Source organism: Hymenobacter rubripertinctus (assembly GCF_003583925.1).
Lineage (GTDB): Bacteria > Bacteroidota > Bacteroidia > Cytophagales > Hymenobacteraceae > Hymenobacter > Hymenobacter rubripertinctus.
The window spans coordinates 57,672-112,679 of the sequence record NZ_QYCN01000005.1 but is presented as its reverse complement, the minus strand read 5'-3'; the positions used below and the strand labels follow the sequence as shown (position 1 = coordinate 112,679).

57 protein-coding genes (2 of these 57 running past the window's edge) are annotated in these 55,008 nt (G+C 63.8%); 20 read left to right on the top strand and 37 right to left on the bottom strand.

Going from position 1 to position 55,008, the window contains the following annotated elements; genetic code table 11:
• The 5 genes from D0T11_RS05355 to D0T11_RS05335 form a co-directional block, all read right to left on the bottom strand.
• Positions 1–168, bottom strand: partial view of a hypothetical protein gene (locus D0T11_RS05355; RefSeq protein ID WP_245990608.1) — the 5' portion only. 93 nt of this gene lie to the left of the window's left edge; only the first 168 of its 261 coding nucleotides appear in the window; its start codon is at positions 166–168; its stop codon lies beyond the left edge, outside the window.
• A 51-nt stretch (positions 169–219) separates the two neighbouring features.
• Positions 220–930, bottom strand: coding sequence for a hypothetical protein (locus D0T11_RS05350; protein ID WP_119654752.1), 711 nt, complete (start codon positions 928–930; stop codon positions 220–222).
• A 96-nt stretch (positions 931–1,026) separates the two neighbouring features.
• Positions 1,027–1,341, bottom strand: coding sequence for a DUF3846 domain-containing protein (locus tag D0T11_RS05345; RefSeq protein WP_119654751.1), 315 nt, complete (start codon positions 1,339–1,341; stop codon positions 1,027–1,029).
• A gap of 48 nt (positions 1,342–1,389) precedes the next feature.
• Positions 1,390–1,716, bottom strand: a complete 327-nt coding sequence (locus tag D0T11_RS05340) for a hypothetical protein (protein ID WP_119654750.1) — start codon at positions 1,714–1,716, stop codon at positions 1,390–1,392.
• Positions 1,709–2,086 (bottom strand): hypothetical protein, encoded by a 378-nt coding sequence (locus D0T11_RS05335; protein ID WP_119654749.1) that lies wholly within the window; start codon positions 2,084–2,086, stop codon positions 1,709–1,711. Before D0T11_RS05335 ends, D0T11_RS05340 begins: the two co-directional genes overlap by 8 nt.
• 1,143 nt (positions 2,087–3,229) lie before the next feature.
• Between D0T11_RS05335 and D0T11_RS05330 the strand changes: the two genes are divergently transcribed.
• The 4 genes from D0T11_RS05330 (at position 3,230) to D0T11_RS05315 (ending at position 4,812) form a co-directional block, all read left to right on the top strand.
• Positions 3,230–3,769 (top strand): M15 family metallopeptidase, encoded by a 540-nt coding sequence (locus tag D0T11_RS05330; RefSeq protein ID WP_245990607.1) that lies wholly within the window; start codon positions 3,230–3,232, stop codon positions 3,767–3,769.
• The gene (locus D0T11_RS05325; RefSeq protein ID WP_119654747.1) at positions 3,756–4,199 is read left to right on the top strand and encodes a hypothetical protein; all 444 of its coding nucleotides are present in this window, start codon (positions 3,756–3,758) and stop codon (positions 4,197–4,199) included. The genes D0T11_RS05330 and D0T11_RS05325 overlap by 14 nt, the downstream gene beginning before the upstream one ends.
• Positions 4,200–4,287: 88 nt before the next feature.
• Complete coding sequence (locus tag D0T11_RS05320; RefSeq protein ID WP_119654746.1) at positions 4,288–4,587, top strand: hypothetical protein; 300 nt, start codon at positions 4,288–4,290, stop codon at positions 4,585–4,587.
• 24 nt (positions 4,588–4,611) lie between these two features.
• Positions 4,612–4,812, top strand: a complete 201-nt coding sequence (locus tag D0T11_RS05315; RefSeq protein WP_119654745.1) for a hypothetical protein — start codon at positions 4,612–4,614, stop codon at positions 4,810–4,812.
• 114 nt (positions 4,813–4,926) lie between these two features.
• Here D0T11_RS05315 and D0T11_RS05310 read toward each other — a convergent pair whose 3' ends face one another.
• Complete coding sequence (locus tag D0T11_RS05310) at positions 4,927–5,352, bottom strand: response regulator (protein ID WP_119654744.1); 426 nt, start codon at positions 5,350–5,352, stop codon at positions 4,927–4,929.
• A gap of 186 nt (positions 5,353–5,538) precedes the next feature.
• A complete protein-coding gene (locus D0T11_RS05305) occupies positions 5,539–8,670 on the bottom strand; it encodes a PAS domain-containing protein (RefSeq protein WP_147374533.1) in 3,132 nt (1,043 codons plus the stop codon).
• A 230-nt stretch (positions 8,671–8,900) separates the two neighbouring features.
• On the opposite strand from D0T11_RS05305, the gene D0T11_RS05300 reads away from it, so the two are divergent.
• On the top strand, positions 8,901–9,449 hold the full coding sequence (locus D0T11_RS05300; RefSeq protein WP_245990606.1) for an RNA polymerase sigma factor: 549 nt from the start codon (positions 8,901–8,903) through the stop codon (positions 9,447–9,449).
• Positions 9,450–9,744: 295 nt separating this feature from the next.
• Here D0T11_RS05300 and D0T11_RS05295 read toward each other — a convergent pair whose 3' ends face one another.
• The 9 genes from D0T11_RS05295 to D0T11_RS05255 all read right to left on the bottom strand — a co-directional run bounded on the left by D0T11_RS05295 (position 9,745) and on the right by D0T11_RS05255 (position 17,696).
• On the bottom strand, positions 9,745–9,960 hold the full coding sequence (locus D0T11_RS05295; protein WP_119654741.1) for a hypothetical protein: 216 nt from the start codon (positions 9,958–9,960) through the stop codon (positions 9,745–9,747).
• 249 nt (positions 9,961–10,209) lie between these two features.
• Complete coding sequence (locus D0T11_RS05290; protein ID WP_119654740.1) at positions 10,210–11,274, bottom strand: chemotaxis protein CheB; 1,065 nt, start codon at positions 11,272–11,274, stop codon at positions 10,210–10,212.
• Positions 11,275–11,282: 8 nt separating this feature from the next.
• Positions 11,283–11,825 (bottom strand): PAS domain S-box protein, encoded by a 543-nt coding sequence (locus D0T11_RS05285; RefSeq protein ID WP_182888253.1) that lies wholly within the window; start codon positions 11,823–11,825, stop codon positions 11,283–11,285.
• Positions 11,826–12,183: 358 nt separating this feature from the next.
• Positions 12,184–12,603, bottom strand: coding sequence for an XrtX-associated membrane protein (locus D0T11_RS05280; RefSeq protein ID WP_380283801.1), 420 nt, complete (start codon positions 12,601–12,603; stop codon positions 12,184–12,186).
• An 85-nt stretch (positions 12,604–12,688) separates the two neighbouring features.
• Positions 12,689–13,249 (bottom strand): exosortase X, encoded by a 561-nt coding sequence (gene xrtX, locus D0T11_RS05275; protein WP_119654737.1) that lies wholly within the window; start codon positions 13,247–13,249, stop codon positions 12,689–12,691.
• Positions 13,250–13,326: 77 nt separating this feature from the next.
• Positions 13,327–13,527, bottom strand: a complete 201-nt coding sequence (locus D0T11_RS05270) for a PID-CTERM protein-sorting domain-containing protein (protein ID WP_119654736.1) — start codon at positions 13,525–13,527, stop codon at positions 13,327–13,329.
• Positions 13,528–13,617: 90 nt separating this feature from the next.
• On the bottom strand, positions 13,618–16,218 hold the full coding sequence (locus D0T11_RS05265) for an ice-binding family protein (protein WP_119654735.1): 2,601 nt from the start codon (positions 16,216–16,218) through the stop codon (positions 13,618–13,620).
• Between the two features lie 808 nt (positions 16,219–17,026).
• The gene (locus D0T11_RS22015) at positions 17,027–17,206 is read right to left on the bottom strand and encodes a hypothetical protein (RefSeq protein ID WP_147374532.1); all 180 of its coding nucleotides are present in this window, start codon (positions 17,204–17,206) and stop codon (positions 17,027–17,029) included.
• A 94-nt stretch (positions 17,207–17,300) separates the two neighbouring features.
• Positions 17,301–17,696: a phosphoribosylpyrophosphate synthetase gene (locus D0T11_RS05255; protein WP_119654733.1), complete on the bottom strand. Its 396-nt coding sequence runs from the start codon at positions 17,694–17,696 to the stop codon at positions 17,301–17,303.
• Positions 17,697–17,901: 205 nt separating this feature from the next.
• On the opposite strand from D0T11_RS05255, the gene D0T11_RS05250 reads away from it, so the two are divergent.
• Positions 17,902–18,255: a YbbN family protein gene (locus tag D0T11_RS05250; protein WP_119654732.1), complete on the top strand. Its 354-nt coding sequence runs from the start codon at positions 17,902–17,904 to the stop codon at positions 18,253–18,255.
• A 201-nt stretch (positions 18,256–18,456) separates the two neighbouring features.
• A complete protein-coding gene (locus D0T11_RS05245; protein ID WP_182888252.1) occupies positions 18,457–19,335 on the top strand; it encodes an MIP/aquaporin family protein in 879 nt (292 codons plus the stop codon).
• A gap of 545 nt (positions 19,336–19,880) precedes the next feature.
• On the opposite strand, the gene D0T11_RS05240 is transcribed toward D0T11_RS05245, so the two are convergent.
• The gene (locus D0T11_RS05240) at positions 19,881–20,303 is read right to left on the bottom strand and encodes a response regulator (protein WP_119654730.1); all 423 of its coding nucleotides are present in this window, start codon (positions 20,301–20,303) and stop codon (positions 19,881–19,883) included.
• A 306-nt stretch (positions 20,304–20,609) separates the two neighbouring features.
• On the opposite strand from D0T11_RS05240, the gene D0T11_RS05235 reads away from it, so the two are divergent.
• From D0T11_RS05235 to D0T11_RS05200, 7 genes are all read left to right on the top strand, one after another.
• Positions 20,610–21,683, top strand: a complete 1,074-nt coding sequence (locus D0T11_RS05235; RefSeq protein ID WP_147374531.1) for a sensor histidine kinase — start codon at positions 20,610–20,612, stop codon at positions 21,681–21,683.
• Positions 21,684–21,687: 4 nt separating this feature from the next.
• Positions 21,688–22,092 (top strand): response regulator, encoded by a 405-nt coding sequence (locus D0T11_RS05230; protein WP_119654728.1) that lies wholly within the window; start codon positions 21,688–21,690, stop codon positions 22,090–22,092.
• Between the two features lie 11 nt (positions 22,093–22,103).
• A complete protein-coding gene (locus tag D0T11_RS05225) occupies positions 22,104–22,529 on the top strand; it encodes a response regulator (RefSeq protein ID WP_119654727.1) in 426 nt (141 codons plus the stop codon).
• A gap of 385 nt (positions 22,530–22,914) precedes the next feature.
• Positions 22,915–24,129, top strand: a complete 1,215-nt coding sequence (locus D0T11_RS05220; RefSeq protein WP_182888251.1) for a PAS domain-containing sensor histidine kinase — start codon at positions 22,915–22,917, stop codon at positions 24,127–24,129.
• Between the two features lie 207 nt (positions 24,130–24,336).
• Positions 24,337–25,050 carry a GAF domain-containing protein gene (locus D0T11_RS05215; protein ID WP_182888250.1) on the top strand — a complete coding sequence of 238 codons (714 nt, stop codon included), beginning with the start codon at positions 24,337–24,339 and terminating at the stop codon, positions 25,048–25,050.
• Positions 25,051–25,215: 165 nt separating this feature from the next.
• Entirely contained in the window at positions 25,216–25,707 is a 492-nt protein-coding gene (locus D0T11_RS05210; RefSeq protein ID WP_147374530.1) for a hypothetical protein, read from the top strand.
• Positions 25,708–26,062: 355 nt separating this feature from the next.
• Entirely contained in the window at positions 26,063–26,482 is a 420-nt protein-coding gene (locus D0T11_RS05200) for a hypothetical protein (protein WP_119654723.1), read from the top strand.
• A 98-nt stretch (positions 26,483–26,580) separates the two neighbouring features.
• Here the strand turns inward: D0T11_RS05200 and D0T11_RS22010 are convergent, their stop codons facing one another.
• Together D0T11_RS22010 and D0T11_RS05190 are read right to left on the bottom strand one after the other, a co-directional pair.
• On the bottom strand, positions 26,581–26,922 hold the full coding sequence (locus D0T11_RS22010) for a hypothetical protein (RefSeq protein WP_147374529.1): 342 nt from the start codon (positions 26,920–26,922) through the stop codon (positions 26,581–26,583).
• Between the two features lie 366 nt (positions 26,923–27,288).
• On the bottom strand, positions 27,289–27,738 hold the full coding sequence (locus D0T11_RS05190; protein ID WP_119654721.1) for a LexA family protein: 450 nt from the start codon (positions 27,736–27,738) through the stop codon (positions 27,289–27,291).
• A 250-nt stretch (positions 27,739–27,988) separates the two neighbouring features.
• On the opposite strand from D0T11_RS05190, the gene D0T11_RS05185 reads away from it, so the two are divergent.
• The gene (locus D0T11_RS05185; protein WP_119654720.1) at positions 27,989–28,939 is read left to right on the top strand and encodes an HNH endonuclease; all 951 of its coding nucleotides are present in this window, start codon (positions 27,989–27,991) and stop codon (positions 28,937–28,939) included.
• Between the two features lie 16 nt (positions 28,940–28,955).
• Here D0T11_RS05185 and D0T11_RS05180 read toward each other — a convergent pair whose 3' ends face one another.
• From D0T11_RS05180 to D0T11_RS05130, 10 genes are all read right to left on the bottom strand, one after another.
• The gene (locus D0T11_RS05180; protein ID WP_119654719.1) at positions 28,956–32,288 is read right to left on the bottom strand and encodes a type I restriction endonuclease subunit R; all 3,333 of its coding nucleotides are present in this window, start codon (positions 32,286–32,288) and stop codon (positions 28,956–28,958) included.
• A gap of 22 nt (positions 32,289–32,310) precedes the next feature.
• Complete coding sequence (locus tag D0T11_RS05175; RefSeq protein WP_119654718.1) at positions 32,311–33,450, bottom strand: restriction endonuclease subunit S; 1,140 nt, start codon at positions 33,448–33,450, stop codon at positions 32,311–32,313.
• A gap of 289 nt (positions 33,451–33,739) precedes the next feature.
• Positions 33,740–34,300 carry a transposase gene (locus tag D0T11_RS05165; RefSeq protein ID WP_119654717.1) on the bottom strand — a complete coding sequence of 187 codons (561 nt, stop codon included), beginning with the start codon at positions 34,298–34,300 and terminating at the stop codon, positions 33,740–33,742.
• A 146-nt stretch (positions 34,301–34,446) separates the two neighbouring features.
• Positions 34,447–36,033, bottom strand: a complete 1,587-nt coding sequence (locus D0T11_RS05160; protein ID WP_119654716.1) for a type I restriction-modification system subunit M — start codon at positions 36,031–36,033, stop codon at positions 34,447–34,449.
• A 151-nt stretch (positions 36,034–36,184) separates the two neighbouring features.
• Positions 36,185–37,573 (bottom strand): replicative DNA helicase, encoded by a 1,389-nt coding sequence (dnaB, locus tag D0T11_RS05155; RefSeq protein ID WP_119654715.1) that lies wholly within the window; start codon positions 37,571–37,573, stop codon positions 36,185–36,187.
• Between the two features lie 58 nt (positions 37,574–37,631).
• Positions 37,632–38,447 carry a hypothetical protein gene (locus D0T11_RS05150; protein WP_119654714.1) on the bottom strand — a complete coding sequence of 272 codons (816 nt, stop codon included), beginning with the start codon at positions 38,445–38,447 and terminating at the stop codon, positions 37,632–37,634.
• 109 nt (positions 38,448–38,556) lie between these two features.
• Positions 38,557–39,120: a hypothetical protein gene (locus D0T11_RS05145; protein WP_119654713.1), complete on the bottom strand. Its 564-nt coding sequence runs from the start codon at positions 39,118–39,120 to the stop codon at positions 38,557–38,559.
• Between the two features lie 65 nt (positions 39,121–39,185).
• A complete protein-coding gene (locus D0T11_RS05140; protein WP_119654712.1) occupies positions 39,186–39,578 on the bottom strand; it encodes a MerR family transcriptional regulator in 393 nt (130 codons plus the stop codon).
• Positions 39,571–40,035, bottom strand: coding sequence for a hypothetical protein (locus tag D0T11_RS05135; protein ID WP_119654711.1), 465 nt, complete (start codon positions 40,033–40,035; stop codon positions 39,571–39,573). The genes D0T11_RS05140 and D0T11_RS05135 overlap by 8 nt, the downstream gene beginning before the upstream one ends.
• Before the next feature lie 7 nt (positions 40,036–40,042).
• A complete protein-coding gene (locus D0T11_RS05130) occupies positions 40,043–40,267 on the bottom strand; it encodes a hypothetical protein (RefSeq protein ID WP_119654710.1) in 225 nt (74 codons plus the stop codon).
• A gap of 130 nt (positions 40,268–40,397) precedes the next feature.
• On the opposite strand from D0T11_RS05130, the gene D0T11_RS05125 reads away from it, so the two are divergent.
• On the top strand, positions 40,398–41,081 hold the full coding sequence (locus tag D0T11_RS05125) for a LexA family transcriptional regulator (protein ID WP_182888249.1): 684 nt from the start codon (positions 40,398–40,400) through the stop codon (positions 41,079–41,081).
• Positions 41,082–41,731: 650 nt separating this feature from the next.
• Here D0T11_RS05125 and D0T11_RS05120 read toward each other — a convergent pair.
• The 4 genes from D0T11_RS05120 to D0T11_RS05105 all read right to left on the bottom strand — a co-directional run bounded on the left by D0T11_RS05120 (position 41,732) and on the right by D0T11_RS05105 (position 49,342).
• The gene (locus D0T11_RS05120) at positions 41,732–42,973 is read right to left on the bottom strand and encodes an MFS transporter (protein WP_119654708.1); all 1,242 of its coding nucleotides are present in this window, start codon (positions 42,971–42,973) and stop codon (positions 41,732–41,734) included.
• A gap of 182 nt (positions 42,974–43,155) precedes the next feature.
• A complete protein-coding gene (locus D0T11_RS05115; protein WP_119654707.1) occupies positions 43,156–44,343 on the bottom strand; it encodes an efflux RND transporter periplasmic adaptor subunit in 1,188 nt (395 codons plus the stop codon).
• A 58-nt stretch (positions 44,344–44,401) separates the two neighbouring features.
• On the bottom strand, positions 44,402–48,844 hold the full coding sequence (locus D0T11_RS05110) for a CusA/CzcA family heavy metal efflux RND transporter (protein WP_119654706.1): 4,443 nt from the start codon (positions 48,842–48,844) through the stop codon (positions 44,402–44,404).
• Between the two features lie 99 nt (positions 48,845–48,943).
• Positions 48,944–49,342 (bottom strand): hypothetical protein, encoded by a 399-nt coding sequence (locus D0T11_RS05105; protein ID WP_119654705.1) that lies wholly within the window; start codon positions 49,340–49,342, stop codon positions 48,944–48,946.
• A gap of 378 nt (positions 49,343–49,720) precedes the next feature.
• Here D0T11_RS05105 and D0T11_RS05100 point away from each other — a divergent pair, with 378 nt between their 5' ends.
• From D0T11_RS05100 to D0T11_RS22435, 4 genes are all read left to right on the top strand, one after another.
• Positions 49,721–50,437 (top strand): GAF domain-containing protein, encoded by a 717-nt coding sequence (locus tag D0T11_RS05100; protein WP_119654704.1) that lies wholly within the window; start codon positions 49,721–49,723, stop codon positions 50,435–50,437.
• Positions 50,438–50,640: 203 nt separating this feature from the next.
• On the top strand, positions 50,641–51,129 hold the full coding sequence (locus D0T11_RS05095) for a hypothetical protein (protein ID WP_119654703.1): 489 nt from the start codon (positions 50,641–50,643) through the stop codon (positions 51,127–51,129).
• Between the two features lie 338 nt (positions 51,130–51,467).
• Positions 51,468–51,704, top strand: coding sequence for a hypothetical protein (locus tag D0T11_RS05085; RefSeq protein WP_147374528.1), 237 nt, complete (start codon positions 51,468–51,470; stop codon positions 51,702–51,704).
• 139 nt (positions 51,705–51,843) lie between these two features.
• Positions 51,844–52,017 (top strand): hypothetical protein, encoded by a 174-nt coding sequence (locus D0T11_RS22435; RefSeq protein WP_182888248.1) that lies wholly within the window; start codon positions 51,844–51,846, stop codon positions 52,015–52,017.
• Between the two features lie 88 nt (positions 52,018–52,105).
• On the opposite strand, the gene D0T11_RS05080 is transcribed toward D0T11_RS22435, so the two are convergent.
• The 4 genes from D0T11_RS05080 to D0T11_RS05065 all read right to left on the bottom strand — a co-directional run.
• Complete coding sequence (locus D0T11_RS05080; RefSeq protein ID WP_119654700.1) at positions 52,106–52,789, bottom strand: sterol desaturase family protein; 684 nt, start codon at positions 52,787–52,789, stop codon at positions 52,106–52,108.
• Between the two features lie 64 nt (positions 52,790–52,853).
• Positions 52,854–53,375, bottom strand: a complete 522-nt coding sequence (locus D0T11_RS05075; protein ID WP_119654699.1) for a shikimate kinase — start codon at positions 53,373–53,375, stop codon at positions 52,854–52,856.
• A gap of 59 nt (positions 53,376–53,434) precedes the next feature.
• The gene (locus D0T11_RS05070; RefSeq protein ID WP_182888247.1) at positions 53,435–54,493 is read right to left on the bottom strand and encodes an ABC transporter permease; all 1,059 of its coding nucleotides are present in this window, start codon (positions 54,491–54,493) and stop codon (positions 53,435–53,437) included.
• Between the two features lie 246 nt (positions 54,494–54,739).
• A protein-coding gene (locus tag D0T11_RS05065; protein ID WP_119654698.1) for a BT_3928 family protein crosses the window boundary here: on the bottom strand, positions 54,740–55,008 show its end. Its footprint extends 838 nt past the window's final position; only the last 269 of its 1,107 coding nucleotides appear in the window; the start codon falls outside the window, past its right edge — the gene reads right to left on this strand; it ends in the stop codon at positions 54,740–54,742.

Here is a 55,008-nt window from a genome sequence, read left to right as displayed (position 1 = left end):
AAGGCGGCGTACATCGGGGGCTAGGTCGCGCAGGTCACTCAGCGGCCCGGTGATGGTTAGCGTTTCGGTGAGCTTAGCCAGTAAGGCAGCCTCGGCCTCGTCGTGGGGTGGCTGCTCGATGAGCAGTCGGGGCGGGTCGGTGGTGGTATCCATGATGGAAGTGAGCAAGTGGACGGGTAGCCGGATGGCCCCCACGGCAGGTACCGCGGGGGCCGGGCGCTAGGCGGCCTGGGGCAGGGCCGCGGGCTCCGGGCTGCCGGGGGTACTTTCGTCTGCCGTCGGTGTATCCCCACCGGGCACGGTGTAGCCGTGCTGGATGCGCATATCAGCGGCGCCGGTATAGGTTTCAGCCCGCCAGATGGGAAAGTCCTGGGCGAAGTCGCGGCGGGCGGTTATTTCGGCCAGGCCAGCGGGCTCGTAGCTGAACTCGGCCAGGTAGTAGGTGGCCTTCTTGCCCTCCTTGGTCGTTTCCTTCTTCACAGCCCGCACGTGGACAATTACATCGGCCAGCGTGAGCTCGTCGTAGAATAGCGGCTCAATGAGGCGGTACAGGTTCTCGACGCTGTAGCCATGGAACAGCACGGCGCACACAGCACCCTTATCATCGGCGTAGAACAGCTCGGCCCACAGCTTGCGGCCCATGTTGAGAATGTCGTCGGAGAAGATGCGCCAGGCCAGCGGAATGAAGCTAAGCGTGGGGCCCAGCTGGGTCAGGCCGTTGATATTGAACTGGCCGGCCTTGGCATCGAACCGAATCTGGCGCGGATGGCCGGGCAGGTACCGGAAGCGGCTGGTTTCGGTCAGCTCGCCGGTGGCCTCGTCGAGCGTGGCCGTCAGGTAGGCGCGGCTCGGGGCCGGCGTGGTGGTAAGGGCGGCTACAGCGGTGGACGTAACGGCGGGGGCTTTGGGGGTTTTAGTGGCAGTTGCCATAATGCAAAGGGTAAGAGGGTGAGAGGGTGAGAAAAAGTGGGGCCCGTTAACTCCGTTGACCTTCGGTTGGCGGCCGGCCCCGTCGCCGGGTGGGCCTTATTTGAATTGCTTGTCGTGGCAGAGCAGGGCGCGGCCAACAATGGAATCCTGGCCGCGGGCGGCGGGCTGGTACTTGTACCAGAGGTAGGTAGCCAGCAGGTTGAGGTAGGCCGGGTTGCGGAACTTGCCTTCTTCATCGATGATAAGGATGAGCTCGTCGGAGAGGCGCACGACTTCGACGGTCCGGCAGTCGAGCAATTGGTATAGCTCGGCCAGCCGGAAGCTGCGGCCGTTGGCGGGGCTGGTAGGCTCGGGCGCGGCGCTGTGCGGGTCGAGCAGCTGGGGCTGGTAAGTGGTAGCGGTGGCAGGCATGAGGCGGGGAGTTAGGGCCCGCGCCGCCGAGGGGGCGCGGGCCGGTGGCTACTGATTGGAAGTTGAGGCGGCGGCCAGCGCGGCACAGGCGGCGAACAGCGGCTGCATAAAGGGCTCGGCAAATAGCGGCCGAGCATACAGCGCCTCGGCCCGGGCCTGCAATTCGGCCCAGCGATTGAGCCTGGTGGCCTCTTGGTGGGCGGCCTCGCCGGTGTGGTGCCGGGCCACGGCGGTTTGCTGGTAGCAGGTGCTGCCCGGCTCGCGCTGCTCGCGCACCACGGCCCAGCCGGGGGCCACGGCATACAGGGCGACGGCCCGGTAGTAGCAGTCCGCCCCGACCGGGGCAGGCGCTACGGAAGTGGGCAGGCTACGCACGGCGCAAACCGGAAACGACGGGCCGGCGGCGGCGGGCGCGGGCGGCAAAACCGGGGCGGGGCAGCGGGGCCCCGGAAAAGGCGGCGGCCGCCTTGCGAAGGGCCCGGGCGGCGTGAACGACCACCAGCGCGGCCGTGAGACTGGGGTGGGGCTGGACTGCGGCGAAGGTGCGCACGGCGGCGGCCACGGCCTCGAAGGGGCACAGCGCCTGCCCCAGATGGCAAAGCCCGGCTACGTGGTAGGAAACGGAATACTGGGTGCGGGCGAAGCCATCCGGAGCGTGGTAGTGGCTGATGGTGGCGAAGTGCGAGGCGGCGGGACCGGACCAGGCGGCAGCGGCAAGCTGCGAGAGTTGCAAAGCAGTGAACATGGCTGTAGGTGTTAGCCGTGGGTGCCCCGCGCCGTAGGCCTCCGGATAGGGCGGGCAGCCGGGCCTTTCCCGACTTACTACCCTAATATACCAACTAAATGATTATAAATCTAACAAAGTGTAACATATGATTGTGCAAAATGCGGGTATATAAAGGGTCGGGGCAACCGCTTAAAGTGCAATTTATATGCGGACACGACCGGGGGCGGCCGACTGAACAAGACCTTGATGCCTTTTCAGCCGGGGTTTGGGGGCGGCCAGCCACCAATGGACACTCGGCGGAGCCGGCCTTATGAGGGGGTAGCGGCCGACCAGCGGGAGGTGGCGGAGCCCGAGGTTGATGACCGGGCGTCAGCCGGGGCATGATGGCGGGGGTTTAGCTTCGCTGACCTTCGGTTGGGGTACCCCCCAATGAGACTATCCGCGAAGCGGGCCTTGCTTATGGCCTGCGTGGCCTGAACGCAGACTTTATTCGCAGGGGGCAGGCTTTTTCGGCCTGTGGCCTGCCGCCGAATCAGGGGGTGCGGACGGGTGGCGCGGGGCCTTTTTGGGGGCCCGGGCGGCCCGGCAGCGGTGCGGTGGGCTGGCGCTGGGGTGTTTCCGGGGGTGCTGGAGGAGCTGGAGGAGCTGGGGAATCGGTGCGGTGGGGAGAGGGGCGGGACGGCGCGGTAATGACCGGAATGACCAGAGCAGAGCAAGCGGAGGGCATGAGGAGCGGAGGAACGGAGCGACGAATGGCCGTAGCGCAGCGTTGCGGCGGGAGAGCAGGGAATGGACGTGGCGGCCGGGCCCGGGGCGGCTGGCTGAGGTGGGGCCGGCGCGCTGCCTGGCGCGGGTGGGGTTTGCGGGGAATTGGCCGGGCTGCGCGCCGGCGGTGCGGTGGGCTGGCGTCAGGGCTGAATGGGGAGCTTCACTCAGTTGAAGCCGAATCCGGGTGGCGGGGGCCGCAACAGGGATAGTAGCCAAGCCGACCAACGGGAGGCTGCCCGCAGGGCCGGAGCGGAGCGGAGTGGCGGATAGCCCGGCCCGAAGGGGTTGCCCAAAATAATTCAATCAGTCTGCACTATTGAGCAATTGGAATATGTTGCAAATTGTAACGTAAATTAGCGTCGAAGCTAACCGTTGTAACAAAGCACTACTGCCATGACCAGCATCAGCCACATCGGAACACCCGACCACCTTTTAGCCCCGGCGGCACCGGGTGTAGTAGTCGGGCGGCAGCGGATGGTACCGGTGCTGAGTGCGGTGCAGGAGCAGCGGCAGGCGGTCCGGCTGGGGCAGGCGGTGCCGAGCCTGGCCGCGGCGTATTCGCAGGCGCTGGCCCGGTGGCTGGGTGACCCGGTGCTGCGGCTGGCGGGGCGGCCCATCATTACGGAGTGCTACCGGAGTGCGGAGCGGCAGGAGGAGCTGTACCGGCAGGGGCGCGGCAAGCCGGGGCCGGTGGTGACCTACAAGCGGGGCGGGGAGTCGAAGCACAACTACTCCCCTACCCCGGCGCTGGACGTGGCGTTTCAGCTGGCGGATGGGTCGGTGTCGTGGTCGGGGCTGCTGCTGAGCAAGTTTGCCCGGTTGATGAAGTACGCTGATGCCCGGGTGGTGTGGGGCGGCGACTGGCCCTCGTTTAAGGACCGGCCGCATTTCGAGGTGCTGACGAGTTGGAAAGGAGGTGATGGACGTGGGTAATCTACTCGACAACTGGGGCGTGGTGACGTCGGTGGTGGGTGGGGCGGKGGCGGTGCTGCTGTACTTCGTGAAGAACTGGCGGGCGGTGGAGGAGCTGAAGGTGGCTTATCAGAAGCAGGAGCAGCAGGCGGCGGCGCTGGCGGTGAAGGTGGACGACTACCACATATCGGCGGTGGCGCGGGAAGGCAAGCTGCGGGAGGAAATGAAGCTGCAGGCCGAGCAGGTGCGCAACGAGGGCCTGCAGCAGCGGGCCGAGCTGCGGCGGGAAATGACCGACCTGGTGCTCAAGCTGACAGAGCGGCTGGCCCATATCGACAAGACCATGGCTTTGGTGGAGGAGCGCACTAAGGTGCTGACCGAGGCCAGCAAGGAGCAGGATTCGCGCAACCAGTGGGCCGACCGGATTCTGGCCCGGCTGGACGAGAAGTGAGCTGTTAGCTGACAGCTTTTAGCTGACAGCTTTTAGCTGATAGCAAGCAACGATTGGAGGAATAACCAATTACTAAAACCCAACTACGATGAACCAGAAACTGACAGTGCTTGACCGGGTGACGTTGCCGACGCCCCGGTTCTTTCGGAAGGTGCGCACGATTGGCGCCGCGCTGGCGGCCGTGGGCGGCATTATTGCCACAGCCCCGGTGGTGTTGCCGGCGGCGCTGGTGACGCTGGGCGGCTACCTGCTGCTGGCCGGGAGCGTGGCCGCGGCGGTGTCGTCGGCGGCGGTTGCCCCTAATGGGGACCTGGGGCGCGGGGCAGATGAGCCGGGGCTGGCTGACCGGCAGCGGGTGGTGGAGCGCGGGGACGCGGCTTCACTTTGATGTTTCACTTACACTTCTACTCAGATGGCAACCAACCCTCCTACCGGCGACAATGCCCGCAAAGGGGCCGTGCGCGAACGGTCACAGACGTTCAACCCGGTTACGAAGCAGTTCGTGAAGCGTGATGCCGAAACGGGGCGCTTTATGGATGTGAAGGAAGACGGTAAGCCCTTCAAAGGCGTGCGGCGCGAGAGAAAGCGCAAGCCGCCGGAGCCAGGCGCGTGAACCCGGCGATGCGAAATGGCAACGGCCACCCAATTGGGTGGCCGTGGTGGTTGGAAGCCATTATTGGAGGAATAATTACCTGATGTTACCCCCAAACCGCGTATTATTCATTCCTCAATCAGCGAATTCAGGGTGCGGTGGCAGGTTGAAATGGTCGCGCAGCACGGTGGCGATGTTTTCGCGGGTGAGCGGCTTGGTGAGGTAACCGGCGATGGGCAGCTGCCGGGCGCGGAGCTGGTCGGCGTCGAGGGTGGAGGTGGTGAGCATGACGATGACCGTGTGCTGGCGCGGGGCGGCGGGCAGCTGCTGGTAGGCTTCGAGGAATTCGAAGCCGTTCATTACGGGCATGTTCAGGTCGAGCAGAATGAGGACCGGGAAGGTTTCCGGGGCCTGCTGGCAGCAGGCCTGCAGCCAGCTGAGGGCTTCGGCCCCGTTGAGGGCGACGTGCACCTGCGGGCTCACGCTGAGGCGGCTGAGCAGGCGCTGGTTGAGGAAGTTGGTGGTGGCATCGTCGTCGACGAGCAGAATGGCAGGCAGCATTTTGGGGCTAATAGGAACACCTAGCCGGAAAATAGCCCGGCCCTGGGTTCGTTTGATGCCAACTGCATTCGTTTCAATTTGTTACGAATTGCGATGTTCGAATCCGTAACAAGAATAGTGATGCTTTGGGCGGGAGACGCCAGCTGAAGCAGGATGTTCTTGTGGTACCTGCGCTGGCTGGGAGGCTTAACGGGAACGGGGGAAATACAGCCGGAACGTGGAGCCAATTTCTGGTTGGCTGTCTACTTCGATGCGGCCGCCGGCATTCTCGATAATCTTTTTGACCATGTACAGGCCGATACCGGAGCCCTCGACGTGCACGTGCAGGCGCCGGAACAGGCCGAAGAGCTTTTTCTGCTGGTCAGGGTCGAGGCCGAGGCCGTTGTCCTGCACTTCGAGCACGGCGAAGGCTTCGCCCAGGTAGCAGCGTAGCCCGAGCCGCGGCACCCGGTCGGGGTGCTGGTACTTGAGGGCGTTGCTGAGCAGGTTGAAGACGATACTACGCAGGTTTTTTTCGGCGAAGGCCAGGGTGGGGCACTCGGTTACCTCCACAGTGAGGCCGGCCCCAGTGGCCCGGAACTGGGGGCGCAGGTCCAGGCAGACGTCGGCCACCAGGGCGGCCAGGTCGACCTCGGTGGGAGGCTGGTCATCGTGGGCGGCCTGCAGCTTGGCAATGTCAGTGAGCTGGGCAATGGTGCGCTGGAAGCGCTCCACCGCACCCTGCATCAAGTCGAGCAGCGGGTCTATGTCGGCCTGCGCGGAAGGCAGGTCCAACTCTTCGCGCAGGGCGGTGAGCAGGCCCTCGAGGTTGGTGATGGGCTGCTTGAGGTCGTGGGAGGCGGTGTAGACGAAGTTGTCGAGGTCGGTGTTGGTACGATTGAGCTGCTCGTTGGTGGCGGTCAGCTCGGTGTTGGCCTGGGCGAGCTGCTGGCGGGCCAGCACCTGGGCAGTCACGTCGGTGGCCACGGCGGCCACGCTGTCGATGCGGCCCTGGACGTCGCGCAGGGGCTGGTAAACGAAGTTGAGGTAGACCGTGGCCAACTGCCCGGCGCGGGGCAGCTGGGCCGGTACCTCCTGGGCCGTGAAGGCCTCGCCGCTCGCCACGACCTGGTCGAGCAGCTCCTTAAAGCCCTGGTCGCGCACTTCGGGCAGGGCCTCGTAGAGGGGCTTACCCCGCACCTGCTCGGGAGTGCGGCCCCAGAGCTGGGCCACGAGCGGGTTGGCTACCTCGATGACGTACTGCGGCCCGCGCAGCACGGTGATGGCCACCGGGGCCTGCTCAAACAGCTCGGCCAGCTGCTGCTGCTGGGCCTCGCGCTGTCGGCGGGCCAGCACCCGCTCGGTGACGTCGGTAGCAAAGATGGAGATGCCCACGATGTGCCCGGCTTCGCGCAGGGCCTGGTAGGTGAAATCGAAGTAGACATCCTGGGGCGGCTGGCCGTCGGCCCGGGTCACGGGCAGGAGCATCTGCTGCCCGAAATACGTTTCGCCGGTCTGAAATACCCCATCGAGCAGGTCCAGAAAGCCGTGCTCCACGGCTTCGGGCAGGGCCTCGGCCACGGTGCGGCCCACCAGCTGGCGGCCGGGAAAGAGCTGCTGGTAAGCGGGGTTGACATATTCGAAGCGGTGGCCGGGCTCGCGCAGCAGGGCAATGCAGGCGGGGGTTTGCTCGAACACCTGGTAAAACTCCTCGCGCTGGGCCGCGACCTGCTCGGCGGCGGCCAACGCCTGGCCCTGGGCCGCTTCGGCCTGTTGGCGGGCCCGCACGCGGTCCGTCACGTCGAGCGTGAAGCCGAGCACGGCGTGGGGCGGCTGCTGGCCGTGGCGCAGCGGCAGGTAAGTCAGGTCCAGGTACATTTCCTGCTGCTGCCCCGTGCGCGGGTCACGAGTCTGGGCGGGCACCTCCTGGGCCCGGTAAGGCTCGCCGGTGCGCAACACCTGGCGCAGCAAGGTCAGAAAGCCCTGCGCTTCGGCTTCGGGGAATGCCTCCTCCGCCGGGCGGCCCGGCACGGCCCGGCCCTGCGCCTGGCGCTGAAAGGCGTCGTTGAAAAATCCGAAGCGCAGGTCTTCGCCCTCGAAAGTGACCACGCTGGCGGGTAGCGACGAGAGGATGCTGGTTAGCAGCTCATCCTTTTCTTCGAGCTGCTGCTGGGCCTGCTTTAAGTCGTCGATGTCGAGGTTGGAGCCAAACCACTGGCGGGGCCGGTCGGCGGCTTCGGCGTGGGCCAGGGGCTCGGGCAAGCCCTGGCTGGCAAACCAGCGGTACTGCCCGTCGGCCCCGCGCAGGCGAAACTCGTAGCGCCAGGGGCCGCCGCCGGCCAGGGCGGTGCCCAATTCCCGGGCAATGGCCGGCAGGTCGGCGGGGTGCATGAGCTGGGGCCAGGCCGCGGTGACATCCGCGCCGGGCTCCAGGCCGGTGTAGGCGTACCACTGGGGGCTCATGTAGAGCAGCTGCCCGCTTTGGTCAATAGTGAAGCTGGTACTGGGCAGGCTTTCCGTCACGCGCAGCAGCTTCTGGGCGGTAGCTTCGGATTCGGCGCGGGCGTGGCGCAGGGCCTGGGTGCGCTCGAACACGCGGGCTTCCAGCTCCTGGTTGAGGTGGCGCAGGGCCTTGTGGGCGCGGCGCAGCTCCTGGGCCTGGGCCTGCATCTCGGCGTTGGAGTCTTGGAGCTGCGCGTTGGCGGTGGAGAGCTGGGCCACCGTGGTTACCAGCTCCTCGTTGCTGACCAGCAGCTCCTCGTTGGTGGTGGCCAGTTCCTCGTTGACGAGGGCCAGCTCGTGGTCAGCGGCGGTGGGCGGCGGGGTGCCGGCGGCTTCCGGGTACCGGGCCAGCACGTGGGCACTCACATTATAGGCGAAGAGCAGCAGGCCCTCGACCGTCCCCGCCGCATCGCGGGTGGCCTGGGCCATGAAGGTGAAATAGAGCGGCCCATGGTGGCCGGCGGGCTCGGCGTAAGCTACTGCCTCATGGCCGTAGCAGGTGACGCCGGTGCGGTAAGCCTCGTCGAGCAGCGCAAAAAACGGCTGGTCGGCCAACTCCGGCAGCGCCGTGCGTAAGGCCAGCCCTGCCAGGGGCCGCCCGCCGAAGAGCTGCCGAAACAAGTCGTTGGCCACGCCAACCAGGTGGTCGGGCCCGACCAGGCTGGCCATGGCGGCCGGGGCGTCGCGCAGCCGGGCCCGCAGCTGCTGTTGCTGCTCGATTACGGCATGGGCTTTGGGCTCGGCCGACAGGTTGACGAGGTCAGCACCTGTCGCCGCCCCTACCGAGGGCGAGGCAGGCGCACCGGGCAGGTGGGCAGACGGGACAGCGTTGGGCATATGGGAAAGGTACGCATCCATTCGTGATTCATAGGCAGCGGGAATGGGGAGCAGTTACCGCAGGCCGACCAGCAGCCCTATATCCGGGCAGCGGCCCGTTCAATTTCGACTTAGCTTACGTATGGGGAGATTCAACTCAGTTGCCCGGCGCGCCGCCGGGGGTTCCGACTCGGTTCGGAACCCCCGGCGGGCGGACCGTGCTGCGAGTATTCTCCTACCATCCCATGCCCATGCTGCCGACCATATCTGGCCCCACCGACGAAGACGGGTTGGTGCAGCGGCTACTGGCCCGCGACGAGCGGGCCATGCGGCAGGTGGACGAGCGGTATGGCCCAAACCTGCTGGCCGTGATTCGGCGGGTGGTGGGCGAAGAAACCCAGGCCCAGGACATTCTGCAGGAGGGCCTGCTGAAAATCTGGCTCAGCATAGCCAGCTACGATGCCGGCCGCGGCCGGCTGTTTACCTGGATGGTGCGCATATGCTGCAACCAGGCCATCGACTCGCTGCGCAGCCCCCGTAACCGCTTTCACCGCGGTACGCAGTCGCTGGACGTGGCCGAAGTGCGGCTGGCCCCGGCCGCGCCCACCTTCCAGCCCGAACACATTGGCGTGCGCGAACTGACCAGGCACCTCCAGCACCGGCAGCGGGAAGTGATGAACCTGCTGTATTTCGGGGGCTACACTCAGGTAGAAGTCGCCGAAGTGCTGGACATTCCGCTGGCCACGGTCAAAACGCGGGTCCGGGCCGCGCGGCTCGCGCTGGCCTATTTTGCGCGCTAACCACCCGGGCTGCCCAAGGAGGTAAAGGCCATTTGCGAAAGCGCATGCCGGGCGCGGCCAGGGCCGTCTCAGGCCTCCCATTTTCAACCTTATGGCTGCGCTACCGTTGAGCTATCGATGGAGGTTGGCTATCCATTTTATGCTATTGTCCGGGGCATTGGCCGGGCAGACGTATACCACTCGCACCCCGAGTGCCCGGTGGCGCGCAGTATTGCGCCCTGCTTCCGCATGCTGGTCATTCCGGCGGGGCGGGCGGAGTGCTCCTTTTGTGCGGTGCACCACGCGGCCCAAGCGCTTACTCGTACTCTTGAGCCGCCAGGTGGGCCAGTACCTGAGCAATTGTGAGGTTGCCGCGCACGAACTGGTCGAGCAGCATGCGCTCGTAGGGCCGCGGGGCCCGCGGGGTGTGGCGGGTCTGGTGCAGGGCACCGTTGACCAGCCGGCGGCGGCCGGCTTCGGTAGCCGGCAGGGAGGACTGCTGGCCGAGCCAGTGGGCGAGGAAGCTAAACATCCCTAAAATTCAGCACGGCGGGCGGCAACCACAAGCTGAACAAGCGGCATTTCTGCCGAATAAACCTGGGGGGGGGGGCCAACCGCAGGGCTGGATTCCGCCGCCGAAGCGGGCCGGGAGCCGATGCCGCTACCTGCTGACCACCGGCCAGCAAGCGGCGGCGCAGCCCGAGACAAGCGCCAAACAAGCCGGTTGCTCCGGCGGGCGGAGTGGGCGGAGTGGGCGGGAGAGGCGGGAGAGGCGGGCGGGTTAGCGCAGCTCTTTTTGCTGGAATTGCAAATCGCCGCTGAGGGCTTCCTGCTGCAGGATGGATTCGTGGACCACGCGGGCCTGCTGGCCAGCGTGCTCGGCTTTCCGGAAAAACAGCGCGGCCACCTCGGCCTGCTGGTCTTTGGCAAAATACTCGGCCATGTTCTGCAGCAGCATCTTGGTTTCTTCGAGCCCACGCATAGACTGGTAGAGCATACTTTCGACCGAGGCCGTGACTTCGCCCAGCAGCGCGCTGACGGTGTAGGCGTGGCCGGTGTGGCAGCGGTAGCGAATGAGCTTGCCCTCGATGAGCTGGGTGAGGGCACCGTGGCAGTCGGGGCAGGTGAAGGGCGTGAGCTTGCCCTGGTCGATGATGCCCAGCTCGAAGGCCCCGCCCTGCTTGGCAATGGTCAGTTCCATTTGGAGCAGCTCCCGTTCCGCGGCGGGCAGGCGGGTTTTCGCGGGGGCCGGCTCCAGGGTGAGGCGCACCAGCAGGGAGCCGAGCTCGGCCAGGGGCACCACATAATCGGCCGCGACGAATTGCAGGGCATTTTCGGGCATGGCGGGCTGCTGGGCATCGTGGGGGTCCTGCACCACGGCCAGCCCGCCCATGCGCTGCACGCTCCAGAGGCCGGACGTGCCGTCGTCGAGGTAGCCGGTGAGCACCACGCCAATCACGCGGGGGCCGAAGGTGTAGGCCGCCGAACGAAACAGCGCGTCAATGCTGGGCCGGAACCGGTTTTCCTTGGGGCCGCGGGTGACGAGCACCGTATCGTCCTCCACCAGCAGATGGTGGTCGGGCTTGGCGACATAAATCACGCCGGGCCGGATGGTTTCCCCATCCTGCGGGTGCTTCGCCGGCAGGGCCGAGACGTGGCTGAGCAGCTCGGGCAGGATGCTCTGCGAATCGGCCCCGACGTGCTGCACCACGAAAATGGGGGCCGGAAAATCGGCGGGCAGGGTTTTGACCAGCGCCAGCAGCGCCGTGACGCCCCCGGCCGAGGCCCCGATGACGACAATATCCCGGCGTTGACGCTTGGTTGTTCCGTTGGTTTTCGCGGCCATAGGCTTCGTTACTGGTGGGGGAGCTCCCGGACAAGCGTACGGCGAAAAGCCGGGGGTGGTCTGGAAAGGCCGGGGATTTCCGAAGGCGGGGCCGCGCGCCTGGGGTGGGCAAGTCCGCCCGCGGCCTCGCGGCTGTTCCACTCGGGCACGCGGGCCCCGGCGCGGGCCAGGGTAAAGCGCACCAGTAGGAGGCCGGAGGGCGTGCGGGAGGACCCGCCAACCAAATGGACCGTGAAACTGGTGCCCGCCTCGGGGAGCAAGGGCACTGGGGCCCGTTGCAGGTGCTGCTGGCCGAGGCAGTGGTGGAAGAAGCGCTGAAAGTCGTCGCGGCCGGCGGGGGCCACGAACTGCAGGAACCGCCGGCCCGTCAGGCGCGCCACGGTGGTTTCCAGCAGCTGCGCGGCGCGGTGGTTGATGTGGGCCAGCACGCCTTCGGCATCGAGCGTGAGCAAGGCGACCGGGGCGGCGTCGAACAGGTCCTGGTACAGGGCCTGCGCAGTGGCGGCGGCCAGCCCGGCGCGGAATGGGCCTTGGTTAAAAACGTAGCCCAAAAGTCGCATTTGGAATTTACATCTGTGCGCCCGGTCCTTTCAGCCCCTTCTCCTCGCTTCATACAAATCAGCAGTCTCCCCCTTCTTTAGAGAAGTGACTAGTTGCGCTGCCAGACAGCATTCGGGCAGGTAAGCGTAAAGTAGCCGCTCTGCCCTCCGTCCTCTGTCATTCACTAGAAAGCCCTCCCCTACTCTTGCGGGGAAGGCTTTCTAAGAATAGACTCGGCTCACTTAGCCGTAGAGCCGCTTACGCTAAGCCCCTACGGCTAAGTGAGCCGTTAGCGTTGCCAGTTACAGAAGTTTGCTCCGAATATTGCTCCGCATTGTTATGCAATAGCCCACATTGTTTCAAATGGCTCTAGCGTTTAGCCCGACGCAGCAATACCAGCCCGTAGAGCAACAGCAGGGCCAGCGGCGAACTAATCAAATCCATGAGCCGATGGCCCTGCACCGACGCCAATGGCCAGCCGGCCTGCTGGCCGAGCAGCAGCAGCGCCAGGCTCAGGCTAAAAGCCAGTCCGTAACCCAGCCCAATGGCGCGGGTATGGCGACCTCGTAGCAGCACATGCAGTAACCCAATACTCACCAGCATGTAGAGCAGACGGTAGCTAAGGCCCACTACCACGCCGTGGGTGCTCAGACCCGAGGGCTGCACCAGCTTCTGGGCCACCGGACCCAACCCGCCGAGCACGGCCTGCCAGGTGCGGGTAAGCACCGCAAACACCGGCTCATCAAACTGGCCTAGCCCGAACAAAGTAAGCCCGAGCGCCAATGCCACCACGAGCCGTCCGGAGCTCAGCCGGTTGGTAGTCGCCGCGGCCGGCACGATTGGTGTCGGTGCGGGCCGGCTTTCTACCCCCACCCTAGCCATGCGCTACCGCTGTAAGGGCAACCTGGGGCCGCACCCACTGGTGCCAGAGTACCAGAATGGCCCCGTAGGCCACAAAGGTGAAGGTGTAGTGGTGGTTGAACTCGACCGTGTGGTACCAGTAGGTGTGGTTGATGGCCAGCGCGGCAATGCGCAGCACGTTAATGCCGTAGATGACGGCCAAGCCCAGCGGAATAAACCACAGCCGACGCCGACCGCTGCCGGGGTAGGCCAGCACGAAGCCCGCAAACAGGGCGTAGAGCACCAGCCCGTTGCAGGGGTTGCCCACGTACACGGCCGCCTGCCCGAACATCGTCACGGTGGTCGGTGCGGCCGGGTCAGTACCGGCGGCCACGCCTACTAACTTTAACAGCCCGGCCGCTGCCACCGCCAGGTTGGCCGACAGGGCATCATCGAGGTTGCCAGCGGGCTCCAGGCCCTGCTCGTAAATCAGCACCCACAGGGCATAGAAGCCGGCGGCCAGCAGCAGAAACTGCACTTGCGGCCGGGCCGCCAGCCACTGCCGGGCCGAATGGATAATCGGGGAGGAAAGCATACGATTACATACAAATAAGGAAAACACGCCGGGCCGATGCATTGACATCGGCCCGGAGAGTAAAGGTAAAGAAGGGGTTATTTGCGCGCCCGGTGCTGACGCAGGCGCTTGAGGCCGTAAGCGGCGCCGGCAGCCAGTAGCAGACTGGCCCCGCCGTCAATGGGCACGGCCGTGGGCTGGTTGGGCTGGTTGGGAATCGGCCCGCCAGGCCCCGGGCCCTGAGCCAGTAAAGCGGTGCTCACCAGCAGCAGGGGCAAGAGTAGAAAGAAGAAACGCATAGCAGAAGGTTTTAAAGAAAAAATTGAGGGAAAAAGCCTCGCCCAGGGGCCCGGCCACTGCGGGGGTGGCCGGACCTGGGGGGCATTGCTTTACTGCACTACCACGCGTTGCACCACGGTCTGGCCGCCGGCCAGCGTTACGCGCAAGGCGTACACGCCGCTGGGCAGGCCCTGGAGGTTAAGCGTAGTTTCGGTGGTGGGCAGCGCCAGCGTGCGCAGCTGCTGGCCAATGCCGTTGAGCAGCACGGCCGAGGCCGCGGCGCCCGCCGGGCGGCTGATGGTGAGCTGGCCCTGAGCCGGGTTGGGGTAAGCCCGCACCTGGGCGGCCAGTGCGGCCGAACCCGAGGCCAGCACCGCGTTGGGCCGCAGGTTGAGCACGAAGCGGCCGGCCACGCGGCGGCTGTCGGTGGAGAAGGCATAGCCGGCGGCCGATAGCTGGCGCAGGTCGTGGCGGGTGCCGGTGAGGTTGTCGACCAGCTCCACGAGCGTGGAGGTCGGCAGGTTAGCCAAGCTGGGGGCCGAGATGGCGAAGCGCCCGGCCTGGGGCACATCCACCGTCAGCGGTACGATTACGGCGGCACTGCTCAGCACGGGCAGGCCATTGACGGCCAGCGCCTCGCCGGTAGCGGCTATCGAGGCCAGGTTCAGGCCCGTAGTGTTGGGCAGCTTCTCGGCGTCGTAGTGGTCGTCGCGGCCGGTGGTAGCGCCGGCTTCAAAGTAAACAAAGGTTGGCTCGTGGGTGCCCTGCGCATCCACCAGGTCCAGCTGCACGGCGGGCCGGGTGTCGGCTGCCCCGCGGTTGAAGGTCGGGTTCTGATAGCTCGTTACGCGCCAGCTGTTCTGGAAGCTGAAGCTGGGTACGTTCTGGCTCACGCGCAGGAAGAAGCCCTGCATGGCCGGGATGAGGCCACCGGGCAGTGTGCCGAAACCGTTCTGGTAGAACTGGTAGGTGCCGGCGTACTGGCTGCTCGACTTATGGGTGTAGATGGCGTCAATTACGCCGGTGGGCAGGCCGGTACGGGCCACGTTCCAATCGAGGGGGGCCGGGTAGGGGTTACCCAGCAGCTGCCAGCCGGCGTTGGCCTGCTGGCCGCGCGAGAGGGCTCCAACTGGCACAGTGCCGGTGGAGAGCGTACCGGTCAGATCCACCGTTTCGCTGGCGGCCAGGTTGACCGTGTAGCCGCGACCAGGCACCAGGGTGTTGGTCAGCGCAGCGGGCGAGAAGTAGCCGAAATTAAAGTCACTGGTCAGGGCGTTGGCGCTGGTCAGGCGGGCCTCGTCGTAGCCGTACACGGTAGGGAAAGGCGTGGTGCTGCCCGGGTTGGCGGCTGTGTTGTAGGCCGGATTGATGACGGGCGTAAAGCCGGCAGTAGCCAGGTCATTGATCGTAGTGGCCTGCACCGGCGAGCTGTAGTGGCGGTAGCCCAGCCCGGCGTTCAGGCTCGGGTCGATATAGCGCTGCATGGTGGCGTTGCCGTTGATGGTGCCCGTCCCATTGTCGACGACCATAGCCGTGCCCGTGGCGTCCGAAAGCAGCGTCAGCGTCTGGCCGTTGGTGTTCAGGTCGCCGCTGGCCGGGGCTAGTACGCCATGAACGCTCACGGCACTGGTTTGGAATGCCCCGGCCGTATTGGCGATGCGCAAGCTCCAGAACTGGGTGCTGCCGCTGCCGCCCACTACCTGCGGGCTGGTGCCGCTCAGGGTGGTAGTACCGGCCGTAGCGCTGAACGTGCCGCTGTTGCTCAGGCTGGCTTTCAGGTCCAGCGTGCCGCCGTTCATCGTCAGGCGGGCACCGGTGCCGAGCGTGAGGCCGTTAGCCAGGGCGTTGCCGCTGGCAATGACCGGATAGGGGGCCGTATTAGCAGGAACGGTCGCATCGAGCAGGCTCGTGGGAACCCCGTTTGACCAGTTGCCCGGTGTGAACCAATCAGTCGTACCGGTGCCGAGCGGGTTACCCAGCCAAAACGTGCCGGTTACAACCGCGCCGGGCAGGCTGGCCGTGTTGGTATCAATGGTCACGGCACCACCGCGCGAGAGGCCACGGCCTATCAGGCTGGCGCCTTGAATCATGTTGATAGCCCCGTCCACCAGCAGAGTGCCCCGCATCACGGAGTTCTGGCCCAAAGTAACGAGCCCACCAATCTGCCAGTACACGTTGCCGGGCGTGGCCCCGTTTTGCGTCAGCACCACCGAGTTGGCGGCTGTCGTCAGGGCCCCCGATACGCGCAGGAAGAACTTCGCGTTGGGGTCACCGCCGCCGTCCAGAATTAGTGTGCCAGCCAGCGTAGTAGCCGCGCCCACGCAGTACGAACCGGGTATCAGCGTCTGGGCCGGCGTGCCGCCGTACACGGCCAGCGGCGTAACGCACGGAATGGTTGACATATAGCCGAAGGCCGTTTGCACGTCCGTGGCCGCTTGCGTGGAGGTGGCATCGGCCACGTGGATGTTGCCAGTGACAACACCTAGGGGAAACCCACTAAAAGCCCCTGCGTTGGTGCCGATGTCGCCTTGAATAACGGTCGGCCCGACGTTGTTGAAGGCTCCAACGGCGGTGAATAACGCGAAGCTATTGGCGGCCCCCAGGTCGGGAGCTACTTGGGCAACGCTGGCCGGGGAGCCCAGCAACAGGCAGGCAGCCAGCAGCACGCCCCCCTTGGCAAGGGCGCGGTTGACGGAATAGAGAGTTTTCATAGATGGGGGAGAGTGAACATCCCGGAAGTGCCGGAATGCGTGCCGATGGCTCGGCGTGAGAATCCAACAGTCGCGTCCGCCGCTTGCCAAGCCCACGCTGCCTACCCCCCCCCATATGATAGGTAGGACGTTGCGAGGACAAGCTCTTAGCGACCTGAATCTAAGGCAAGATATACCGGCAGTTTTGCATTTTTCTTCAGTTCTATAAATGGGAATAGCAACATTATTCTACCGCCCCATTTAGAGTCTTAAATGGGTCTTTTACCGGTTATTAGTCCCAAAAAGATATCTTATTCCCAAAATAGCACTCTGCCTCAGTTAAGGCTAATTATTATTTTTTTAATAATTTACTTCCGTTTTTGGAGAAGCCAATAGCGAAGAGCCAAGAATAGAATATTTCTTAGAACAGGCTACTACTGGTGCTACCAGAGCGCCCCGCATTTGTAGCCTCTAAAGGGTACATTCGCCCAACGGTCGCATAAGTTGCCCAGTTCAGCTATTCCCTCTCGCAGCATATGAGTGGGCAGATACTTCGCCGGTTGTACTTCGCATGCAAAAGCCATAACTGCACAGACAGGCTAATGTGCTGAGTTATTCCAATTTCATATTGTCCGAAGGAAGTGTAGTAAGGCAATCATTTGGACCGCCACTCGGCTCCGCGCTACCGCTTTCCACGCCAATTTGAAACAGACCAGTTACGTTACTGCCTTAGCGCAATTTCTGTGGCTACTGGACCGTCCGCCAAATGGCCGTTTAACTTTTAAACAAGGGCAGAAGTGCTCGACCTGTGCATCGAGCACTTCTTTGTTCAGGGCTTCGAGCTCCACCTGATGCACCCGCAGCTCCTGCACCAGCCACTGGCTTTCGTGCGGGTAAGCTCTTCGGCGGGGCGGGCCTCCAGACGCAGGCGCTGCTCGGCCCGGGCGCGCAGGTCGAGCAGGGGCTGGTCGGGAGGCAGGGACGGGAAACCAGCAGTTGAATTGGACATGGATGGGGGAGCGGGTTAAGCCAGGCAAGCTACTCCCACAACCGGGAATGAGGCTAACGCATTTGAGTTGACGTAGCTAAAGCCGCTCCCGGGTTCAGGCACCGGCCGGGCGTTGCGGGGTGGCCTCATTCGATTTCTCGACTGGGTCTGGGGCTGGGGCTTTCACGGGGGTCTCCTCGTGGGAAGCGGAGAAGGCCGGGTTTTCGCGCAGGGCCTGGACCATCTCCGAACTCAGGGCTACGCTGGAAATGCCGTAGCCATCCACCAGCGTGCCTTTCACGCCGTGCCGGGCCGAGGAAATGGCGTACACCACGGCCGCGTCGCCAGGGTCCGACATGCCTTCGAAGCGGTAGTGCTTATCGACCAGAAACTCGCTCGGGGAAATCTGCAGGGCATTGCCGTAGCAGACCAGGCAGCTGTCGTGGAGGTTGAAGTCGGCGGTATAGCCTTCTTTTTTCAGGTTATTCAGCACTTCGGAAACGGTGGTCATCGGTATCATAGGGGTGGGGTAGTAAGGGCCGGGCCCTGGAGGAGCAGCAGGCACACGCGGGCAATACGCTACCGGACTTGACAAACGTCATTCCGGCCTCCTGATAGGCGTCATACGGGCCGGCGGGGGCTTCCGCTAACTTTATGGCTACTTATCCTGCCTTGCTTCCGACCCGGCACGGTGCTGCTTACTTTTCCCCCGGCCCATGTTTTCCACCGATATTCTCCCGATCTTACCCACCCACCCGGCCATGCTGCTCGTGATGCTACCCACCGTGGGCCCCGGCACCAAGCAGGAAAGTCTGCTCGTCCGCACGGCCACCAATCTGATGCTAAAAAATTTGCAGCGCGAGCTCGGCACCGCTATTCACGTGCTGAAAGTGGACGCCGGCACCCACCCCGCCGTGGTCCACGCCTTCGATGGCCAGGGCGTGCCGGCCTTTGTGCTGCTGCGCGACGGCGCGGAGCTGTGGCGGCAGCAGGGCCTGCCCGAAGGCGAGCCCATGGCGGCTTTGCTGCTGAGCAAGCTGGCCGCCGCTGCTATACGCCTGCCTGGTTAGCTGGTTCCAGGGGGCCGCTACCGGCAGAGTGGCCGCGCCCCAGCCCTAACCACCCCGCCAGCGGCAGTGTTACGGCGTTGGTCTCACCCGGGTCCTCCCTTCAAGCGGGACGATTTGGTACTACTATCAGCCGCACAGCTCAGCCTTATGTTACAGCCTTCCCCATATACGGGCACCTTAGGTAAGGGCCCGGCCCTCCCTTTGCCGAAGGGGCCCGCACCGCTGTCCCTGTTCTCCGAGCTGTACGCGGCCCTGCGCCGCAACTGGCCGCACTACCTGGCCGAAGCCGGCGGGCTGGCCCTTTTCATTATCGGAGCCAGTTTGCTGACCATAGTCCTGGAACATCCCAATTCGCCGTTGCACCAGTGGCTGGTAGCGCAGGGAGCGGGCAAACTGGGGCGCCGCATCCCACTGGGAATGGGCATGGGCCTGGTTATCGTAGCCTTAGTCTATAACCCCTGGGGTAAAAAGTCGGGCGCGCACCTGAATCCGTCCGTGACGCTGGCTTTCTGGCAGCTGGGCCACATGAAGTGGCCCGATGCCTGCTGGTACGTGGTGGCGCAGGCCGTAGGTTCCGTCACGGCAGCCCTGGGCCTGGGCCTGGTACTGGGGGACTACTACGCCCATATGAGCGTCCATTTTATCACCACCAAACCAGGACCGGGCGGGCCGGCGGTGGCGTTTGCGGCCGAATTTGTCATCTCCTTCGGGCTGATGTGGCTGCTGCTGCTGGCGCTGCATTCGGCCCGGCTGCAACCAGTTACCGGCTGGCTGGTGGGGGGCCTGCTGATGGTCTACATTATCGTCGAAGCGCCGCTTTCGGGCATGAGCCTCAACCCATTCCGCACCCTTTCGGCCGCAGTGGTGGCTGGCGACTACACGGCGCTGTGGGTGTATTTGCTGGCCCCCACGGCGGCCATGTGCCTGGCCACGGCTTTGTTTCAGCGGTTTTATCGGCACCCCGACCAACCGCCCACTTCCGCCAGGCCGCCGCAGTACCCTGATTTGTCGGCCGGGGGAGTAAGGGCCGAAAGCCTATCGCCCGAATTTCCGCAAAGGGGAAAAGGAGGCGCACAATAGCCGGAAGGGAGAAAAAACGGCAAGCGAAAGTGACAGCGCCGCTCGTTGGCTCATGCGCGGCAGGCAGTCGGGCTGGTCCGGGGCCCGGGCAGGCGCTACGGCGTGGTGCGGGGGCTGCATCAAGTCCGTTACGCCTACCCTTAACCAGCAGGCCAGGGCGGTGACGAGGGCGTAACAGAATGCGGATATGGGGCAGGGAGGAGCGCCAGCAGGAGCAGTACGCGCCGGGGTGTATCTGACCGGGACTTATCGTTACCGACAAGCGCGGGGGGGAATCGGAGCATAACCGCCCCTCCACCCCGGCGCTGGACGTGGGCGTTGCTGCTGGCCGATGGGGCGGTGCCGTAGTCGGGGCGGCAGCTTTCCAGGTTCGTGCGGCTGATAAAGGCGGCCGGTACGCGGGTGCCCTTGCTGCGGAGGAGTAGCCGGCGGCTGGCCGGGATTTAAAGGGCCCGCTGCATGTTGAAGGCCAGGGTGGAAACGAAGCGAGCGGGCCCAATGGTCCGCTCGTTTTGCCTACGGGTTGCCAATGGGTTGGTGCGTCCCTACGTTAGCGGAAATCGGCGCTGGAAGTGGAGCTTAAGGATGGTGTCGAGCTTTTCTTTGGTGAGCGGCTTGCTGACCAGGCCGGCGATGGGCAGGGACTCGATGCGGCCCAGGTCGTGCGAGCTCATGTACGCCGTGTGCATCACAATGACCACGGCCTGCTGTTGAGCCGGGGGCAGGCGCTGGTAGGCTTCCACGAACGCCATGCCGTCCATGCCGGGCATTTTCACGTCGAGCAACACCAGGACCGGGCTGGTGGGGTTGGCCTCCAAAGCCAACTCCTCGAGGGCGGCAAAGGCCTGCTCGCCATCGTTGGCCGACAGGTACTGGTCGGCGACGCCCAGCTCTTGCAGCAAACGTTGGTTGAGGTCGTTGGTGAGCTGGTCGTCGTCGACGAGTAGTACGCTGGAAAGTTTTATCATAGTAGAGAGCAGGGCGGCGGCAAAGCCGGGACTGGACGGGGCTGGTTGTAGTTAAACCCCAGGCGTACAAAAGTAGTGCCGGGCGCCTTACTAAGCCAGCTTCATGAAAAAGGCGGCCCCTTGCTGTTGGCGGCTTTCGCGCCCGATGGCGCCGCCGGGTAGTTTGACGGGTTGCCGGGCATTGCCATGGAACAGGCCCCTGAAAAACAGGGCTATTTCACCCCTGACTTTCGGTGGCTCGTATGCGCTTTGGAAGGGTAGCGGGTGCTCCGCTTGGCCCGCTCCTACTCCTGCTTCGCCAAGCCTATGAAAGCCACCCCGCCCATTGCCACGTGTGAGGTCCGGTTCCGGTCCCTGTTCGACAACACTCCCGAACTGATTCTCTACCAGAACGAAAAGGCCACGATTCTGGACGCCAACCCGGCCTTTCTCGCCCTGGTGGCCGAACCCAAGGACCGGGTAGTGGACCACTCCTACAACGATTTTTTGCCCCCGGCGGTGCAGCCCCTGTTCGCGGAAAAGCTGCAGGAAGCCTTCACCGGCAAAACCGTGCGCTTCGACATGTACGCCGCCCAGGGCCAATCCGCACCCCGGCACTGGGACGTGATGAAGGTGCCGCTGTGGGAAAACGGCGCCGTGGTCGGGGTTCACATGGTTGCCCGCGACATCACCGAAAAGGTGCTGGCGCAGCAGGAAGTAGTGGCCCAAAACCAGGACCTGCAACAGTTCACCTACATCGTGTCGCACAACCTGCGCGCCCCGCTGGCCAGCGCCCTGGGCCTGGCCGACCTGCTGGGCACGGAAGAACCAGGCTCTACGTACTTTGAAGAGACGCGCACCCACCTGCTGACCAGCCTGCACCAGCTCGACCGGGTGCTGCGCGACATGAACACCATTCTCGCCATTCGGGACCAGAAAAGCCTGGCCGAAGCCGAGGCCGTGCCCCTGGCCGAAGTGGTGCAGCAAGTAGTGCAGAACCTGCAGGAAGCGTTGGACCAGTGCGGGGGCACCATGCGGGTGGCCATTCCCGCCGGCCTGTCGGTGCGGGCCAACCGGGCCTACCTCTACAGCATCTTTTTCAACCTGCTCTCCAATGCGCTCCAGTACCGCGCCGACGAGCGGCCCCTGGAAGTTACCGTGACGGCGACGGGCGGGGAGGGGCAGGAAACGCGGATGACGGTCGCCGACAACGGCTCGGGCTTTGACCAGGAGCAGGCGGGCGACGACGTATTCAAGCTCTACAAGCGGTTCCATCCGCACCGCCCCGGTCGCGGGCTGGGCCTGTACTTAATCAAAACCCACGTCGAGAGTATGGGCGGGCACATTTCGGTCCATAGCCGGGTGGGTGAGGGCACTCGTTTCACAATTGTTATACTTTAAGCGGATGGATACGCTCCTTATCGACGACGACCCAACAGGCATCTTTTTGACGACCCGGCTGCTGCGCCGCGAAGGGCAGCCCACCGACGTGGTTACCTCCTTCGTCTCCCCGGTGGAAGCCGTGGCCTTTTTCCGGCAGCTGGGTCCTGCTGACGCGCTGCCCGACGTCGTGCTGCTGGACCTGAACATGCCCCTGCTCGACGGCTGGGACGTGTTGGACGCCCTTAAACCCCTGGAAGCGCACCTGCTGGGTCGGTGCGTGGTCTACGTCCTGACCTCCTCGCTGGCTCCTACCGACGCGGCCCGCGCCCGGCAGTACCCTTTGGTGGCGGGCGTGCTGCACAAACCGCTGGACAGGATGGAAATTCGGGCGATGCAGGCCCGGCTACAGGAAACGCGGCCCGCCTGACCGCTTCGCCCATGCCGCAATACCAACGCCCTACCGTGCTGCTCGTGGATGACGACGCGGCCACCAATTACTACAACCAGCGCCTGTTGCAGCGGATGCAGGTGAGCCAAGAGGTGCTGGTGGCCAGCAATGCCGACGACGCGCTGGCCGTGCTCAACGCCCGCTGCGCCCACCCCGAAACGGCCGAATGCCCCACCCTGATTCTGCTGGACTTCAACCTGCCGCTACGCAACGGCTTCGAGTTCCTGCACGCCTTTACCCGGCTACACCCGGCTTTGCCGCAGGCGTTCGTGGTGGTCCTGCTCAGCGCGTTGCCCCTCGCCCCCGACCTGGTGGAGGCCCAGCACCTGCCCGTCACGGCGATGCTGACCAAGCCCCTGACGGCAGAAGCAGTCAATTCTTTGCTGCACAATTACTTCGCGGTGGCAATTCCTTAACGTGCCCTGTTCTCCGAATTCTGAGCAGCCCCCATGAACGGCCGGGGCCAGGGGAAAGTCCTTTTCCTGGGCCGCTGAGGGGGCGAAGACAGCCCGGGCGGACTTTACACGGGCCGCCCGGGCTGCCCGGAAAAGAAGTGGCGGTTGCGGCCAAAGTAGCTGGCTGGCCGGGGCGGAGTGGCCGAAGTGTGCTGGAAGAAGTGGAGTGCGGTTGTCGCGAGTGAGGAACTTGGTGAGGGAGCCGGCGATGGCAGGGAGGGGCATCTTTCCACCAGCTGCATGGGCGCGGGCGCGGCGTTTGGCGTATACTGGAGCTGGACGCCACTGCTGCCCCCTCCCCTGGCGGCGCGGGCCGGCTCTTTTCCTTCGCTATCCCTTTCGTTTTATGGCTTCCTCCGCGTCAACCCCCGCTTCGCCCACCCCCGAAAAGAAGCAGGTCAAGTCCCTGCAGCAAAAGAACACCCGCCTGCGGGAGCAGAAGGTGGCCGACGACGAGCAAAAAGTGGTGGACGAGCGGTACCAGCGCAGCCAGGACCGGTTTCGGACCGTGTTCGAGAACTCGCCGATGGGCCAGAAAATCATTGACCCGGACCTGCGCATCCGCCAGGCCAACCAGGCGCTGGCCACGATGCTGGGTCTGAAAAGCCCGAAGAAAGTGGTGGGGCGCAAAATCGTCGACTTTGCCCACCCCGACTTTGTCAAGGACTGGGAGCAATTGCAGGAGCAGCTCTGGAACCACAAGAAGCCGAGCTTCGTGCTGGAAACCTGCCTGGTGCGCCCGGACAAGTCCTCGTTCTGGTGCCGGGTCACGTCGGTGCTCTTTCCCGACGATGGGGGCGAGCTGGGCTACACCACGCTGGAGGACATTACGGACCGCAGGCGGCTGGAGCTGGCCAACCAGCACCTCTACGACACGCAGGAAACCATCCTGCAGCTGGCCGCCCATGACCTCAAAGCGCCCATCGCCAACATCCTGATGATAATGACTATGCTGCGGGGCCACGCCGGGGTGCGCAGCATCGAGCCGGCCCCGGCCCGGCAGGATGTGGAAGAGCTGCTGGGCCTGGTGGAGCAGGCCTGCGAAAAAGCCGACGCGCTGCTGCGCGACGTGCTGTTTCTGGGCCAGCTGGAGGCCACCCGCTCCAAAAAACACCGCACCAACCTGGGGGCCTTCCTGGAAAAGCGCATGGCCCTGTTCCGCCTCTCGGCGCAGGAAAAAGGCATCCACCTGCGCCTAGAACTGCCCAAAACCCCCATTCACGCCGACATCCACGCCGATAAGTTCGGCCGCATCCTCGACAACCTGCTCTCCAACGCCCTCAACTTTACGCCCGCCGGCGGGAAGATTCGGGTGGGCCTGCGCCAGCTCAAAGGCCGCGTCCGGCTCGTGGTGCACGACACCGGGCTGGGCATTCCGGCAGCGCTGCAGCCCCACGTGTTCGACAAGTTCACCTCGGCCGCACGGCCGGGCCTGTACGGCGACACCACCACGGGCCTGGGCTTGTTTATCACCAAGCAAATTGTGGAAATGCACCAGGGTAAAATCTGGCTCGACAGCAAGGAGAACGAGGGCACGACCTTTTTCATTGACCTGGAATAAGGCCCCTGGTGCCGGTCTCGGTTAATCCGGAGCACCTTGGGGCGGGGGCGGGGCCGGGCTTCGGAAGCCGGGCCGGGCACGGGGCCATGAGTGGCCGGTAGCGGCCGAAGCAGGATTCGAGGCGGGCCAGCTGGGAGGCAATGGACCGGGGGGCAGTTTCGGATGACTATCTTGGGTGCGTTGCTGCCTTTCACCTATTCTGCCCGTATGGCCACCTATTCGCCTTCCCCCCTGCCCGACGACGAAGCTGCCCGGCTCGCGGCCCTGCGGTCCTTCGAGGTGTTGGCCGCGCTGGCCGAGCCCGTGTTTGAGGAGTTCGTGGCGTTGGCCGCGCGCCTGTTCCAGGTGCCCATCTCGCTGCTGTCGGTGGTGGAGGAAACCGACGTGCATTATCCGGCCACGGTGGGCATGCCCGCCCACACCCAGCTGCCGCGCGCGGAGGTGCTGTGCTCCACCGCTATTGCGCTGGGCCGGGCCGTGGTGTACCACGATGTGCTGCTGGAACAACACCCCCCTATTCCGGCGGAGGTGCTGCGGGTGGCGGAGCAGAACCACGTGCGCTTCTACGCCGGGGCCCTGCTGCGGCTGCCCGACCAGCACCCGCTCGGCACGCTGTGCCTCGTCAACCACGAGCCCCGCCCCTTTACGCCCGATGAGCAGCGCATTCTGGAGCTGCTCGCGGGGCTGGTCAGCCAGACGCTAGCCGTGCGCCACCAGTGCCGGGCGCTCCCGGCGGGTGGCGAGGCCCGATGGGCGCACCTGAGCGGCGAGTTGCAGGAAGAAATCGGGGCCCTCCATGCGCTGGTGCGCTACCTCAATGCCCGCAATGGCAGCGCGGTGCCCGTGCCGACGGCCTTTCTGACCCAGGTGGAAGGCCGCCTGCACGACCTGCAAGAAGTGCTGGATGCCCGCCGGTGCTAGTAGAACGAATGGACCTGCGCCAAACCACGCGGTTTGGGGCGCAGGAAATGGCCCGGCAGATGGCCGGGTGGCAGCAGGCAAGGCCTCGCTGCGGAGTGAAATTGTTTGATAACGCCTGAAACGGCCCCCAGGCCCGGCCGCCAGCCGCCGGGCCTTCCCCCTACCATGATGGACGCAATTACCCGGAACCAAGGAAGCAGCATACAGGCGGAAATAGCCGAGTTTACCGCGTTGCTGCACCAGCAGGGGGTGCATGCGGCCCTGGGCTACCTGAATTACCGCACGCCCCACCGCTACACGGGCGTGTGGCGTTTCGATGGGGACATCCTGCGCAGCGAGGTGCTCTTTGACCGAAAGGTGGCCGACGTGCGGCAGGGCTCCGACGCGCCCATGGCCGCCACGTACTGCTCGCTGGTGGGCCACACCGAAGCGCCGGTGCAGATTCTGGACGCCGCCGTGGACCCGCAGGCGCGGGGCATCGAAACGCCGGTTATTTCCTACTGCGGCGCGCTTATCCGTGACGGGCAGGGCCGGGCTTTCGGGACGCTGTGCCACTACGATTTGCAGCGCTGCCAGGAGCGCACCAGCGACCAGCCCCTGCTGGCGGCAGCCGCGCAGCTATTGTATGAGCACCTGCACCCCGGCGACGCGAAGTAGGCCCGGGCAGCAGCCTGGTGACCACGCCGGCGCTGGACGTGGCGTTTCAGCTGGCGGATGGGTCGGTGTCGTGGTGGGGGCTGTGGTTGAGCAAGCTTGCGCGGCTGGGGGCTGTGGTTGAGCAAGCTTGCGCGGCTGATGAAGGCGACCAATGCGGGCAGGCGTTTGCCCCGGAGGGAGTCCCCGGCGACTGGCCGGGGCTTAGGTACCGGCTGCATCTTGAGGTATAGCAGCAGTGCCCATACTTTGACAAGCGCGGGCACTGCTGCTCCTTGCCGGCTACTCTATGAAGCCGGGGCTTTTCAGCAGCACACGAATAAGCTGGCCCACTGCTACACTCTTTACTACCCGTTATATGGCCCTCACCCGCATTATCTCAACAGGCAGCGGCTACTCCCCGAAGGCGTTTATACTGCTGCCCTGCGCCAAAGAGCAGCAGCTAACACCCCACACGGCGGGCCGGGTCACGAATTCTGATGCCTCAGGTATCAGCCTGCAGGTGAAGTGCCGAAGCTGCGGAGCGGAATCCGTCTACCAGACGGCGCAGCTGCCGGAGGGCTACCGAATGTACGAGGTGCGCGTTACGGGGGAAGACGGGCCCCACCTGCCGGCGTCGCTGCGGCCCCTCCCCTATCTGGAGGAATCATTCAGCGTGGTGGCTACTTCCCCGCAGCATGCGCATGAGCAGGCGGAATTTGGACACTCGCTGCCCCTGGCGGGCCACCTTGCCAAGTATTATATCGATGGGGCGCTGCATCTGAATGAGCGGTTCTGAGCTTTGAGCCTAGTTGACCGGACCCGCTGCTCACCTCCCGCAATGCCCCGCCTGCGTTGGCGGCCGCAACGGGCCGCTAGGCATGAAGCGTGAGCGAACTACAGCCGCCAGTATTTCCTGCTTACTCCAAAGCTGCCTTTGGGACGAGGGGTAATACCCAGGCTATGACAGTACTGCTGGTATTGCTCTTCCAACTCTGTATCGGCCAGTGGCAGCGGCGTTTCGAGCAGTCTGGAAATTGCCGGGTTGGTTACCCGGCCGTCACGCTCTGCATTGCTGCTGTGTTTATCGAAGGTGTTGTTTTGGTACCCGATAAAACGGCTGGGAGCAAAACGCATGGTCTTCCCATCATTATAGGCGAGGAAACAGGTACCCCGCTCTATAAACCGGCGCGCTTCCTGCTGCTCATCGGCAGAGCCTGCCTGCAGATAATGCTCCAATTTTTTTTCAAGTTTTTGTTGAGGTGCTCGAGGGTATCAACAGTTTTTATCCGGGAGTAGCTTATGTTGGAATAGAGGGCAATAAACAAAGCTGTTTACAAAGTCAAAAGAACGTCATGCTGAGCTTGTCGAAGCATCTCTACCGCTTCGTATGAGCCATGCAACGAAGCGGTAGAGATGCTTCGACAAGCTCAGCATGACGTTCTGATTGATTCCGGGCACTTTGTAAACAGCTTCAACGACAGGTTTCATGACTTTCAAACCACTTACTCAATAACTCGAAATCCGCGCGGACAGGCATAGGCGCGCGTTCCGGCGGTAAAAACCTGGGTGGCCGGCAGACGCATATGAGCCACCAGGGGCTGGCTAGCGGAAACGGCCGCGCTGCATCCGGCTGATGACGTGGGTGACGACGCCCCAGACCTGGAACCGGTCGCCCAGCAGGCTGGTATCGATGGGACTGTGGGCGGGGTTGTCGGGAACGAGCCAGTAGCCGCCGGCCCGCTTTTCGAGCCGCTTGACGGTAAACTCCTCGTCGATGGCCGCTACTACAATGTCGCCCGACTCGGGGGTGAGGGAGCAGTCGACGGCCATCAGCGCGCCATCAGGAATGTGCGAGGGAGCACCGTCCATGCTGGTGCCCTGCACCCGGACCAGATAGGTGCAGTCGGGGCGGGGGATGAGCAGGTGGTTGAGGTCGATTTTAGTGTTCGGGGAGTTTTCGGCCAGGCTGGGGTAGCCGGCCGGAACGGGCGTTTCACATTGAGTGAGCCACAGGGGCTCGCGAATAACCTCTAGGATTTCAACGGTCGTCATAATGCTATCAGTGGGAATGAATGGGCATTTATAACGGCAATAATACTAATAATATTAGCGACTTTAAATCCAAATCCATTAGCAGCCAATCTTCTGGGAAGATGATACTGGCCTGGGCCATGAATAGCGGACATTTTTAGCCATTTAACAGTTGGCAGGCGGGATACTTGCTATCTGGTAGTAGTATTGCAGACTACTCCTGGAGTCTGCCAAGTGCCTGATTCTGTATCCTCCTCTATCTTCTGTCAGCTTGAGCACTCTACCCCACTACCTGGCCCGGCTTACGAAGCTGAAGGTGTATGTGCAGCCGGGAACCAAGCTGGAGGCGCCCTACAAGCCGGCACTGCTACTGGCGGTGCTGGAGGGCGTAGAGGAAGGCACGATTCGAGACAACCGCATTGCCATTACGCCGGAGCTGATTACGGGCTTCAAGGCCTACTGCCAGCTGCTGAGTCCGGGGCCAGAGTTTGGGGCGAGTCCGTTCCAGCTACCGTTTTTCCACTTGCGGAGTGAGAAGTTCTGGCACCTGCACGCCCGGCCGGGTCAGGAGCTGGTGCTGACAGCCTCCAAGTCGGTGCGCAGCTTCGGGCACCTGCGTGACGTAATCGCATATGCTTCGCTCGACCCGGCGCTGTGGGAACTGCTGCTGCAGCCGGTGGCCCGCGAGGAAATCCGGCAGGCGCTGCTGATGCGCTATTTCCCGCTGACGTGCCACTACTTCCGGCCGCGGGCGGGCTTGGAACGCTTGGATGAGTTGGGCCGGCAGATGCTGGAGGAGCCGGCGGCCGTGTACAACCGCACGGTGGACGTGGCCGATGAAACGGCCCTGGCCGAGCGTAGCGGCGTGTTCGTGCGGGAGGTGATACGAGCCTACCAGTCGACCTGCGCTGTGTCGGGCCTGCACCTGGTGAGCACCACTGGCACCGCCCCTTTGCTGGACGCCTGCCACATCGTGCCGTGGTCGGTGAGCCGGGATGACACCATCGGGAACGGGCTGGCGCTGTGCCCGAATCTACACCGGGCCTTCGACCGGCATCTGTTTTGGATTGATGGGGATTACCGGGTGCGGATGGCCGAGGGCTTCGGAGAACTGGGTGGGCACGATTACGGGGTGCAGCGCTTCAACGGGCAGCAGCTGCGGCTACCGAAGGTGCGGGCGTGGTGGCCGCGGGTGGAGAATCTGGCGGTGCAGCGGGGGTGATAGCACCTAACCAGGGTTATTTCTTCGTCAGCTCGTTCGCAATTAGCTCGGCCTGTTTCAGTACCGTTTCGGTGGCCAGTAGCTCCATATCGGGCGGGTAGCCAAACTGGCGGAGGGTGCGCTTGACAATGACTTTCAGCTTGGCTTTTACGCTTTCCTTGATGGTCCAGTCGATGGAGGCGTTGGCGCGAACCCGCTGGGTGAGCACCACGGCAAGCTCGCGCAGCTTGTCGCGCTGCATCAGCTCCTGGGCGCTGTCGTTGTTGGCTACGGCGGTGTAGAAGGCGTACTCGAACGTGGTGAGGCCAAGGGCTTTCGCCTCGCTGTCCATGTTCGTGATTTCCTTGCTGAGCTTAATTAGCTCGTCCATCACCTCGGCGGCGGTCAGGATTTTGGCGTGGTAGCGCTTGATGGCGCTTTCCAGCATTTCCATCAGGCTTTTGCTTTTCACCAGGTTCTGCTTGGCGCGGGCTTTCAGCTCGTCGTTCAGCAGCTTTTTGAGCACCTCCAGAGCCACGTTCTTGTGCTCCATGCCCTTCAGTTCCAGCAGGAATTCTTCGGAGAGGATGGAGATGTCGGGCTTCTTGATGCCGGCCGCGTCGAACACGTCAATCACCTGCTCCGACACCAGGGCTTTGTCGATTACCTGCCGGATGGTGGTTTCGATTTCCTCATCGGTGCGGCCGGTGCCGGTGCTGTCGAACTTGGCCAGGCGGGCTTTTACGGCCTGGAAAAACGACACTTCGTCCTTTACGGCCAACGCGGCCTCGTGCGGGATGGCAATGGCGAAGGCCTGCGAAAGCGCCGTCACTTCGTTGATGTAGCGCTTTTTGCCGTCGGGCAGGCCGAGAATATGCTCTTCGGCCGCCAGTATCATCGAGAGCTTCGTGGACGTGGGCGCGTCATAGTAGCTGTCATAGCCGAAGCCGTGGTATAGGTTCTGCACCACTTCCAGCTTTTCGGCCATCAGCGCCACGGCTTGCTTCTGGGCTACGGCGGGGTCGCCTTTGCCGCCCGCGTCGGAGTAGAACGAGAGGGCTTTTTTGAGGTCGGAGGCGATGCCCAGGTAATCGACTACCAGCCCGCCGGGCTTGTCCTTGTACACGCGGTTGACGCGGGCAATGGCCTGCATCAGGTTGTGGCCCTGCATGGGCTTGTCGATGTAGAGCGTGTGCAGGCTGGGCGCATCGAAGCCGGTGAGCCACATGTCGCGCACTATCACGAGCTGGAACTCGTCGGCGGGGTCTTTCATGCGCTCGGCCAGGGCGCGGCGCTGCTCTTTGGTGGTATGGTGCTGGGCAATGGTTGGGCCATCAGCGGAGGCCGACGTCATCACCACTTTTAGCTTGCCCTGCTTGAGGTCGGTGGAGTGCCACTCCGGGCGCAGGGCGATGATGGCCGCGTACAGCTCGGCGGCAATGCGGCGCGACATGGCCACTATCATCCCCTTGCCCTCGAATACTTCCTGGCGCTGCTCGAAGTGGGTCACCATGTCGGCGGCGATGGTGGCGATGCGCCGCTCGCTGCCGATAAGGGCTTCGAGCTGGGTCCATTTGGCCTTGGCCTTTTGGGTGTTGGTGAGGTCGTCGGCGTCCAGCTCCTCGTCCAGGTCGGCTACCAGCTGTTTGCCTTCCTCGCTCAGGCTCACTTTGGCCAGGCGGCTTTCGTAGTAGATGCGCACGGTGGCCCCGTCTTCCACGGCCTGGGCGATGTCGTAGATGTCGATGTAGTTGCCGAACACGGCGGGCGTATTCACGTCGGTTTGCTCGATGGGCGTGCCGGTGAAGCCCAGGTAGGTGGCCTGGGGCAGGGCGTCGCGCAGGTACTTGGCGAAGCCGTACACGGTGCGCTTTCCTATCACCTGACCTTCTTCCTTCACGTCCACTTCCCTGGCCTTGAAGCCATACTGCGTGCGGTGGGCCTCGTCGGCAATGACGATGATGTTGCGGCGGGCCGACAGCTCCTCGTACACGTTGCCTTCTTCGGGCTGAAACTTCTGGATGGTGCTGAACACCACCCCGCCCGAGGCCACGCGCAGCAGCTCTTTCAGCTGGTCGCGGGTTTCAACCTGCTTGGGTTCCTGGCGCAGCAGCTGGGTGCAGGCGGCGAAGGTGTCGAACAGCTGGTCGTCGAGGTCGTTACGGTCGGTGATGACGACTACCGTGGGGTTGTCGAGGGCCTGCACGATTTTGCCGGTGTAGAACACCATGCTCAGGCTCTTGCCGCTGCCCTGGGTGTGCCACACTACGCCGCCCTTGCGGTCGCCGAAGGGCTGGGCCGATACGGCGGGCAGGCCGTAGCGGGCGGGGTCTTCATCCGCCTGTGGCGGCGGGCCGTTTGGGGTGTAGAGATGCGACCCATCGCGTCTCGGCGTCCGCGCAGTGGGGGTGTCGTCTAACGAGGTGGGCGAACCGTTCAACGCCGAGACGCGATGGGTCGCGTCTCTACGACCGTCTGGACTCCCGGCGGCCCGCAGCGTCGATTGCACAGCGGCATTCACGGCGTAGTACTGGTGGTAGGCGGCCACCTTTTTTACCGTGGTGATGTGAATGACGCCCGTCTGGGGGTCTTCCTTTTTTGACTTCTCGAACACTACGAAGTGCCGCAGCAAATCGAGCAGGGTGGCCGGGGCCAGCATACCCCGGATGAGGGTTTCGAGCTGGCTCACCAGGGGCGAGGCTTCGGCCAGCCCGTCGGCTGATTTCCAGGCCATGAAGCGGCTCAGGCCCGCCGACAGCGAGCCGGCCCGCGCCTCCAGGCCATCGGAGATGACGAGCAGGCCATTGTAGGTGAACAGGCCCGGAATGAGGGCCTTGTAGGTGTCGAGCTGCTGGTAGGCCGACTTGAGGGTGGCGTTTTCGGCGGCGGCGTTTTTCAGCTCCAGCACCACCAGCGGCAGGCCGTTGACGAACAGCACCACGTCGGGCCGCTTCTGGTGGCCGTTTTCGATGACCGTGAACTGGTTGGCCACCACAAACTCGTTGCGGGCGGGCTGCTGGAAATCGACCAGCCACACCACCTCGCCGCGCTCCTGGCCGTGGTGCTGCCGGCCGACGGGCACGCCCTCGGTGAGCAGGCGGTGGAAGGTTTCGTTGTTGGCCAGCAGCTCGGGGGAGGCAATGCGCTGCACCTGCCGCAGGGCCTCTGCGCGGGCCTCGGCGGGCACGGTGGGGTTGAGCCGGGCAATGGCGGCGCGCAGGCGCTCCAGCAGCAGCACGTCGGCGAAGCTGGCCCGCTCGGGGTGGGGGCCGTCGGGGGCAAAGTCGGGGGCGTAGTGGTACTGGTAGCCCAGCGTTTGCAGCAGCTCGATGGCCAGCTCCTCAATTGCGTTTTCAGTCAGCTTGGCCATGGGGCAGACGGCGGAATCGTGATTAATAAGCGACGCGCACTTCGCCGCTCATCAGCTTCGGCAGCAGCGTGTCGCGCAGAGTGGAAAGGGTTTGGATTTGGTTGGTGTTGCTTATAACCTTGTCATCAATTGGCTTGACTTCACTCTGAAACCTTTTTACAATTTCAAGTGGTGGAATGGTTACGCTTAAAGCATCTACATCTGCTTTACTAATTGAACCAAAGACTGTTCCTGTCTGATTAAATTCTTTAAATTCAATCATTAATGACCTCATTTTAAAATAAGTGTAGGAGTAAAATGTTGGGTCTTTTTTGTATCTAAAAGCTGCTACACCACGCCCTATACAGCATGTTTCATTCGCCATATTTTGAGCACCTACCGGAGCCCTTACGCTAACCAAAGTATCGAATTTGGTGGCGAGTCTTTTAGCATCGGTTGTATAAACCCTGTTAGATGGAAACCTATAACCAAAATCAGCATTCCCCTGAAACATTGGCAGTCCAACCCCTGCGTTATTATAGCTTTCGCCGGGCGGTGAAGAACCCATTACACAGGTAAACTCGTCAGGCAATTTCCCTTTTACCCACTCCTCCTTCGCCTCCTCCACAAACCACTGCCTGAACAGTGTTTCCGCCAAGGCTTCCAGGGTGGCGTTCTGGCGGTGCAGCAGGTCTATTTTGTCATCCAAGCTGCTGAGGACGGCGGCAATGGCGCGTTGTTCGGGTAGGGGTGGAATGCTTACCGCTGCCTCATGAATGTGGTTTCGATTGATTCCTGGAACTGCGCTTTTATCACTGAATTGTTCAAAGTCAAAAGCCGTAAGCAAATAATAAATAAATCGTTGGTCATTACCCTTGAAATCCTGAACATAAAGCGCCGTGTTGAGAGGCCAATAATCAACATCAGAAAAGAAAACCTGTCCTATTGTACCGTAGCGCCCAGTGATTACCCCGGGGGCTTTTGCCATCGGTTCACTGTGATAATCTGTAATGCCGGAAGACGATATTATTGGTATCGTTCCTGACTTCCTACTATGCTTCGGCAGGTCATAGCCACGCTTCAAATTAATAACCTCGCCTAGTGTACAGTCTGTCCACTCGTTAGAGCCACCTAGTTGCGCTATTATTTCTTCCCCCCACTGTATTTCCGTCTGCTTACTCATAATTCCAGTTTCTTGAATCATCTACTTTATCCCGTTCACACGTTATCAAACGCCTTCAGATACGGCTCAAACAAGAAGATGCGGTTGCGGCTTTGGCCGGTGATTTCCTGCAGGTAGCCGGCGGCTTGCAGCTGGGCCACGAGTGGCTTTGGCTGTAGAGACGCGAGCCATCGCGTCTCATCGTTGAACGGTCATTGTCTGAACGATTGTCGTTCAACGCCGAGACGCGATGGGTCGCGTCTCTACAGCCGGGTCGTTACCCGATTTGCTAATGGCCCGGCCGGGCCGTTCACCGATACAGCCCTTCGCCATTGTCCCATTCTTTCTCCCACCGGCTGGGATTAGTTTCGATGTACTGGCGGATGCGGGTCATTTCATCGTCGGAACGCACGATACGGTCGTGGAAGCGGGCTTGCCATTGAAAGGCCAGCCCCTGGATGCGGGCAAACGTGGTAACTCCCGACTTGAAGCCGCGCATGACCGAGGCCAGGTTTTGGCGCTGGGGTCCGAAACGATTTTCGTAGGGCAGCGGCGGACCATTGGGCTCTTTTTTGTCGAACAGCAGCACGCCGTGTACATGGTCAGGCATAAGCACAAAAGCATCGAGGGTTACGAATGAAGCGAACGTGGAAATGCTGGCCCAACCCGACAGGACGCGCTGACCCAGCACCGTAGGGCGCACCCAGGCCGCGTCCCAGCCCTCGGCGGGCACTTCCACCGTCCCAAAATATGGCTGGCGGTCGTGGGTGCAAACCGTGACGAAATACGCGCCGCTTTGCCCGTAATCGTAGCCCGGCAGTCGGGTGGAAGCCACCCGATACGTTTCACGGAATAGTTCGGGTTCGGTCATTGTCGTTGGTTTGCGCTGTCAAATCGATTGGTTATTTACCTTTCGAGCCTAAAAGGTAAATAAGGGTTTCGTTATTTACCTTTTAGCGCATAAAGTAACCCGTTCAACACCGCCCGTTCAACGCTGAGACGCGAAGGGTCGCGTCTCTACACTTTAATCTTCGCCAGGTTATCCGCAATCAGCTGGTTCAGGGCGGCTTCTTCGCTTAGCTGGGCGGCCAGCTCGGCCCGTAGCGCGGTAAACCGCTCGGGGAAGTCGAACTCGTCCTCGTCGTCGGGCAGGCCCACGTAGCGGCCGGGCGTGAGCACGTAGTCCAGCTCGCGCACCCGTGCCAGGGGGGCGGCCATGCAGAAGCCGGGCACGTCGGCGTAGCTGCCGCCGGGGTTGCGCCACTGGTGGTAGGTGTCGGCAATGCGCTTGATATCGTCGTCGGACAGCTCGCGGGTGCGGCGGTTCACCAGGAAGCCCAGGTTGCGGGCGTCGATGAACAGCACCTCGTCGCGCCGGTCGCGGAAGCGGTCATCGCCCTGGCGGCTGCGGTTCATAAACCACAGGCCCGCCGGAATCTGGGTGTTCAGAAACAGCTTGGCCGGCAGGTTCACGATGCAGTCAATCACGCCGCCCTCCACCAGGGCCTTGCGAATGTCGCCCTCGCCCGAGCTTTTGGAGGTAAGCGCACCCTTGGCCAGCACCACGGCCGCCTGACCCGTGGGGGCCAGGTGGTGCAGGAAGTGCTGCATCCAGCCGAAGTTGGCGTTGCCGGTGGGGGGCGTGCCGTACTGCCAGCGGCCATCGGTGCGCAACAGCTCGCCACCCCAGTCGCTCACATTGAAGGGCGGGTTGGCGATGATGTAGTCGGCCTTCAGGTCGCGGTGCGCGTCGTTGAGAAACGAGCCCTCGGTGTTCCACTTCACCTGCGAGCTGTCGATGCCCCGGATGGCCAGGTTCATCTTGGCCAGCCGCCAGGTGGTCTGGTTACTTTCCTGCCCATAAATGGAAATGTCGTTCACGCGGCCCTGGTGCTCGGTCACGAACTTCTCAGAGTGCACGAACATGCCGCCCGAGCCGCAGCAGGGGTCGTACACGCGGCCCTGGTAGGGCTCCAGCATTTCCACCAGCAGCTCCACCACGCTGCGCGGCGTGTAGAACTGCCCGCCCTGCTTGCCCTCGGCCAGCGCAAACTCGCCCAGGAAATACTCGAACACGCGGCCCAGCACGTCGGCGCTGCGGGCCTTGGCGTCGCCCAGGGCGATGTTGCCCACCAGGTCAATCAGCTCGCCCAGGCTGGTGGGGTCCAGGTTCTGGCGGGCAAATACCTTGGGCAACACGCCTTTCAGCGGCGGGTTGTCCTTCTCAATCCAGTCCATGGCATTGTCCACGGCCCCGCCAATGGCCACGATGACGTCCTTGCCCTCGGGGTCGCGCACAGCAATCTGGCTGCCTTTGGCGTTGTTTTGCAGGAATTGCCAGCGGGCATACTCGGGCACGAAGAACACGTTTTCGGCCTTGTACTCGTCCTTGTCCTCAGGGTCGGCCCCGGCGTATTCGCCCTCGCCGGCCAGCAGCTTGGCGTAGTGCTCCTCGAAGGAATCGGAAATGTATTTGAGGAAGATGAGGCCCAGCACAACGTGCTTGTACTCGGCGGCATCAATGTTCTTGCGGAGCTTGTCGGCGGTTTTCCAGAGCTGCTTTTCGAGCGGCTCCTCGGCAACTACTTTCTTTTGTTTGGCCACGGGGATGGTATAGTACTGAGGGATTGGCAGCTGGGGGTAGAGCCAACCAGCCAGTTAGATTTTGAACATTAACGCAACGCAAGCAGTCAATAGCATCCAGTACAGAGCAAAGATTAGCTTGGTGAGTTGGAGTGCAAGTTAGCTGATTCTCTCAGGCGCCAGGTGACAAGTCCTGAAAGGTACCCCGCCGCATCGTGCAGCCCGCCACTACCTCATCCGTGGCGCCGTTGCGGTGCTTGGCAATGTCGAACAGGACCGTGTCGGCGGTGGCAGTGCCATCCTCGTACTCGGGGATTTTGTAGTACTCGCCGCGCCAGAGGAAGATGATGCAGTCGGCGTCCTGCTCCAGGCTGCCGGACTCGCGCAGGTCTGAGAGTAACGGGCGCTTCTCCCCTCCCCTTTTCTCCACGTCGCGGGAGAGCTGGGAGAGGGCCAGGACGGGCGCGTTTAGCTCCTTGGCCAGCTCTTTCAGGCTGCGGCTGATGCTGCCGACCTCCTGCTCGCGGTTGCCTTTCGTGTCGCCGCGCATGAGCTGGATATAGTCGACCAGGACCAGGCTTAGGGGCTGCTGGGCGTGGAGGCGGGCGCACTTGGCGCGCAGCTGCTGGATGCTCAGACCGGGCGTGTCGTCGAGGTGCAGCAGGTGGCCGTGGGTGCGCAGGCGGTGGGCCTGCTCGCGGATGTGGGCTACCTGCTCCAGGCCGCCGGGGAGGTTGCCGCGGCGCAGGTCGGAGTTGGAGTAGCCGGGCACCTCGCTGGCAATCATGCGCTGCATGAGCTGCAGGGTGGGCATTTCGAGGCTGAAGATGGCGGCATGGTGGCCGTGGTCGAAGGCGGCGGTGCGGGCGAAGTGCAACAGGGCAGCGGTTTTGCCCATTGCGGGGCGGGCGGCCAGGATGACGAGGTCGCCGGGCTGCCAGCCGCCGGTGAGGCCGTCGAGCTGGGTGAGGCCGGTGGGAATACCGGTCAGGCCGTGCTGGCCGACGGACTGCGCGAGACGTTCGAAAGTGGCGTCGAACGCGGCCGCGGCGGTCTGGCCGGGCTTGGTTTCGAGGGAGCGGTGCAGGTTGGTGAGGTGCGTTTGAGCGGTGGCCAGCAGCTCCAGCGGGTCGCGGGAATCGTCGTAGCCGTGGGCGGCCAGTTCGGTGCCGGCGCGGATGACGACGCGGCGGGCGTGCTGCTGCTGCAGGATGCGGCAGTGGGTATCGAGGTGGGCGGCCGAGTTGATTTTCTGCGTGAGCTGGGCAATGAAGTGCGGGCCACCGGTACGCGCCAGCGTGCCCCGGTGGCGCAGCCGGGCCACGACGGTGAGCAGGTCGGCGTGGTCACCAGCCTGCACCAGGTCGCGGATAGCCAAATACACCTGCTGGTGGGCTGCGGAGTAGAACACCTCCTCGGTGGGCAGCAGCGCCAGCAAGGTGCGCTGGGCATCGGCTTCGAGGAGGGCCGCACCCAGGATGGCAGCCTCCAGGTCGAGGGCCTGCGGGGGCGTTTTATAGCTGTTAGCTGATAGCTGTTGGCTGTTAGCTTTGGTGGACATGGCAGGGGATGTGGGAAAAGAGCTAACAGCTAATGGCTGACAGCTAACAGCTTAGTAATTAGCTCCAGCGGGCGGGGTCAGTAGATTTGGGGGCGGTGCGGGCGCGGGTTGGGGCGGGTGGCCCGGTGCCGGTGCGGGCAGCGGCTGCGGCCTGGAACTGAGGCCGGCGGCGCATCCAGTTGCGGAAGGAGGCGCGCCAGTCCACCATCAGGGTCTTGCCGCTGACGCGCCAGCCATTGCTTTCGTAGTGGTCGTGGAAGGTGGCGGCCTCCGTTTGGGCGTCGGCGCTGCCGGGGTGCTGCTCGGCGGCGTAGCCTTGTACTTCGGTCAGCGTGGGCGACACGCCACCCTTTGGAAGCTTGCCGGCCGGCTTTTCAACTTTCTTCTCAGCAGCGGGTGCGGGCGGGGCGGCGTCAGCCGCCTCTCCCTCTTTTACTGAAGTTGTAATTGAAGATGAAAATGAAGGGGTTGGAATTTGCTTAACCCGGGTGGTTGCCTTTTGCTTGGGGCCTTGGTTAAGCAAATGGGGGTTGCCACCCTTTTTACCCGCTTCCGTGCGGATATGGCGCAGCCGCTCATCTTTGACCATGCGGCGGCAGAACAGCGCGCCGTCGGACTCGCGGCGGCTGGCGACGCCGTAGTCGAGCAGGATGGTTAGAATTTGGTTGGCCGTTTGGTTATCCAAACCGAGGCGGCGGGCGATGACGGCATCGGGCATGGGCTGGCCATTTACGAGCAGCACGCCGCGCTCGTCGCTGTCGTGCATCATCAGCAGCAGCTCGAACCAGGCCCCGCGCTGCGCGAGGTCGAGGGCCTGGACGCCCTGGTCCTTGTGCCAGTCGCCGGGGTAGAACTGGATGGCCGGAAGCTTCATTTGTAGGGAGCTGTTAGCTGACAGCTACTGGCTGTTAGCCTATGTTCAGGAGCAATACCTGCTTGATTTTTCGGGCGGTACAGGCGAAAAAGCTATTGGCTAACAGCTGTCAGCCAAAAGCCAAAGCCAGCTGGCGGTAGTCGGTGCATTTGCCGCGCAGGGCTGCTTCCACTTCCGCCAGGGCAGTCTGCAGCGTGGTTTCGAGCAGGCCGGTGTAGGAATAGGTGGCCTGCTCGTCGTCGAAGGACTGGTAAGGAGTAGTCAGGTTGAGCACCCGGCCGCCGGTTAGCTCGCGCTGGCCGATGAGCGTGACGCCGCCCTGGTAGCGGCCCATCGAGAAGCCGGTGACGGTAAAGGCCTCGAACAGGGCCGGCAGCTCTTCGGAATCATCGGGCCAGAAGTCGGGCGTTTGGCTTACGCCTTCCTTCGGTTCGGTCAGCTGCTCGGTGAGCAGGCACAGGTGGGGCACCAGGCGGCTGAGGGCGTGGGTCAGGTCGGCGTGGACCTGCTCGGCACAGGTAAGGGCGAAGGTGCGGGGTGGAGCCTCCGGGGTGCGCTGCTCGGTGAACTCGCAGGTCAGGTGCTGGTCTTTGACCTTGGCCTTCTGAATGGTGATGATGGATGTAGTGGCCTCCGGACTATCCGGCCCGACAGTTGGCAGTAGCTGGGACATGGGGGAATGGGAAATTGAGCCGCCTTTACCGGCGGCGGGTGAGTCTACCGTTCTTGGGTAGCGAATCAGGATGGCCTGCTGGAGGGGCGACGGCCTCTGACGCGGGGGGCCGGGGCGGTTACCGGCTCGGCATCGGTGCGGTTACGGTGCTGCCAGTCGTTGATTTGCGAGAGCAGCACCCGGTCGCCGCGGCTGGACTCGCCCGTGACGTAGTGCAGGCGGCGCGGGTGGTGGCCGGGCAGGCGCATGTAGTCGCGCAGGGTTTCGGGGTGCAGGCCGAGCAGCTCGGCCGTACGGGGTACCGAGTAGGCCGGGTCGGGGGCGGGCGAGGCTTCGAGCTGGCGGCGGGCCTCGGCGGCGCAGGCCTTCTCCAGCGACTCGCGCACCCATTCGTGGTTGTCGGGCATCCGCACAGTGATGTGCAGGCCGTCGGCGGTGGTAGTGGTTAGCTCAGTCATGGCTGGGGCGGGGTTTGCGGGGCCGGCCCCGGCGGGCGGGTGGCGCGACGACGGGAGTGGGAGTTGGATTTGCTGCTGGGGCAGGCGCGGCGGCCTCGGGCCAGAACCAGCCGCCCGGCTGGGGACGCGGGGCACCGCCGGACAGCTGGCGGTAGCGCAGTATGCGCTGTACCGGCGGCAGCACGGCGGCCATGGTGTTGGCGTCGAACTCGTACTGCCATATTTCCAGCCACACGGCCTCGCGGTGGGTCAGGTAGCCGCTTTCCAGGGCCTCCGCCAACTCGTGGCGCTGGGCGGGCATGGGCCGGGCATGGTCGCCGGTGAGGCGGGTTTTGGGGCAGGCGCGCACGGCGGCCTCCAGGGCGGTGGTGGCCTCGCGGGGCTCCTCAGTCAGGTAGGGCGCGGGCGGCAGCGGGCGGCGGGGATAGGGCTGGTTAGCCGGGAAGAAGAGCATCATGGCGGAGCTATTTTTTGAGTTGGTTGAGGTCGTGCTGGACGTTCTGGGAGCCGGCTTCCTTGATAAGGCGCACCGCCTCAGCCACTGCGGGGTGGGACGGCCGGGCCTTCTGCAAAGCTTTGGACACGGCCGCATGAGACATTTTGAGGGAGCGGGCGATGCTGGAAATTGCGCCGTGCGGCAGCAACGTTCGCAGGTCGGCCGGCGTAGTCACGGTTTCAAATGGTTGCATTTTAGTTTTGTTATGTTACCTTTGATTGAGATACATCGCCCCAATGTAGGCAAAACTTACCAAATGTTACAAAATGACTACGGTGGAACGCAAAAAAATAAGCTCAGTTAGCCCGTTACCGGAACTGAGCATGGCGGAGAGGCTGAAAGTTGTTAGGCAGGCCCGGGGCCTGACGCAGCAGCAGATGGCCGACCTGCTGAATGTTTCGCGGCCCACCGTCGCGCAGCTAGAGGGTGGTCGGCACCAGCCCAGCACGGAAGTACTGGAGGCTATTGTCTCGGACCTGGAGATTAGCCGCAACTGGCTGTGGTTCGGCGGCGGGCCGATGGAGAGCACCGGCACCAATGGCGGTGACGTAGTCGTGTTCGGCAAGTTTGCGGATGGGGAGTACATCGACTGCCCATTCGTCACGGTACCGGTACGGGCCGGCTTCGTGGAGCTGATTGCCACGGAAGGCGACTACGGCCAGTACGAGACGATGCGGATTTACAACCCCAGCCCCGAACTGCGCAAGCCGGGTACGCTGGTGTTCGAGATTAACGGCGACTCGATGGAGCCGCAGCTACGCGCCGGCATGCTGGTGGCCGTGACGCCGGTTCCGCTGGCGGATATCAAGTACACGGTGAGCGGGGTGTACGTGGCCACGTTCGGCAACCAGCTCACGATAAAGCGAATCAAGGATAATGACCTGCTGACCAAGCAGCAGCTCGTGCTGCATTCCGATAACCCCCAGGCCGGCATGCTGACCGTGGCCGGCGAGGATATTCGCGGGTTGTGGAAGGTGGTAGATATTATTCGGGGCCGGGTAGAATAGGCTTCGCTCCCCGCAGGGACCACCAAACGGTACCTGGGAACCTCAATTTTAGCAGGGCGGAAACCAGGGCGAAATGGCACTTTAGGCCCTTTACAAGGCGTACCGATATATTTTTAGCACCCAGGAGGGAGCGCAACACCTAAAAACACCCGCCCATAACCGGCGGGTGTTTTTGCGTTTATGGCCAGCTGGGGCATATTGGCAACGGCTGTTCCGCATCAGTTCTAATGGATTGGCTTGAAAGATTTTTTTCTGAGAAGCGGAGGTAGGTGAAGTCGGTTTTTGTAGCTAGGTCACAATCGGGGCATAAGATCAGGTAGTTGATTTGCACAAGCCGGCCTACCTGGTTGAGGCAATGTTGGACTGGCACCCGAGCCGCAGCAGACTGTTCGACCTCCATCCAATGCTAGCTTCTGCCTTGTTCAGGCACGTATTTCGTGTGCGATTCGGCCTGTAACCGCAAAGGTTTCTGCTTGGGGTGCCTGCCGGTTCGCGGGCAAAAAAACAGAACGCGCCCCCGACCTCATTCCGTTGCTTGGCCCCAGGACGCATTCCAGCAGATACCACCGCCGGCCTGGGCCTCTAGTACGACGCACGTCGACTCCCATCAGGAGGCGGCCATATACGAGTCCTGGCGTTTGGTGCCTCTGTCAAGTCGATGTGCACTTCTGCTCGGTGGCCCATTCCGCATTTTTGGGGCTCAGCAGCCAGGTACCGGCCAACAGCGCCAGCGCCACCAGCCCGCCCCACAGAAACGAGTTGGTGGCGTAGTGAGTGCCCAGGAAACCGGCCAGCGGGTAGGCGAAGGCCCACCATAAGTGGCTCCAGGCGAAGTGCGCCCCATACACCCGGCCCTGAAATTCGAGGGGCGTTTGCCCGGCGATAATGGTTTGGGTGGACAGATTCACCCAGTTCTGACCCGCACCGGCCAGCAGCCACAGGAATAGCAGGCCTGCCAACCCCGCCTGGTTGGCCGGCAGCACAGCCACGGTCGTCACCAGCGCCCCCACCAGCACGAAGGTGGTCTGGGCGATTCGTTTGGCCAAGCCCCCAGCTAGCAGCGCCGCGGCCGTAGCCCCGATGCCAAAAGCCGACATCACCCAGCCATACTCGGCGTTGCCCAGCCCCAGCTGCCCCTTCACCCGGCCCACGGTATTCACCAGAATCAGCGCCCCGCTCACGGCCGCCACCAGCTCCAGTAGCAAGGCGTAACGCATGGGGCCGCGGCCCCAGAGCCGGCGGGTGCCCACCAGCAGGTTGGGTACCGTGATGCGCGTGTCGGCCCCCGCCTCGGCTTCACCGCGTAACCGGGCGGGCAGGGTCAGAATCAGGATACCCGACACGAGAAAGGTCGCCGCATCGAGAAAAAAGATGTTGCGTGTACCCAGCACCACGGCCACCGCGCCTGCAAGGCCCGGCCCGAGCACGCCCAGCAGCTCGTAGGTAGCCCCCGAAAGACTAATAGCCTGGGGCAGTTCTTCGGCAGTAGTAACGGCCGGCACGGTGGCCTGAAACGTGGGCGTGAAAAAGGCCGTGAAGGCGTTGACCAGCAGCATCAGGGCGTACACCTGCCACACTTCCGTCACGAAGGGCAGCAGGGCGATAACGCCCATGCGCACCACGTCGGCCGTTACCAGAATGAATTTGCGGTTGAGCCGGTCGGCCAGCAGCCCGGCCAGCGGCGAGAGCACCACGAAAGCCGTTACGCGCAAGGTGAGGGCGAAGGCCAGGATGCCCGCTGACTCGGTCCCGCCCAGCTCGAAGGCCAGCAGGGCCAGCCCCACCCAGGTCAGCGCATCGCCGAGCAAACTGGCGGTCTGGGCCGCGTAGAGGCGGGCAAAGACGGGGTTGCGCAGGCTGGTGAAGGGCGCGAAAACAGTGCTCAGGTTCATCAGAAAGCCAAAGGAAGTGGAATAGAAAACAGCGAACGGCCGCCCGGCCGGCTATCGGGTAGGCCTGTGCTCAGCAGGCGCGGTGGCCCGACTTTAACTCAAGTTGCGCAGAACGACGTAGGGGCGGGGCTTGCCCCCGCCCCTASGTSGTTCTGCGCAACTTACTCCGCAACTTGGGTTACTTAGTCTTCCTCGCTGGCATTCTTGAGCTTACTGAGCAGCGAATACGCGCCCTCGGTGGCGTAGCGGGCCGTAGAATCAGCGGCCGCTGCGCCCGGAATGAATACCTCGCTGTAGCCGTCGGCCGATTCGCCGCGCCGCACCTCCACCATGCGGAAGGCCTGCCGGCCGGCCGCCGCCGGCTCCTGCCGGAACACGTACTGCTTGCCCTCGTAGTCGACCACCGCCTGGTTGGGCAGGGCGGGCACGCGGCGGGTGGTGGTTTCGATAACGGCCCGCACGAACATACCCGGCCGCAGGGCAGGGTCGTTTTCGCGGTCGAGGTGGCCATGCACGCGCACCGTGCGCTGGGTTTCGTCCACGGTGCGGCCAATCAGGTATACCGTGGCCGTGCGCTCCACGCTGCTGTCGTTGGGCACGGTAAAGCGGATGCGCTGGCCCTGCTTTAGTTGGGCGGCGTCCTTTTCGAATACGGTCAGCTCCACGTGCAGGTGGTCGGGGTCGACGAGCACGAACAGCGCGTCGGTGGGCGTTACGCTCTGGCCCACGGCCACGTTCACGGCCTTCACGAAAGCGGCTTTAGGGGCGCGCAGCGTGGCCGTAGTCACGAAGGGCCGGGCGCCCACGGGCAGGCCCGCCAGCCGCAGCCGGGCCACCTGGCCGGCCGCCTGGGCCGTCAGGGCCCCGTAGCGGGCCTGAGCCTGCTGGGCGTTCTTGGCGGGGGCCACCTCCTCGCGCACCAGCTCGCGCTGGCGCTCCAGCTCCAGCTTGGCGTAGCGCAGCTGGCTTTGCGTTTCCAGGTAGTCCTGCTGAAGCTGAATAAAGTCGGGGTTGCTGATGACGGCCAGCGCCTGGCCCTTGCGCACGTGCATGCCCTGCAACAGGGTGGTGCGCTCCACAATGCCGCCCAGCGGCGCGCTGACAGACACCATCTTGTCGGGCGGCACATCAAGCACGCCGTTGACTTTGAGGCCGGCCCCCAGCACGCGCTGGGTCAGGCTAATGGTCTGAATGCCGGCCAGCTGCTGCTCGTCGGGCGTGAGCGAAACCAGGTCGGTGGGCGCGGCGGTGCTGTCGGCGTCGGTGGCCGTGGCCGGGCCATTGGCCGGGTCGGCGGGTTCGGTGTTGCTGGTGCAGCCGGCGGCGAGCACGACGCACAGCACGGCCACTTTATAGAGGGAAAAACGCATGGAATAAGGGTTCGATGAGGAAGAAATGGGCCGCCGGCCGGCGTTTACATGCCGCTGCTTACTGGCCAGTGCTCAGCAGGTAGTCCAGCTCGATGACGGTCTGGTTGTGTTGCAGCAGCGCGTCGAGGTAATCGGTGCGCAGGCGCAGGGCGCGGTCCAGGTTGAGCAGGTATTCGGTGTAGCCGTTCTCGCCCGCCTTAAAAGCCTTGGTGGCCACGCGGGTGATGACGGCGGCTTGCGGCAGGCCGGTCTGCTCGTAGAATTGCAGGCGCTGCTGCTGCTCGACAAGCTGGAGCAGCAGCGTCTCGACCTGGCCGGCCAGCTCGGCCTGGTAGCGGGCGTAGCCGGTTTGGGCCACTTTTTCCTGCAGGCGAGCGGCCTGCACCCGCGCCTTTTGCGGCCCCTGAATCAGAGGCACGGCCACGGTAGCCTGCACGCCCTGGAACCGGTCGCCGGCCCCGTAGTTGCGCGTTACGCCGTCCACCAGCTGCGGGCCGATGAGCGACTGATTGAAGTAGCCCACGCTAAAGCCCGGCTTGCCCTGGGCCTGGGTTACGCGGGTTTCGGCGCGGGCCACGGCTACCTGCTGGGCCAATACCCGGGCCAGCAGGCTCCGCGAAAGAGCAGCTGTGTCGCCGGGGGCAGTTGGCGTTTGGGGCAGCAGCGGCGCGAGGGTGCTGTCGGCCACGGCCACGGGCGCGGGACGTTGCAGCAGGGCCTGAAGCTGGCGCACGGCCCCCGCGTATTCGGTGCGGGTCTGGCTTAGGCGGAGGCGGGTTTCGCCCTGCTGCACCAGGGCCGTGGCTACTTCGAGCCGGGCGGTTTCGCCGGTGCGGAAGCGCAGTTGGGCGGCCCGCACGAACTCGGTGTACAGGCTGTCCTGGGCGCGCAGGGTGCGCAGGCGGTGGCGGGCGTGCACGGCGGCCTCGTATTGCAGGCGCACCTGGCGGCGCACGTCGGCCCGCACCAGAGCCAGCTGCTGCTCCTGGGTGGCTACCTGGACTTTAGCCAACGCCGTGAGGCTGCCATAGTAGCCCGGCCAGGCCAGCGGCTGGCTGATGGTGAACGAGTTGTCTTTGCGCGCCGAATTATACTGGCCGAAGTTGCCCTGCACGGTGGTGCGGCCGAAGTCGCGGGCGGCCCGCACGGCGGCTTGCTGGGCGGCCAGCTGCTGCTCGGCCCCGAGCACGGTGCCGCTTTGGGCCAGGGCCGCCGCCACTGCCCGGGAGGCGTTGAGCGGCCCACTTTCGGACCCGGCCTGAGCTTGGGCCAGGGCCCGGCCGGGCAGCAGCGCCCCGCCCACGGTCAGGAGCAGCACGATGCCCGCCACGCCGAGTTTCGCGGGCGAGCCATCCGCCGCCGCTTTTTTGGCGGCGCGGCGGGCCATCCAGGTTTCTTCCAGGTAGTAGAGCACCGGCAGCACGAGCAGCGTGAGCAGCGTGGCCGTCACCAGCCCGCCAATGACCACCGTGGCCAGCGGCTTCTGCACCTCACCGCCCGCCGAGTTGGACAGCGCCATCGGCAGGAAACCCAGCGAAGCCACGGTGGCTGTCATCAGCACCGGGCGCAGGCGCACGTGGGTGCCTTCGAGGATGCGGGCCCGCAGGTCGGTTATGCCTTCCTCCTTGAGTTGGTTGAAGTAGCCGATGAGCACGATGCCGTTGAGCACGGCCACCCCGAACAGGGCAATGAAGCCCACGCCGGCCGAAATGCTGAACGGCATCCCGCGCAACCATAGTGCCAGCACCCCGCCAATGGCCGAGAGCGGAATGGCCGTGAAAATCATCACCGACTGGCTGACCGAATTGAACGTGGCATAAAGCAGCACGAAGATGAGCAGCAGGGCCACCGGCACGGCCAGCAGCAGCCGGGCGCGGGCCGATTGCAGGTTCTCGAACTGCCCGCCGTAGGTCACGTAGTAGCCGGGCGCGAACTTCATTTGCTTGTCAATGCGCTGCTGCACCTGCTGCACGAGGCTTTCCACGTCGCGGCCCCGCACGTTGAAACCCACGATGACGCGCCGCTTGGCATCGTCGCGCTGAATCTGGCTGGGGCCGGAAACCAGCTCCACTTTCGCCACCTGCTCCAGCGGCACCTGCCGGCCGTCGGGCGCGGCAACAAAGAGCTGGCGCAGGTGGCTGATGTCCTGGCGGGCGTCCTCTTTCAGGCGCACCACCAAATCGAAGCGGCGCTCTTTCTCGAACACCTGGCCGGCTACTTCCCCGGCGAAGGCGGCCCGCACCGTGCGGTTCACGTCCTCCACCGACAGCCCGTACTGGGCCAGCTTGTTGCGGTCTATCTGGGCCACCAGCTGGCTCTGGCCGGTGGCGCGCTCCACGTATAGGTCCGTGGCGCCGGGCAGGCCCTTCACCAACTCCCCCACCTGGCCGGCGTAGTAGTCGAGCTGCTGGAGGTCTTCGCCAAAAATCTTGATAACCACATCCTGTTTGGCCCCCGAAATCAGCTCGTTGAAGCGCATCTGGATGGGCTGCTGGAAGCCGAACGTGACGCCGGGAATGGCGCTTAGCCGGGCCGACATTTTCTCGACCAGCCCCTCGCGCGAGTCGGCCGAGGTCCAGTCCTCTTTGTCTTTGAGTACGATAATCAGGTCGCAGGCTTCCACCGGCATGGGGTCGGTGGGGATGGCCGACGAGCCCACTTTGGCCACCACTTCCTTCACTTCGGGAAAGTGCTTGAGGAGAATGCCGGCCGCCTGCTGGGCTTTTTCGGCGGTGTAGGTGATGGACGAGCCGGGCAGCACCCGGGTTTCCACGGCGAAGTCGCCCTCCTCCAGCGTCGGAATAAACTCGCCGCCCAGCGTGCCAAACAGCAGCAGCGCGCCCACGAATAACGCCAGCGCGGTGCCCAGAATCAGGGTTTTGGCTCCGAGCGCCCAATCTACCACCCGTTGGTAGCGCCGGGCCAGGTTGCCCAGCACCCGGTCAGAAATGTTGGGCTTGTGCTCGGTGTTGCGGCTCAGGGCCAGCGCCGAGAGCATGGGCACGTAAGTAAGGCTCAAAATAAAGGCCCCCAGAATGGCGAAGGCCACGGTCTGGGCCATCGGCCGGAACATCTTCCCTTCGATGCCGCCCAGCGCCAGCAGCGGCAGGTAGACAATGAGGATGATGATTTCACCAAACGCGGCCGAGGAGCGGATTTTGCTCGACGCCTGGTACACTTCCTCGTCCATCTCGGCGCCGTTGAGCAGCTGCCCCGCCGGCCGGTTAAGTGTGGCCAACCGGTGCACGATGGCCTCCACGATAATCACGGCCCCGTCCACAATCAGCCCGAAGTCAATCGCGCCCAGACTCAGCAGGTTGCCCGACACGCCAAACACCCGCATCAGGCTGATGGCAAAGAGCATGGACAGCGGAATAACCGAGGCCACCACTAGCCCAGCCCGCCAGTTGCCCAGAAACAGCACCAGCACGAAAATGACAATCAACGCGCCTTCCGCCAGGTTTTTGGTGACGGTACTTATGGCGTGGTCCACTAGCTTGGTGCGGTCCAGAAACGGCTCAATCACCAGGCCCTCGGGCAGCGTTTTCTCGATAACAGCCATGCGCTCCTTCACGGCTTTAATGACTTCGGAAGAGTTGGCCCCCTTCAGCATGAGTACCAGCGCGCCCACCACTTCGCCTTCCTGGTTGCGCGTCATCAGGCCGTAGCGCACGGCGTGGCCAAAGCGCACCTCGGCCACGTCGCGCACCAGCACGGGCACGCCCCCGCCCGCCGTCGGGGCTTTGACGACAATGCGGCCCACGTCTTCCAGCGAGCCCACCAGGCCTTCGGTGCGGATGAAATAGGCCGCCGGATTCTTGTCGATGTAGGCCCCACCGGTGTTCTGGTTGTTCTGCTCCAGGGCCGCAAACAGCTCCCCGATGCTGACGTTGTAGGCGCGCAGGCGCTCGGGCTCCACGGCTACTTCGTACTGCTTGATGTTGCCGCCGAAGCTGCTCACGTCGGCCACGCCGGGCGTGCCCAGCAACTGCCGACGCACCAGCCAGTCCTGCACCGTGCGCAGCTCGGTGGGCGAGAACTGCTTCTCGTAGCCCTTTTTCGGGTGCAGCACATACTGATAAATCTCGCCCAGCCCCGTTGTAACCGGAGCCAGCCCGGGCGTACCCGCGCCGGGCGGAATCTGCCGCTCGGCCTCCTTAAGCCGCTCGTTTACCTGGTTGCGGGCCCAGTAGATGTCCGTATCATCGGGAAAGACGATGGTGACGACTGAGAGGCCGAAGCGCGAAAACGAGCGCACCTCCTGCACATCGGGGATGGTGGCAATGGCCTGCTCGATGGGAAAGGTAACGAGCCGCTCCACGTCGGGCGCGCCCAGTGAGGGGGTTTGGGTGATGACCTGCACCTGGTTGTTGGTGATGTCGGGCACGGCATCAATGGGCAGGTGCAGCACCGAGTAGCCGCCCCAGGCCACCAGAGCCAGGGTTAGCAACCCGATCAGCAGCTTATGGCCGATAGAGAAGCGAATAATAGAATCAAGCATGAATAAGTTGGCTGAATCAACAATGCGCCCGCGCCCCGGCCGGCTGCCGCGTAGCGGCCGGGCCAGGAGGAGGCGTTACCCAGAAAAGCGGGGGGTGGTTCAGGCCTGGGGAGGCTGCCAGCACCGGCGGGCCATGCCCGGATGGGTGGCCAGCACGGCCGGTGCCGGGCAGCTGGCGCCAAGTGCCGACCAGGCCGGGGCAACCAGCAACGCCCACCGCGCGGCTACCGGCGGCAGGAACACGGCCGGAGCCGCGTAGTCGTGCACGTGATGAAAGGGCAGCGACTGGTGCTTGTTGGCCCCGCCGTTGCCAGCGTGGGAGTGGGCGGCGGCCAGAAAATGGTCGTAGAAGAAATCGGCCAGGCCGCTGGCCGCGTGGTCCTGGTTGTGGTGCTGCCACAGGGCTGGGGCTTCCGCCAGCTCCTGCGCGTTGCCGCCCGGCAGGCAGCTCACGGCCAGCAGGTGCACACTCAGCAACAGGAGCAGCAGACGCTTCATGGCCGCTAAGGTAAGGATTCAGGCGGGAACCCCGGAACCCGCCGCGCCACCTGAACTGCATACCACCAGGGGGAGTGGAAGTCGAATGAACGCGCGATGAAATGACAGCACAAGCGGCTAAAGGCCACCACCTTGTTTTTTTCAACCCGCTTTATGGACAAGGGCAGGTGTCGGGAACGGAACCGGGTGGCATTCTGCGGTGATATGCCGGGAAGGGGCCGGCTGACAGGGACGCGGGCGGGCCAGTTGAGCCGCTCATGCTGTGGGCAAGGAGTGCGTCCCTGCCGCCCGGTGCAGGTAGTGCGGGGGAGGACGTATAACTATTCTGCGCCCGTTTGACTACCTTCCGTTCGTTACTACCATTCTTTCGCCGTTCGCATGGCAACTCTTCCTCCTTTCGCCTTGCCCAACGACGAGCCGGGCCGACTGCTGGCCCTGCGCTCCTTCGAGGTGCTGGCCGCCCTGGCCGAGCCCGTGTTCGAAGAATTTGTGGCGTTGGCCGCGCGCCTTTTTCAGGTGCCTATCTCGCTGCTGTCGGTGGTAGAAGAGGCCGAGGTGCACTACCCGGCCAGCGTGGGCCTGCCCGGTCGCGACCACCAGCAGCCGCGCGCCGAAGCGCTGTGTTCCACCGCCATTTCGCGAGGCCAGGCCGTGGTCTACCACGATGTGCTGCTTGAACATCACCCCCCTATTGAGGCCGAGGCGCTGCGGGCGGCGGAAAAAAATCACGTCCGCTTCTACGCCGGGGCCCTGCTGCTGCTGCCCAATCAGCGCCCGCTCGGCACGCTGTGCCTCGTCAACCACGAGCCCCGCCCCTTCACTCCCGACGAGCAGCGCATTCTGGAACTGCTCGCGGGCCTGGTCAGCCACACGCTGGCCGTGCGCCATTTGTGCCGCGCCCGCCCCAACAACGGCGAAGCCCAGTGGACGCACCTGAGCGCCGAGCTCCAGGAGGAAATCGGGGCCCTTAATGCGCTGGTGCGCTATCTCAATGCCCGCAACGGCAGCGAAGTGCCCGTATCGACGGCCTTTCTGACCCAGGTAGAGGGCCGCATGCACGACCTGCAGGGGGTGCTCGATGTCCATCGTTTCTAGGGCTTCGGGCGCGCGGTCTGAAACGGCAAAACAGCGCCCGACCAAGAGGAATCCGGTAAATATGGTCGGGCCGCTGCAACCAACCAGTCCCTCCCCTGGTTCTTACGCCCTAACCGACAAGGCCTGAACTGCCTCCCCCGAACCCGGCTATTGACCGACAGCCTAACGGATCTGCCCCCTGCCGGGTATTTCTCCTTCTTCCAATGAACGCCCCTACCCGAACCGAAGAACCTGCCATGCAGGCAGAAATAACCGAATTCACCGCCCTGCTGCACCAGCAGGGGGTGCACGCGGCCTTAGGCTACCTGAACCGCCGCACGCCTCACCGCTACACGGGCATGTGGCGTTTCGACGGGGACATGCTGCGCAGCGAGGTGCTGTTTGACCGGAAAATGGCCGATGTGCGGCAGGGGGCCGATGCTCCCATGGCCGCCACTTACTGCTCCCTGGTCGGCCGCTACGAGGCCCCGGTACAGATTCTGGACGCCACCGTGGACCCGCAGGCGCTGGGCATCGAAACGCCGGTGATTTCCTACTGCGGGGCGCTCATCCGCGATGGGCAGGGGCAGGCCTTTGGCACGCTGTGCCACTACGACCTGCAGCGTTGCCAGGAGCGCACCAGCGACCAGCCCCTGCTGATGGCCGCCGCGCAACTGCTCTACGAGCGGCTGCACCCGACCACCGCCGGGTAGGCTCGGGCAGTCGGGCCGGGTGCCGGAGCGGGCAGTGAGCAGGCCGTGCTGCGGGTGGCGGACTCGGGCGAGGGCATTGCGGCCCCCAAGCTGCCAAAGTTGTTCACCCGTTTCTACCGGACCGAAGGCACCCGGTAGCGCTCCTACGAGGGCTCCGGCACCGGGCTGGCGTTCGTGCAGGAGCTGGTGTCGCCCGCCCGCGCCGCGACCGACCCTCCGAATGGCATTTATAGCCGGGGCCGGCCAACGAGACGGCGGCCACCATTCTGGTAGTCGACGACAACGCCGACATGCGCGGCTACGTGCAGTGCATGCTGGCCCGGCAGCCGTAGTGGACTGTGCGCACAGCCGCTGATGATATGGAGGCGCTGGAAATCGTGGGCCGGCAGCGGGCCGGCGGCGGGCCGGCGGCMGCACGAGGGCGTGGTCAGCGTGATGCACACTACCTCGTGCTGCCGCGCGACCCGGAGCGGGTGCGGCCGCTGCCCGGGGTGGGCGTGCTCAACAAGCCGCTGACCAAGGAGACGCTCCAGGCCCTGGTAGAAGAGCACTTCGGGCGGCTGATTGAATGCTAACCGGCCGCCACCGCTCAGCATCCGATCAGCGGGCCTCACCCGTTTTAGGCCCGCCGACATCAACCTTTTGCCGGCCGGAACAGTACATCAGTCCAGCCCCGAATAATCGGGGACTCCCCGTTTACTTCTCCCCGCTATTATGAGTTTCTTTCGTTTACCCTTCCTGGCCGCGCTGCTGGTGCTGCTCACCTTCTCGCTCAGCAGCTGCGATGCCATTGGCACCATCTTTAAGGCCGGCGCCTGGACGGCATTGATCGGCATCTTTCTGCTCGTGGTGCTGCTCTGGTTTATCGTGCGCAAGATGCGCGGGTAATTTTCCGGTCTTCTGACTTCCTGTAAAGCAAGAGCGGCCCCTCCAATCCGGAGGGGCCGCTCTTGCTTTTAGCTGCGAAATAGAATGACTACTTGCCCTTGCGCTCGGGGGGCATGGTGCCCACCACGTGGTCCCAGAGGGTGGTGCTCACGCCAAAGGCCACTTCCTCCTGGCGGTAGTGGTGCATGGCGTGGTGGTGCCACCAGAACTTGAGAAAGTTTTTGGGCGGGGCGTACACGTGGATAGCGTAGTGCACGAACAGGTAGAGCGCGTAGCCGAACACGAAGCCGGCCAGCACCCCGAACCCGGCGTTGCCGAAGGTGAAACGGAAGATAAAAAACAGCAGCGAGGCCACGAACACCGTCAGGATGGGTGGCATGGCCAGGCGGGTTTTGTCTTTCGGGAACTCGTGGTGCACCCCATGCATGGTGTACTGAAACTTGGCCCGGGCGGGGGTACTGGCATCGAGGTGGTACACGTAGCGGTGCATCAGGTACTCGGCCAGCGTGAAGAGCAGCCAGCCGCCCAAAAACAGCCCAAAGGCGGTCAGCCCGCTCAGCAGGCCCCGGCTCAGGCTGTAATACAGGCTCACGGCCGCCACCGAGAAGAAAATGGTGAGCGGCCCCGCAATGTGGGTGTGGGTGAGCCGCTCCAGGGTGGCGTTTTCGAACAGGCGGGCCGAGCCTTTATGCTTGGGCTTCACGGCGTCGGGGGGCTTGACCGGCGTTATCCGGGGAGCCACGACTGCCGGAGCATCAGAAGTAGGATTCATACCAATACGGGATTGATGAAAGCGCAAAAATACATATCCCTGCGCAAATGGCGGGCGCGCCGCCTCAGGCAGTGGCGGAGTAGCGCGCCACCAGCTGCCGAACCATTTCGGCCGAGCAGACTGGGGCAGCGCAGCGTAGCGGGGCGCGGTCGTAGAACTGTTGGCGGACGGCTAAGGTTTCATCCAACCGCGTTTCCAGCGCCTGGGCATTGGGCAACGTGGCCAGCAGGGGCCGGGCGGCGGCCGATTTCAGCAGGCGGCGCACCAGCTCGGGCACCGGCACCGAGAGGTAGAGCGTGAGGCCGGTGGCCAGCAGCACCTCCAGGTTGTGATGAAAGCAGGGCGTGCCCCCGCCGGTAGCCAGCACCAGGGCCGGGTGGTGGGCCACCACGTCGCGCAGCACATCGGCCTCGCGCTGGCGGAAGTACTCCTCGCCTTCGCAGGCAAACAGCTCGGACACGCTGCGCTGCTCGCGGCGCACGATTTCCTCGTCCAGGTCTACAAAGGGCACCCCGTAGCTCAGGGCCAGCGCCCGGCCCAGCGTACTTTTGCCCGCGCCGGGCATGCCTATCAGGTAGAGCTTCATGAGATTATAGGGCAGATTTCTGGTAGACGACAGCCCGGGGTCAGCCGGTGCGCGCGCAACTACCCCAGTTTCACCCGGGGGTCGAGCAGGGCGTAGAAAATATCGACCACGATATTGACCAGCACGAACAGGGCGGCAATGAAGATGGTGGCCCCCATCACGACCGGAAAATCGAGGTTCTCGACGGCCCGCAGCGTGACCGTGCCCAAGCCCTTCCAGTTGAAGATGTACTCGATGAAGAACGCGCCCGCCATAAGCGAGGCCAGCCAGCCCGATACGGCCGTCACGACCGGATTCAGGGCGTTTTTGAGCGCGTGGCCCACCACCACCCGGTAGCCCGAGAGGCCCTTGGCCCGGGCCGTGCGGATGTAGTCCTGGCTGAGCACATCGAGCATGGAGGAGCGGGTGAGCTGCACGATGATGGCCAGCGGCCGCACGCCCAGGGCCAGGGCCGGCAGCAGCAGGTTTTTGAGCACCAGATGGCGGCCCGTGAACGGGTCGGTTTCGTAGAGCTGGCCCGTAAGGTTGAGGCCCGTGTAGCGGCTCCAGTAGAAGCCAAACGTGATGGCCACCAGGATGCCGGCCACGAACGAGGGCACCGAAATGCCCAGAATGGAGGTCGAAACCAGCGTGCGGTCGAGCCAGGTGTGGGCCTTTAATGCGGCCACGATGCCCAGCCCGATACCCACCACCGTGGCCAGCAGCATGGCCGCCAGTGCCAGCCAGAGCGTGCCCGTAAAGTGGTCGAGCAGGATGCTGAGCACCTCCTTGTTGCTCTGGAACGAGCGGCGCAGGTAGGGCGCTTTCAGCACCAGCGCCCGCCCGCCGCCCACCGGCAGCAGCACCTGACCGCCGTAGCGGGCCACGCCGGCCGAGTCGCGCGGGTGCAAACCCAGCGGCGACACATCATTCAGGTAGCTCAGCAGCTGGCCCGGCAGGGGCTGGTCGAGGCCCAGGTCGGCGGCAATGGCGGCGCGGGTGGCCGCGTCGGAGCGTTGGCCGGCCAGCAGGGCCACCGGGTCGCCGGGCAGCACCTGAAACAGGAAAAACACCGTGCAGGCCACACCCACCAGCACCAGCGCCCCCTGCCACAACCGGCTGATGATGAATCGAAACATATTTTCAGTTGCCAGTTGTCAGTTGTCAGTTGTCGGTTGTCGGTTGTCAGTTGTCAGTTGTCGGTTGTCAGTTGTCGGTTGTCGGTTGTCAGTTGTCAGTTGTCGGTTGTCAGTTGTCGGTTGTCAGTTGCTACCAGCACGACCTGACAACTGACAACTGGCCACTGACAACTGGCCACTGACAACTGGCCACTGACAACTGGCCACTGACAACTGGCCACTGACAACTGGCCACTGACAACCGAATTACAGTTCTTCCTCCAGCTTGGCGGTGGTGGGCAGGTCGTGATAGTGGTATTTGCTTTTTACCACGCCGTTCTGGAGCAGCATCAGGCCGGGGTTGGAGCGGATCATGGACTTGAGCACGGTGGCGTCGGCGAAGTAGTAGGGGCCGGCCAGGTTCACATCGTGGCGAAAAGCGTCGAACTCCTGGGGGCTGCTGCTGGTGATAATCAGGGACTGAATCTGCTTGCGCGACTTGGCCGTGTTTTCCAGCAGCGAGCTAATTTCCTTGA

What these genes read in the sequence shown, in the direction of transcription:
- D0T11_RS05350 (WP_119654752.1), bottom strand. Translation starts at nt 930, where the DNA reads ATGGCAACTGCCACTAAAACCCCCAAAGCCCCCGCCGTTACGTCCACC.
- D0T11_RS05345 (WP_119654751.1), bottom strand. Translation starts at nt 1,341, where the DNA reads ATGCCTGCCACCGCTACCACTTACCAGCCCCAGCTGCTCGACCCGCAC.
- D0T11_RS05335 (WP_119654749.1), bottom strand. Translation starts at nt 2,086, where the DNA reads ATGTTCACTGCTTTGCAACTCTCGCAGCTTGCCGCTGCCGCCTGGTCC.
- D0T11_RS05330 (WP_245990607.1), top strand. Translation starts at nt 3,230, where the DNA reads ATGACCAGCATCAGCCACATCGGAACACCCGACCACCTTTTAGCCCCG.
- D0T11_RS05320 (WP_119654746.1), top strand. Translation starts at nt 4,288, where the DNA reads ATGAACCAGAAACTGACAGTGCTTGACCGGGTGACGTTGCCGACGCCC.
- D0T11_RS05315 (WP_119654745.1), top strand. Translation starts at nt 4,612, where the DNA reads ATGGCAACCAACCCTCCTACCGGCGACAATGCCCGCAAAGGGGCCGTG.
- D0T11_RS05310 (WP_119654744.1), bottom strand. Translation starts at nt 5,352, where the DNA reads ATGCTGCCTGCCATTCTGCTCGTCGACGACGATGCCACCACCAACTTC.
- D0T11_RS05305 (WP_147374533.1), bottom strand. Translation starts at nt 8,670, where the DNA reads ATGCCCAACGCTGTCCCGTCTGCCCACCTGCCCGGTGCGCCTGCCTCG.
- D0T11_RS05300 (WP_245990606.1), top strand. Translation starts at nt 8,901, where the DNA reads ATGCTGCCGACCATATCTGGCCCCACCGACGAAGACGGGTTGGTGCAG.
- D0T11_RS05295 (WP_119654741.1), bottom strand. Translation starts at nt 9,960, where the DNA reads ATGTTTAGCTTCCTCGCCCACTGGCTCGGCCAGCAGTCCTCCCTGCCG.
- D0T11_RS05290 (WP_119654740.1), bottom strand. Translation starts at nt 11,274, where the DNA reads ATGGCCGCGAAAACCAACGGAACAACCAAGCGTCAACGCCGGGATATT.
- xrtX (WP_119654737.1), bottom strand. Translation starts at nt 13,249, where the DNA reads ATGCTTTCCTCCCCGATTATCCATTCGGCCCGGCAGTGGCTGGCGGCC.
- D0T11_RS05270 (WP_119654736.1), bottom strand. Translation starts at nt 13,527, where the DNA reads ATGCGTTTCTTCTTTCTACTCTTGCCCCTGCTGCTGGTGAGCACCGCT.
- D0T11_RS05265 (WP_119654735.1), bottom strand. Translation starts at nt 16,218, where the DNA reads ATGAAAACTCTCTATTCCGTCAACCGCGCCCTTGCCAAGGGGGGCGTG.
- D0T11_RS22015 (WP_147374532.1), bottom strand. Translation starts at nt 17,206, where the DNA reads ATGTCCAATTCAACTGCTGGTTTCCCGTCCCTGCCTCCCGACCAGCCC.
- D0T11_RS05255 (WP_119654733.1), bottom strand. Translation starts at nt 17,696, where the DNA reads ATGACCACCGTTTCCGAAGTGCTGAATAACCTGAAAAAAGAAGGCTAT.
- D0T11_RS05250 (WP_119654732.1), top strand. Translation starts at nt 17,902, where the DNA reads ATGTTTTCCACCGATATTCTCCCGATCTTACCCACCCACCCGGCCATG.
- D0T11_RS05240 (WP_119654730.1), bottom strand. Translation starts at nt 20,303, where the DNA reads ATGATAAAACTTTCCAGCGTACTACTCGTCGACGACGACCAGCTCACC.
- D0T11_RS05235 (WP_147374531.1), top strand. Translation starts at nt 20,610, where the DNA reads ATGAAAGCCACCCCGCCCATTGCCACGTGTGAGGTCCGGTTCCGGTCC.
- D0T11_RS05230 (WP_119654728.1), top strand. Translation starts at nt 21,688, where the DNA reads ATGGATACGCTCCTTATCGACGACGACCCAACAGGCATCTTTTTGACG.
- D0T11_RS05225 (WP_119654727.1), top strand. Translation starts at nt 22,104, where the DNA reads ATGCCGCAATACCAACGCCCTACCGTGCTGCTCGTGGATGACGACGCG.
- D0T11_RS05220 (WP_182888251.1), top strand. Translation starts at nt 22,915, where the DNA reads ATGGCTTCCTCCGCGTCAACCCCCGCTTCGCCCACCCCCGAAAAGAAG.
- D0T11_RS05215 (WP_182888250.1), top strand. Translation starts at nt 24,337, where the DNA reads ATGGCCACCTATTCGCCTTCCCCCCTGCCCGACGACGAAGCTGCCCGG.
- D0T11_RS05210 (WP_147374530.1), top strand. Translation starts at nt 25,216, where the DNA reads ATGATGGACGCAATTACCCGGAACCAAGGAAGCAGCATACAGGCGGAA.
- D0T11_RS05200 (WP_119654723.1), top strand. Translation starts at nt 26,063, where the DNA reads ATGGCCCTCACCCGCATTATCTCAACAGGCAGCGGCTACTCCCCGAAG.
- D0T11_RS05190 (WP_119654721.1), bottom strand. Translation starts at nt 27,738, where the DNA reads ATGACGACCGTTGAAATCCTAGAGGTTATTCGCGAGCCCCTGTGGCTC.
- D0T11_RS05180 (WP_119654719.1), bottom strand. Translation starts at nt 32,288, where the DNA reads ATGGCCAAGCTGACTGAAAACGCAATTGAGGAGCTGGCCATCGAGCTG.
- D0T11_RS05175 (WP_119654718.1), bottom strand. Translation starts at nt 33,450, where the DNA reads ATGAGTAAGCAGACGGAAATACAGTGGGGGGAAGAAATAATAGCGCAA.
- D0T11_RS05165 (WP_119654717.1), bottom strand. Translation starts at nt 34,300, where the DNA reads ATGACCGAACCCGAACTATTCCGTGAAACGTATCGGGTGGCTTCCACC.
- dnaB (WP_119654715.1), bottom strand. Translation starts at nt 37,573, where the DNA reads ATGTCCACCAAAGCTAACAGCCAACAGCTATCAGCTAACAGCTATAAA.
- D0T11_RS05150 (WP_119654714.1), bottom strand. Translation starts at nt 38,447, where the DNA reads ATGAAGCTTCCGGCCATCCAGTTCTACCCCGGCGACTGGCACAAGGAC.
- D0T11_RS05145 (WP_119654713.1), bottom strand. Translation starts at nt 39,120, where the DNA reads ATGTCCCAGCTACTGCCAACTGTCGGGCCGGATAGTCCGGAGGCCACT.
- D0T11_RS05140 (WP_119654712.1), bottom strand. Translation starts at nt 39,578, where the DNA reads ATGACTGAGCTAACCACTACCACCGCCGACGGCCTGCACATCACTGTG.
- D0T11_RS05135 (WP_119654711.1), bottom strand. Translation starts at nt 40,035, where the DNA reads ATGATGCTCTTCTTCCCGGCTAACCAGCCCTATCCCCGCCGCCCGCTG.
- D0T11_RS05130 (WP_119654710.1), bottom strand. Translation starts at nt 40,267, where the DNA reads ATGCAACCATTTGAAACCGTGACTACGCCGGCCGACCTGCGAACGTTG.
- D0T11_RS05125 (WP_182888249.1), top strand. Translation starts at nt 40,398, where the DNA reads ATGGCGGAGAGGCTGAAAGTTGTTAGGCAGGCCCGGGGCCTGACGCAG.
- D0T11_RS05120 (WP_119654708.1), bottom strand. Translation starts at nt 42,973, where the DNA reads ATGAACCTGAGCACTGTTTTCGCGCCCTTCACCAGCCTGCGCAACCCC.
- D0T11_RS05115 (WP_119654707.1), bottom strand. Translation starts at nt 44,343, where the DNA reads ATGCGTTTTTCCCTCTATAAAGTGGCCGTGCTGTGCGTCGTGCTCGCC.
- D0T11_RS05110 (WP_119654706.1), bottom strand. Translation starts at nt 48,844, where the DNA reads ATGCTTGATTCTATTATTCGCTTCTCTATCGGCCATAAGCTGCTGATC.
- D0T11_RS05105 (WP_119654705.1), bottom strand. Translation starts at nt 49,342, where the DNA reads ATGAAGCGTCTGCTGCTCCTGTTGCTGAGTGTGCACCTGCTGGCCGTG.
- D0T11_RS05100 (WP_119654704.1), top strand. Translation starts at nt 49,721, where the DNA reads ATGGCAACTCTTCCTCCTTTCGCCTTGCCCAACGACGAGCCGGGCCGA.
- D0T11_RS05095 (WP_119654703.1), top strand. Translation starts at nt 50,641, where the DNA reads ATGAACGCCCCTACCCGAACCGAAGAACCTGCCATGCAGGCAGAAATA.
- D0T11_RS22435 (WP_182888248.1), top strand. Translation starts at nt 51,844, where the DNA reads ATGAGTTTCTTTCGTTTACCCTTCCTGGCCGCGCTGCTGGTGCTGCTC.
- D0T11_RS05080 (WP_119654700.1), bottom strand. Translation starts at nt 52,789, where the DNA reads ATGAATCCTACTTCTGATGCTCCGGCAGTCGTGGCTCCCCGGATAACG.
- D0T11_RS05075 (WP_119654699.1), bottom strand. Translation starts at nt 53,375, where the DNA reads ATGAAGCTCTACCTGATAGGCATGCCCGGCGCGGGCAAAAGTACGCTG.
- D0T11_RS05070 (WP_182888247.1), bottom strand. Translation starts at nt 54,493, where the DNA reads ATGTTTCGATTCATCATCAGCCGGTTGTGGCAGGGGGCGCTGGTGCTG.